This is a genomic window from Companilactobacillus halodurans (genome assembly GCF_009600995.1).
In the GTDB taxonomy this organism is placed as follows: Bacteria; Bacillota; Bacilli; order Lactobacillales; family Lactobacillaceae; genus Companilactobacillus; species Companilactobacillus halodurans.
Window position 1 is genome coordinate 1 of sequence record NZ_VDFO01000020.1, and the last position, 51,139, is coordinate 51,139.

The following is a 51,139-nucleotide window of genomic DNA, read 5'->3' on the forward strand; positions in this document are numbered from 1 at the left end:
TGGTACAACCGTAAAAGAATTCACAGTGCTTTAAGCTATATGACCCCTAAGCAATTCGAAGAAACCAACGGCTTCAGTTTGTTAAATTAAGAATAGAGTTCGTGTCCGAGGATTTGACTTAAGTCCAATCAATTAAATTAATGAAAGTTGTTTTTTAGGAATCTTAATAAATAGTAAAATTTAAAAATACAATTGAAGTTGTTGAATGATTCATTTTTTTAAATTTGATAGATAATAGAAAAAATATGATGTCATGCTTATGGGCTAAAAGATAATAAGTAGGGTGCGTATATTCGATTTATAGGAAGTTTACTATACCTTTATAAATTGCCACTGTTCTAGAGGTAGGCTATTAAATAGATTCTACCAAAAATGATGTGATCATTAGAGTTGCTTTTCCGTGGGTACGATGTGTTAAAAGTCTACTTATTAATAAAGGATGTATTTGAATTGTTATATATATTAGGTTTTAACCATTCGTTACCTGTATAAATGGGGTATTGATTCTTTAAATTTTACAATTACGCATTTTAAATGCTTAGATCCACCTAATTGCAAAAAAATATTACGGTTTAATTTTTAAACGATTCTCTTTATTGTCACTTAATAAAAATATCGTTGTGGAGCGTATTCTATGGTCAAGTATGTTGGGCAAGTAAGATAATTTGACTGTATTCGTAATTTAATTGAACTGGTAAAAGTGAATAAGAGTGTCATCCTTAGTAAAAAGATACTAAGGTTTTTTTATTGTGGTAGCTATCTTTTTGTTGCTTAGTTAGTACTTCAAGGATTCATAACATCATATGTCAGGCACCCCCTGATTGGTGCGGTAGCGGTATGATCACAAATTTATTATTGTTGATTACTTTGAAATTAAGGAAATAATAAGGACTGGTATTTTTTTAAGTAGTTTAATGAATATTATTTAAAGTTTACAAAGTGAATGCCATGTTTTTACCATTATTATCACGATTCCATGATGAACTACATCAAACATTTATTTTAGTGAATGATCGTTATTCATATTGAGGTCGTTAGCTATGATCACATATTTTCTTGCAATGAATTAGGTTATAAATTATCTTGGTTCCTAAATCTGAATATGTTGGAGAAATTTAACCATTGATGATTAATTAAATTTAAAGTTATATGGTTGTTTTGGAAACAAAAAAAAACCATCACATAAGAAATGTGATGGCACCCGCCCAACCAGTAAAATTATTTATAGTTCGTTGATATGTTTTTGATATGCAAAATGATATGCACTGATATGTTTTATTTGAAATTTAATTAACTTCAGAAAATAAAAAAGCCAGTAATACCAAGGCTTTTAAGCCCTGATAAAACTGGTTGATTTCCTATTATGGAGGTGAGGGGAATTGAACCCCTGTCCAAGCATAATGCTATGCAAGCCTCTACACTCATAGTTGTATCATTTGAAGTTTCGCCATCATGAACGCCATACAACCAGGCTAGCCACAATGACTATTCCGATAATCTCTTTTTAACTATTCAGAATGCACAGTTAAACGTAGCCCAATTAATTTGAGACCCGATTCTAACCCTTGGGCGAAGCTAGAGCGGATCACGCTTAGACTGTTTTTAGGCAGCTAATGCGTAAGAATTATTATTTTTTGCAGTTATAATAAACTGTGTGTTTTTAAGGGACACAAGGCCCTAAGTGCAGCCTGCACGCTACTACACATGTCGAATCCAGAACACCCCCAAAGTGTCCACTAGTAATAATAGCGAACTTTCCTTTTTTTAGCAAACCAAACGATTAAATTAAAAATAAATATTGATACTAAAAAGGTGTTGTTTGGCATAAAAATTGTTAAAATGTTGGGTGTAGATGGAGGAATGAAAATATGATAGAAAAGAACGAGAAGAAGCCTTTCTACAAAAGAAACTGGTTCTGGATCACGATTTTTTCTATTTTTATAATAGTTTCGGCTACAACTTATTTTGCTAATTTCTCTGGCTATCAGGGTAAAGCTGATCAAGCATCAACTAAACAAAGTAAGAGTTTAACCAATGAATCGACGAAAAAGAATCCTAGTTTAATTCAAAAATATAATTCTATTAAAACGGGAAAGCGTGGCTTTAGTAAGAAAGCTATTATGGACCTTCTGGGTCAGCCTAGTTCGATGCAACAGATTGAAGCTGGTGCAGATTTGTATAGTTTAACTTGGGACAGTACTAGTGACAATAATAATGTTACTATTCAAGTTACTGTTCAAAATAACAAAGCAATTGCAAAATCTATTCAAGGTTTGGATATAGATAGGAAGAAACTATTAACTTTGGATGATTTTAAACAACTTCAAATTGGTGATAAGTACAATCAGGTTCTTGATGTCTTAGGTGATCCTGATGAATATTCTGATGTAGATGGAATCAAAACTTTAGTCTACGAATCAGACTTGGCACAGGCAGATCCGGAATTGGATGCAGTTATCAAAATAGATATTTCAAATAATAAAATTATTTCTGAAAATCAGCAAAATCTCAAATAAAATTTAAAAAAAGCCGTTAACTAATCAATAAAATTAGTTAATGGCTTTTCTTATGAAATGAAAAAGGTGCATATGTCAAAACACAATCTGCTTTGATATGTGCGCCTTTATTGTGTAACCAAGTTTCTCTGTCGGAGTGTTCCAAAGACTTTAATAGCGAGACTTGAAATTCCAACTGACATGACTGCTAATAAGAATGAGGTCATATCGGCTAAAACTATGTTACCGATACAAACGATACCGTCAATAATGAATAAACTTATGTATTTATCAATACCAAAATTCTTATGAATTATCATAGGCGGAACGGTTGTACCACCACTGGACATGTTTAAAGTATATAAAATTGCAAGTCCAATTCCAAAAATGATACTTCCTACTATTATAGAAACCAGTCGGCTACTAGGAATCAAGTTGTAGACAGGAGTTATATATAGGAGGAAAGGCAATAGGAAACTTCCAAGTGTTAATTTAATGGTTGTTTGTCTATCTAAATGTAAGTAAGCAAGTACTAGCATCACAATATTTATGACAAGAACCGAGATGAAGGTTGGGATTTTCCATCCTGCTTGCAAGAGTATAGCAATTCCGGTGGCTCCACCAGCTGCAATACTATGCGGTTCGAAGAACATATTTAAACTAAATGCGATAAGTTCCAACGCAACTAACATTATTAGTAGTTTTGAGGACAATCTTGTTTGTTTTTTCTTCATATATATAACTATATCATGAATATATCTCCACATCAATAAAAGTCCAAATTACCTTAATTTTTGCTTAAAAAAATAATATTTCATGAGTATTACTTAAATTACATAAAAATCCTAAATTGTAACTTGCAAGTCGTTGTCATGTAATACTGAGCTGTTAGTATAACATCATAGCAATTGAGAGAGAGCTAAACAATATTAAATATAAGGATGTAATTAATTCATGAAAAAAGTTTTATCTATCGCTTTATTAAGTACAATGGTTTTGACAGGAGTTCTTGCTTCAGGTAACACAACAGCTCAAGCCGCTGTTACAAATGGAAACAAGGCCACAGTTGAAAAGGGTGATACTTACAAGAGCATTGCTGAAGCTAACGGAATTAGTATCTCCGCTCTGGAACAAGCAAATGGCCGTGAAGTCGGCGGATTTGACTTGATCTTCCCAGGTGAAACAGTAACATTGCCTGGCGCTACAAATACTGCTACAACTAATAATACAAATACAACACAACAACAAAATACAGCATCACAAACTCAACAAAATACAGCATCACAAACTCAACAAGATACACAACAACAAAATACAGCTTCACAAACACAACAAAGTACAGCACAAACTGATACAGCATCACAAGCACAACAAAACGTAACAAACTCAACTGCTAATACACAAGCAACTTCATCTACAACAGGAACTTCACAAGGAACATTTAAGATTTCCTTCTATGATCCAGCTGTCTTAGGTTCAAACATGGGTTACTCCGGTGTTGCCGCTAACCTATCAGTATTCCCTAAGGGTACACAATTGAAGATTACTCTATCTGATGGTACCGTACTATACAGAACTGTTAATGACACAGGAACATTTGCTAACTCAAACTCACAACAACTAGACGTTGCTATGCCAAGTTCACAAATTCCTTCATATGGTGTTACAACAGCTTCAGTTGAAGTATTATCATAATTTAGAAAATAGAATATAGATGATTGCAAGAAAAGATTTCCCATTGATTTGGGAGGTCTTTTTTCTTAGCAATTAATTAATTTTTCTAATTAATGTTGTGAGGATAATGTAATTTATTTATTTTTTATTTAAAATGTCAAAATAATTTATCGTTATAAAAGGCGTAACGCTAGTGTTGCCAAACACTTGCAATATCGGCTTTTTTATAAAAGAAGATTATAAATAACACTTGGCATGAAAATATAAAATTAGAAAGTTAGTAAAAAAATCTGATTTTTATGGATTGACATTTTAAAATTTAGATTGTATTATCTAACCAACGATTAACAAAAGATATTTATTAAACAATTTGATCGGGGGAAGTAATTCAATCCCGTTTGTACAGAAAACCTCTATTTGCTGAGATGAGGGCAACGACTTGAATGAAAATGACCCGTGATTGGTGCGCTGAATCCTTTTTTGGATAAAGATGCAATGGCCGGTACCCTTTACAGTACACGCGTATAGAATTTTTGTACGTTGTTGAGGAAATAAGTGTAAGCTTATTTCGAATTAGAATGGTACCGCGCTTAGCCGCTTCTAAATTTGAACAGAAATGTTCATTATTTAGAAGCGGCTTTTTTTATTTAATAAATAAATTAAGTTGGTTAAGTATTAGTTTAAGGTGGGAGAAAGATATGAGTAAATTTAAGAAATATAGCAAGGTTATATTATTAGCCTTTACCGCATTATTTATTTTCGTATTAGCTGGCTGTGGCAACCAAAATAGTGGCAAAACAGTTAAAGTTGGTATCAATCCTTCAGATGAGGAAATTTGGAAAGTTGTTCAAAAGAAAGTTAAGAGCGAAGGTATCAATTTAAAGATTCAAACTTTCAATGATTACAACCAACCAAATACAGCTTTGAACCAAGGATCAGTTGATATTAATGCTTATCAACATACTGATTTTCTAAATTCTTGGAATAAAGCACACAAAACAGATTTAGTTTCAATTGGTAAGACAGTTATTCAACCAATGGCTTTATATTCTAAGAAGATTACTAAACTGAGTCAGTTAAAAGATGGCGATAAGATTGCTATTCCAAATGATGCTTCTAATGAAGCTCGTGCATTACAATTGCTAGAATATAATAAGATTCTAAAATTAGATGATAGCAAGACATTACCATCAACTAAGGATATTACAGAGAACAAATTAAACTTGAAATTCACTACTGTTGATGCTGCACAAACAGCTCGTGTCATGGGTGATGTAAACTGCATCAATCGTTAACGGAAATGTTGCAAGTGATGCTAAATTGAATCCTAAGAAAGCTGTTGTTACTGAAAAGATTAACAAGAACTCAATTCCTTGGATCAACATTATTGTTACTCAAAAGAAAGATAAGAATAACAAGACTTACAAAAAGGTTGTTAAAGCCTTCCAAACTAAAGCAGTTGCTAAAGAAATCAAGAAGGTTTACGGCGGTAATGAAATTCCAGCTTGGAACGCAAAGCTTTAATAATTAGGTGTTAAAAAATGAGGAGGTTTTCTAATGTCACAATTATCAGATCCAGCAATTCAGAATTCGATTGAAGATTTAAAGAAATATATCGCACTACCATCCGTTTCAGCAAAGAATCAATCTATTACTGAGACAGCCGAATTCCTCAAAAATCCTTTAGAAGATTTTGGAGCCGATGCCACAATTTGGAACGAATTTGAATATCCAGTCGTCTTTGCGGAGGCAAAGCCAAAGGAGCCAAGTGATACCACGATTCTGATTTACAATCACTACGATGTTCAACCAGAAGAACCACTTGAACTTTGGAATTCAGATCCTTTTGAATTAAAAGTAACAGATGATAAATTTATCGGACGTGGAGTTTCCGATTGTAAAGCTGACTTAATTAGTCGTATCACAGCTTTAAAGATTTATCGTCAAGAACATGGCGACTTGCCTTGCAACATCAAATTCTTAGTTGAGGGACAAGAAGAAGTTGCTAGTCGTCACTTGGAAGATTACTTGAAGAAGTATCAAGACAAGTTGTCAGCTGACTTGATAATCTGGGAGTCAGGTTATAAAAATGAAGAAGAACAATTTAACTTTACTGGTGGTAACAAAGGTGTTCTTTGTTTTGAACTAGAAGCTACTTCAGCTAATATTGATTTGCATTCATCGTTTGCTGCAGTTGTTGACAGTGCTTCTTGGAGATTAGCTCAAGCATTAGATGCTTTGAGAACTCCAGAAGGCGACATTAAGATTCCAGGATTTTATGATGATGTTGTTGAACCTACTCAAATAGAAGTTGATTTAGTTAATAAAGCTATCACACCAGATTTAAAGAAAAAATGGGATTTACAAGTTCCATTGTTGAAGAACAAATCGGTTAATTACAATTTAACTTTCAATCCTACTATTAATATAGAAGGAATTAGCAGTGGTTGGGAAGGTGAAGGTGTTAAAACCGTCACTCCTAAAGCAGCTAAGGCAAAATTGGAATTCCGATTGGTTCCTAATCAAGATCCACATGATTTATTTGATAAACTAACAAAATATCTAAACGACCAAGGATTTAAAGATATCAAAGTTAAGTATTTGCTTGGTGAAAAAGGATATCGTTGGGACCTAAACAGTCCAATCGTTGATAAATTGATTGGAACTGCTAAAGATTTCTTCGGTGGTGAAGATAAGGTTGAAGCTTTACCATCAAGCCCTGGTACTGGTCCAATGTATCTCTTGAACGAGTACACACATGCATCAATTATTTCAACTGGTGTCAGTTATTCTAAGGCTGGCAACCATGCACCAAACGAAAATATTAGAATTCAAGACTACTTAGATTTCATTGATTTCTTTGATCAATTCTTGGGTAAACTAAGGGAGTAATTATTAAATGGCAGAACAAAATGGGATAATTCAGCTAAAAGATATTGATGTCACTTTCAATAATGAAGAGAAAACGATTGAAGCTGTTAAAGATGTTTCTATCAATGTTAATAAAGGTGACGTCTTCGGAGTAATTGGTTACTCTGGTGCCGGAAAAAGTACTTTGGTTCGTGTAATTAATTTATTGCAGAAACCAACTTCAGGTACTGTTATTGTAAATAATCAAAATCTTACGGAATTAAATCAAAAAGATTTGCGTAAGGCTCGTCGAAATATTGGGATGATTTTCCAACACTTCAACTTGATGAATTCATTAACAGTTTATGGAAATGTTGATTTTCCATTACGTGATTCTGGTTTAAGTAAAGCTGAACGTAAAGAAAAAATTGATAAGTTGCTAGATATTGTTGGTTTGGGAGACCGTGCCCAAAACTATCCATCACAATTATCTGGTGGTCAAAAACAACGTGTTGGTATTGCTCGTGCTTTGGCAAATGATCCAGAAATTTTGATTTCTGATGAAGCTACAAGTGCTTTGGACCCTAAGACTACTACCGAAATTTTGAATCTGTTGGGTCGCTTGAATCGAGAACTTGGCATCACAATTGTAATCATCACTCACGAAATGGACGCTATCAAGCAAATCTGCAATCGAGTTGCCGTTATGGAAAGTGGTCAGTTGATTGAAGAAGGCAGTCTCTTATCAATTTTTGGTAATCCAAAGGAACAATTGACAAAAGACTTCGTTAATACTTCAACTCATATTGGTTCAGTCCTTGACGAAATCAGAGATAGTGGAACTGTTGATAAATTAGCTGGTCGTTTGATTGAACTCAATTACATTGGCGATTCTACCAATGAACCAATCGTTGTTGAATTGTACAAACGTTTTAAAGTTGAAGCTAACATTTTGTTCAGTAACATTGAAAGATTACAAAATACCACTGTCGGAATCATGTTGTTTGCTTTAACGGGTGATGACGACAATGTGGAACAAGCTATCCAATATTTGAATAGTTTGAACGTTAACGTTAAAGAAGTCAGTTTAAAGAAAGAGGGCGAATAGTTCATGGCAGATTTAGTAAATAAATTTCTTCCTAATGTTGTTGCTAACTGGGAAGGAGATAACGGCTTCGTAGTTGCCATTTGGCAAACACTTTATATGACATTTGTCAGTGCATTATTTGCCGGTATTATCGGTATTATCTTGGGAATTTTGTTGGTAATCACAGCTGATGATGGAATCACGCCACATAAGAATTTTTATAACTGTTTAGATAAGTTAGTCAATCTATTCAGATCAATTCCATTCATCATCTTGCTAGCGGTTATCGGACCCTTCACCAAGTTGATTGTTGGACAAACGATTGGACCTACAGGTGCCTTAGTTCCATTGGTCATCGGTACATCTCCATTCTTTGCTCGACAAGTTCAATTAGCTCTAGTTGAAGTCGATCACGGGGTGATTGAAGCGGCTGAAGCTATCGGTCTTTCACCAATTAAAATCATTTTTAGAGTTTACTTGCGTGAAGGTATGCCGGAGTTGATTCGTTCTGGAACTTTAACAATCATTAGTTTGATTGGACTAACTGCCATGGCTGGTGCTGTTGGTGGTGGTGGTCTTGGTAACATGGCCATTTCCGTTGGTTATCAACGGTTTGAAAATGATGTTACTATCGTCTCTATGTTATTCATTCTGGTACTGGTCTTTGTCATTCAAGGAATTGGTGACTTTGCCGTCCGGAAGTTGGAACACTAGATAACAATTTGATCGGAAGAGTAGGTTACCTACCACAGTCTGTACAGAAAGCCTTGGTTGTTGAGATGAGGTCAGACTTGTAGCTGAAAATGATCCGTGATTGGTATCTCCGATACTTAGGGGATAATGGTTGGTACCCATTAAAGTACACACATGTAATTACATGTTATTGAGGAAAGTAGATGTGAATTTACTTTCGAAATAGAATGGTATCGCGCAAAGGCGCTTCTATCTTAGACAATTATTTGTCTAGTTAGGAGCGTCTTTTTATGTTGAGGAGGAGTAAGAATGAAAAATAGAATAAAAGGGTTAGTGTTGTTAGTTGTTGCTACATTTAGTTTATTTGTCTTAGCTGCTTGTGGAAATACTCAAGCCAGCAGTAATAAGGATACGACAGTTAAAATTGGAGTAACTGGTTCAGATGATCGAGTTCTTCAAGCTGTTGCTAAGAAAGTCAAAAAGGAAGGCATCAATATTAAAATCGTTGAATTTTCAGATTACAATCAACCCAATACCGCTTTGCAACAAGGTGAAATTGATCTGAATGCCTTTCAAACTGTTACATTCCAAAATGATTGGAATAAAAAGCACCATACAAACATTGTTTCTCTTGGTTCAACCGTGATTGCTCCAATGTCACTTTTTTCAAAGAAAATAACTAAGCTCAGTCAAATTAAGGAAGGCGATAAGATTGCTGTTCCTAACGATGCCACAAATGAAGGTCGTGCACTTCAATTGCTTGAAAGTGCTGGCTTGATTAAGTTAGACAACAAGAAGATTCCTAATTTGAAAGATATCACTGAAAATAAGCTTAATTTACAAATCTCAGCTTTGGATGCTGCTCAAACAGCTAAATCGCTTGAAGATGTTACAGCATCAGTCGTTAACAGTGGAGTTGCTAACGATGCTAAATTGAATTTAAATAAGGCACTTTATCGTGAAAAGATCACTGCTAAGTCAAAGCCTTACGTAAATATTATTTCAGCTAATGCTAAAGATAAAAATAATAAAGTTTACAAGAAGATTGTCAAAGCATATCAATCAAAAGATATTGCCAAAGTAATTAATGATGAATACCATGGTTTCGAAAGTCCAGCTTGGAATTATAAAGTCTTAAATTAAGGGATTAAATAATATATATCTTGGAGGATAAAGGATAATCATGCTAAAGAATAAAATTAAGGGAATATTACTAATGTTCATTACCGCACTTAGTTTATTCGTTTTAGCTGGTTGTGGGGGCAATCAGTCAAGTAAGCAAAGTAAAGAAAAGGTTGTTAAGGTTGGAATTTGTGGATCAAATGATCCAGAATTAGAGAAAGTTGCAAAGAATTTGAAGAAAAAAGGTATAAAAATCAAAATCGTACAATTTTCTGATTACAGTCAACCTAATACAGCACTAGCTAATGGGGAAATCGATATGAACGATTTCCAGACGTATACTTTTCAAAGTGATTGGAACAAAAAGCACAAAACTAATATTGTTTCAATCGGCGAGACAGTGGTTGCTCCGATGTCTCTATTTTCAAAAAAGATTAAAAATATTAAACAATTGAAGAAAGGCGATAAAGTTGCCATTCCCAATGATGTTACTAATGAAGGTCGAGCCTTGCAATTACTTCAAAGTGCTGGTTTGATTGAATTGAATAACAGGAAGATTCCTAGTTTAAGAGATATTACCAAGAATAAAGTTGGTATCAAGATTTCATCTCTAGATGCTGGTCAAACTGCCAAATCTCTTGATGATGTGACAGCCGCTTGTGTTAATAGTGGTGTTGCCAGTGATGCAAAACTTAATCCACAAAACGCAGTCTATCGTGAAAAGATAACTGCTAAGTCAAAACCTTATGTAAATATTATTTCTGTTAATGCTAAAGATAAAAATAATCCGACATATAATGAAATTTCAAAAGCATATCGTACAAAAGAAATTGCTGCTTTAATTAAAACGGAATTTCACGGATATGAAAAAGCCGCTTGGACTTATAAGGTCTTACAATAAAATATTTGATTGATTTAAAGAATGATATCTGCTTGGTATCATCCTTTTTTTGTGCAATTATTTAAATTTTAATCTAAAATTGAAGTAGGTAATTAAAAGTAGAAGTCAGGGATAAGATATGAAAAATTTAGGGATGGTTTTAAAGGAATTACGTCAAGAAAAGAAAATGACTCAAAAGGAATTGGCTGATGGTATTTGTGCGCAATCAATGTTGTCAGCAATTGAAAATGATATTTACGTCCCCAATGCTAATCTGTTGATCAATTTGGTTAATCGTTTGGAAGTCGACTTGAATGAAATCAGTTTGGCGGTTAATTTCAAAATTAGTCAAAACGATAAAATTAATGAAATTGTCGACAAGTTGTGTAACGCACACCAATATCAACAACTCTTAAACTTTTTGAATCAAAAAGATGTTCTTGATAATTTAGAAACTTCTAAGCAAATTCAGGCTTACTATTATTATTTAGGCGTGGCTCAGCTGCAAACTAATGCAATCGATGAGGCTTTGAAGTCTTTGAGATTATCTTTGGCAGAAATTAATCATCTTCATTTAACGACTATTTCACGTTTAGCTTATTTAGCCATTGGTTATATTTATGCTCTCCAAAACAAACGCACTGCGGCTGTGGATAACATTGATTTAGCTTTTCGTAATTGGAATGAATTTTCTTATGACGAAAATCAAAATATTATTTATTATCTGACAGCTTTGATTTATTTCAAATTGAACGATTATCAAAATTCGACGGCTTACTTGATTGATGGGATTACGTTTATTGCTAAACACGATTCGCACTATATGTTAGCTAATTGCTACTTTTTGATGGCACGTTTGGCACAAGAGGCTCATCAAGATGACGAACGGTTGGAAGCTCATGGACGTAAAGATTTATTCAGTGAATTGTATAATGAACAAATTTTTAAGGACTTTTAATTTTAGTGACGAATTTGTAAGTCAAATGTAAGTCCATTAAATGTACTATTGTCAAAAAATAAATTATTATATATTTATAGATAAAGGGGGAAACAACTTATGCACATACCGATTAAACGTTCACAAAATAATAAACTTATTGCTGGTGTTTTAGGAGGTCTATCCGAGCATTTTGGCTGGAATCCTGCCATTGCAAGAGTTCTTTGGGTACTATTAAGTTTGGCACTGACAGCAGTAGGAATTATTGGTTACTTAGTTCTTTGGCTCTTAATGGAAAATCCAGATTACTAAATATTGGAGGATAAGAAAATGCATATTCCCGTAAAAAGATCTCAATACGACCGCATTTTAAGTGGAGTGATTGGTGGCCTTTGTAATCATTTTGATTGGAATCTTACTTTGGGACGAATCATTTATGTACTACTAACATTGACACCTGTTTTCCCAGGTATTTTAGTTTATTTGGGTTTATGGCTCTTGATGGAAAAACCTGATGATGTTCAATAGAAAATGACTCATAAATTACATACTTTGTGATTTATGAGTCATTTTGGGTTCTAAACTTTTTGGTGTTGATTTATTCAGCAACACCAAAAAGTTTAGAACTGATTATATATAGTTTCATAATTTTACAAATTGTATTAAATTATGAAACTATTATTTTACTTAATAGTGAAACAAAAAATCATAAATTTTGAAAATTTATAAAAATATGAAAAAGTGTTGCATTTATGTATAAAAGCTTATATAATTCGAATTGTGGTAAGCGATTACAAAATAAAAAGGAGATAATTATCATGACAGTTTCTTTAGGTATTATTATTGTTTTATGTATCTATGTAAGTTTAGCTGTATTGGATCAAATATCCCTTCAGCTTGGACCATATTCGCCTTTATTTGGTGGAGCTTTAACAGGTCTTGTCATGGGTGATCTTAAAACGGGATTAATGGTTGGTGCTACATTACAATTGATGACTTTAGGAGTTGCAACATTTGGTGGAGCTACAGTACCAGATTTCTTAACAGGTTCTGTTATGGGAACAGCCTATGCAATCCTAGCTAATAAAGGAGCATCTTATGGGATTGGTCTTGCAGTTCCAATTGGATTGCTATTAACTCAAACTGATATTTTAGCTCGTATGGCTAATACGTATTTTCAACATCGCGCAGATAAATTTGCTAGTGATGGAAATTGGAAGAAAGTTGAAATGCAAAATATTTGGGGTATGATACCTTGGATTGTTTCACGAATTTTACCAGTTGCTATTGGTTTATTCTTTGGTCAAAGTGTTGTTTCAGCAATTAATAGTTTTATTCCAATGTGGTTTATGGATGGATTAAAGACAGCAGGAACTATCCTTCCTGCTATGGGAATTGCAATTTTGATGCGTTATCTTCCAATTAAAAAATATTTTCCATTTTTCATTATTGGTTTTGTTTTAATGGCTTATGGAGGAAAGAACTTTTCCATTCTGGGCTCAGCACTTGTTGGGTTAGCTATGGCTGCAATTTATGTTATTTTTAAAAATAATCCTTCAGAGCATTCAAGTTCCTCTGGAAAAGGAAACGAAGAAGATAATTCTGACGATGACGAGGTAGAAATTGATGACTAAACTAACTGATAAAGACATAAAAAAGGTTTATTGGCGTAATCTTTTTGGACTTCAATGGGGATGGAATTATGAAAGAATGCAAGGCCTTGGTTATTCATGGGTTGTTATGCCAGCATTAAAAGCTCTTTATAAAAATGATGAAGAGGCAATGAAAACAGCTTTAAAAACACAATTGGGATTTTTTAATACTAGTCAACCAATGTCTCATTTGATTATTGGAGCTGATCTTGGTATTGAGGAAAAAACAGGTATGAATGATCCAGAGGCAATTGTTGGTTTAAAAACAGGTTTAATGGGCCCATTTGCAGGCGTTGGAGATACTATATTTCTGGCTATTTATAGGGCGATTGTGTTTTCAATTGCATCATACATGGCTCTTTCAGGATCTGCGTTAGGACTATTATTACCTATAGTAGCCGGCCTGGCTATCCTTTGGCTAAGATATAAGTTTACTTGGATTGGATATCGTCAGGGAACAAAGTTGGCAACAGAGTTTGCTGGACGTATGAAAACACTGACAGAAGGAGCATCAATCCTCGGATTAACAGTAGTTGGAGCTCTTATACCATCAGTCATAACTTATTCATTAGATTTGAAATACAAAATGGGAAAAGTAACATTGAACATCAATGATATGTTAAATCAAATCATGCCTTCATTAATCCCATTGGCTATAGTTATGTTTTCATATTGGTTATTGGGGAAGAAAAAAATGAATTCTACAAGATTAATTTTTGTATTAATTGCACTAGGAATGATTTTGGGAAATTTAAAACGTATTTTTGGAATGTAAATAATTAATTAAATTTAATTAATTAAATTATTTTTGGAGGATAATAAACAATGTCAATAATACATGCAAGAGTAGACGAACGATTAATTCATGGACAAGTTGCAACAGTTTGGACTAACTTATTGGGGGCTAATCGCATTATTGTTGTAAACGATAAAGTGGTTCATGACAAAATGCAAATCAATGCTTTAAAATTAGCACGTCCAACAGGAGTCAAATTGTCAATATTATCAATCAATAAGGGAATAGAAAATATAAAAAATGGTAAGTATGATGACGATAAGGCCTTTTTGATTACTCGTAATATTCAAGATATGAAAAACTTGATAGATGGTGGGATAGGATTAACTCAATTTAATGTGGGAAATATTTCTTCTAAGCCGGGTTCTAAATCTATAAAAAATTCAGTTGCTCTAACACAGGATGATGTGGATGCAATTAATGAATTAATTGGTGAAGGAATTAAAATAACAGCTCAAATGGTTCCAGGTGAAAGCGATGCCTCTATTGCAACGTTTTTAAAATAATAGGCGGTGGTTTATGTGATACTAGAAACGATAGAAGAAAGATATAGATTATTAAGTAAACAACAAAAGTTAGTTGCAGATTTTATTCTTAAAAATCCCAAAAGTGTTATTAATCTGACTTCAAAAGAGTTAGCAAAGAAAAGCGGTGTTTCTTCTGCAACAGCAGTTCGCTTTGCACAACAATTAGGATTAGAAAGCTTTTCAGAATTAAAGATTAAAATAGCCAGTCAACTATCTTCTGGAAAGGCTCCTGTTGAAACTGTTATTGAGAAAAATGATACAACAAAAATAATGTCGGAAAAATTGGAACAGGTTTACGCGTCAACTGTTCAGAAATCATATGCATTAGTTAAAGATAAATATTTAGATAGCGCAGTCAACTTACTCAATAAAGCAAACAATATTCACATTTTAGGAGTTGGTACTTCTGGGTTAATTGCTTATGATCTTTATCATAAATTTAATCGCTACGGTATCTCCACCTATTATGAAACTGATGCACATATGAGCTTAGAATTTCTGACAAATGCTAATGAAAATGATGTAGTTTTAGCAATATCATATTCTGGTAAGACAAAAGAAGTTAATGTTGGTGCTGAGTACGCAAAAAAACATAATATTCCAGTAATATCTATTACTAGAGATGAAGAAACACCGCTTATTAAATACAGCAATGTATGTTTACTTGTACCTGATAATGAAAGAACAGTTCGTGTAGCAGCCATAGCATCTAAGCTTTCTACCATGTATGTAACGGATCTACTTTTTATCAGCGTTATGCAAAAGAGATATGGCAAAATGAAAGAATCGGCAATACGAACGAATCATTTGATAAGTAAATTGAAAGATGATTAGGAGAATAAATATGGATTTAGAAAGTGTTTCAAAGTTAAAGACTGAATCGCGAAATTCTAATACAATAAATATTGGTAGTATGGATGGTTATGAAGTAGCTAAACTTATTAACTCTGAAGATTTTAATGTAGCTGAATCCATAAGTAAAGTAACAGATTCAATAGGCAAGGCCATTGAAGAAGCCTCAGATAAATTTAGCAAGGGTGGAAGGTTAATTTATATTGGTGCTGGAACATCAGGCAGATTAGGTGCATTAGATGCAATTGAATTAACACCAACTTATGGTGTTCCACCTACTAGAGCTTTTGGAATTCTTGCTGGTGGTAAGAAGGCGATGTTTGAAGCTGTAGAAGGTGCAGAAGATTCAGAAAAATTAGCAATTGAAGATTTGAGTAATGTTGGACTATCTAAAAATGATGTTTTGATTAGTCTTTCTGCAAGTGGACGTACTCCGTATGCGCTTGCAGCAATTAAATATGGTGAACGTGTTGGATCTTTAACAATAGCAGTTATTTGCAATTCAGAAAGTCCAATGTCAAAAGAAAGTGACATAGCTATTGCACCTTTAGTTGGCCCCGAGGTCATCACTGGCTCTACGAGAATGAAATCAGGATCGGCACAAAAAATGATACTTAATATTCTTTCCACAGGAATCATGATAAAAAGTGGATATGTATATGAAAATTTGATGATTAATGTACAACCAACAAATGAAAAGTTAGTTTCAAGGTCTATCGGAATAATTGAACAAATCTTAAAGGTAACAAGTAAAGAAGCAAAGCAGATTTTTGAAGATTCACATGGCAATATTGCCATTGGTCTTATTATGAAGAAATTAGGCCTTTCATATGATGATGCCCAAAAAAAGTTTATTAAAAATAAGCGAAATATTCACAGAATTGTAGGGATAAAATGATTTGATAAATAAAAAAGCGCTCTTACCCTAATTACGGTGTGGGCGTATTTTTTTTGGAGTGATGATATGAATAAAACAGTTTTATATATATTAATAATTGTATTTTCCAATACCATCGGTGCTATATCTGGAATGGGTGGTGGAGTGATTATAAAACCAGTATTGGATGCATTTAGTGGTGATCCTTTAATTGCAATCAATTTTTATTCTAGTTTTGCTGTTTTTATTATGTCAATTGTATCAACATTTAAGAATGCAAAAAAAGACATTGAAATAAATTGGTGGGAAATATTATATTTATCAATGGGGTCTTTGATTGGAGGTAAATTTGGTGATTGGATTTTTATGTATTTAAAAACACTTTTGAAAAGTGATAATATATTGAATTTAGTACAAATAATTATAGTGATTATTAGCTTGATTTTAGCTCTAATTTATACAAAAAGTAGTGGCTGGAAATTTTCGAATAAAAAGAAGAATGTATTATTTTTATTAAGTGGTGTTTTTTTAGGTACATTATCAACTTTTTTAGGAATAGGTGGGGGGCCAATTAATGTTGCTCTATTAATTTTCATATTTAATTTTGGCGCAAAAAGAGCAGCAATTTATTCCATCGCATCTATTTTTTTCTCACAATTTATGAAATTAGTATCGCTTACTACATCTTTAACAAAGCTTCCAATTGATTTAAAACTATTACCGTTTATTTTAATTGCTGCGGTATTGGGAGGATATTTAGGATCAACTATTAGTAACAAAGTCTCAAATAAATTTGTCCTAATTTTATACAAAATTGTAGTTATATTTGTCATAGGATTGAATTTTTATAATGGAGTTACAATTTTAAATAAACTTTAGATAAACTTTAGATAAAAATTAAATTAATTAGAAATTCAAAAATTTAATCCTATTGAAAATTTTTTTATTGAAGAATCTGCTTACATATAGTATTTCTTAAAAAATCACATTTAATTATAAGAATTAAATGTGATTTTTTTTATAGGTTAAATATTACTTCAAATCATTTAGCATCTTATCCAAAGCAGCAATGACAGTTTCCTTAGCATCAGTGTATTGATACTGATAAGCATCTTGATATTTTGTATGCATATCAAGAGTATTGTTGATTTTGTTAACATTTTCCTTATAGTAATTGCTATCTTTAGCATTATCTAAAACATCAAGGGCAGTTTGAGCATCAATGATTGGTGTCATCTTGCCAAAAAGTGCTTTGATTTGTTGGTCATCTAAATGTTCTTTAACAATTTGGACCAATTGGCTGAGCATCATCGTAAATCCTTTGCCGAGAATTCTAATATTATTAATATCAGGATTTCCCATTAAAGTTAACTCCAGTTTTGCGATATCGCGAACATCGACACTGTCCATTTGTGAGTCAATCATCGGATTGCCGTTTTTCAAATAAGCGGGAATCATATCATGGTTCCAAGCTAAAAATGATGGCCCGATAACATTGGTAGGGTGGACGATAACGTAATTAATTCCCAGGTTTTCACACCATTGAGTAACAGTTCTCTCTTCAGCCAATTTCATTACGCCCCAAATATTATCCGGATCGATAGCAGAATAATCACTTTCATCATATTCAGTGATTTCCGGATTCATATGACCGCTGCCAATCGCGCCAACTGAACCAAGATGAACGATTTTTTCAACTGTTCCAGCTTGTTTGATAGTTTGCATGACATTATTTGCCATCATTGTTTTAGTGACGATATAGTCAGTAGTTGTTTTTTCCTTACCTGTGAATGCGGCGGTATCGTTAAAGACCCATTTAGCATCTTGCATAATTTCCGTTAGTTTATCATTATCACTGAGGACATCGATATCAACTAAATTTAAATCAGGTAAAACATCTTTTAAGGCAGCAGCTTTTTTAGAGTTGGTAAAACTACCAAAAATGTTCTTGTAGCCGGCATCAGATAAGTCTTTAGCTAACCAACTGCCCATATATCCTGTGATTCCAAGGACAACGATTTTATTTTCCTTATTCATAAAATAATCCTTTCCAATCAAATTTTATCTTAAGCTTAATCCCTAAAGTTAACTTCAAGTCAAGAATTAATCAGCAAAATCAAAGATTTCAGCAATTTCACTGAGGACTCCATCATGCTCATTGTCATCATGAGAGATTCTGTCAGCGGCTTCTTTAACAGAGTCTTTGGCATTTTTCATAGCCACACCAATTCCTGATTCTTTAATCATTTCTAAATCATTAGTATTATCGCCAAAAGCTAATACATTGTCTAAAGAAATATTTTCTAACTCACAAAGATGTTTCAGACCGATAGCTTTATTGATATGTGGACTCATGATATCAATCGTACCAAAACCACTGACGGCAGCATAAATAGTATCTTGATAATGGTCGTTCAAGAATTTAGTTGCGTCATCGAGATCAGTATGATTTAGCTGAATATTAATTTTGAAAATATCGTCTTGAACTTTAGATAAATCATCGACGCAAACTAGATTATTAATATGGTACAAAGGAAGTCCCACACTAGTTTCTGCATAGCTGGCTTTTTTACCAGAAAGAGAAATTGCCTTTAAATCAAGATTTTTAGGTAAGCTTGTGATTAAACTGTTAATAATTTCTTTAGGCATAGTTTTTTCATAAAGCGTTTTTTCTTTTGAATAAATTTGTGAACCATTTTCTGCAATGAAGAGGTCGATTTTTGGTGAATCGGTAAAAATTTTTTCCAAGTGGTCACGGTTATTGCCACTAGCAACGGCAAATTTAACATTTTGCTGATGCAATTTATCTAAATAATTATTTAAACGTTTTTTATCATAATGGTGTTTAGAATCAAATAATGTTCCATCAATATCAGTCGCAATTAATTTAATTTTTTTCAAAAGGTTGCCTCCTCAAATAATTTGTGCCCTCAAATTAAATCTTACCTGTTATCAAATAAATCAGCAATTAAACGGTTACATAAAGCAAATAAAAAAAGAATACTGACATAATTGTCGAGTATTCTTAATAATTATTACTATTATAGTAATGGCAGAATCCAATTAGCCCAGACCCAGCTTAGTGGCATGACCAAAATCATGGCTGGTATCATATCGGCTATCGGGAACATCTTGAGCTTGACCATTCTAAAGCCGGTTGCAAGCATTAAGAAACCACCGCAGGCTTTGAAGTCAAGAATCATATTAGGCGTTGTTAGTGGGAAAATGAATTGCGCTAATAAGAATAAGATAAAGAAGAAAATAAATTGTGGAATAGCAATTACGGAAACAACATAACCCAAGTTGCAAGCAAAGATAGCGGCAGTGAAGAAGTCTAAAATCGTTTTAGAAATCAAAATTGAAGCATCCCCAGTCATACCATTATCCAAAGTACCGTAAATACCTGTACCACTGGCACAAAAGAGCACGATAACTGTGACTAAAGTGTTAACGAAATCTTCGTGAGTCATTCCTGATTCAGAATGTGGGAAAAGTTTTGAGATTGGCTTTTGCATCTCTTCAGCACCCTTGTTGATCAAGTTTCCTAAGTGCATCCAAAGACCAATTCCGGTACCAATAACAAGTGAAAAAATAACGGCTGGCATGTATTTCATAGGAGCGATGGAATAAATCCCCATACCCATTGAACAAACACCAAATATCAATGTGATATCATTTTTGAATTGTTCGCTAAGCTTGTCACCCATAAAGCCACCGAGCAGACCTCCGAATAAGACGGAAGCTGCATTAATAATAACGCCGGTTGGCATAATCGTAATACCCCTTTCAAATAAGAACTAAATACCACTTTAATTTGTGTAGACCGATTTAACAATTCAAAAAATATGATATAGTATTCTAAAATGGAATAGGAAGTATTACGCATGGATTTACACAAGCTAAAAATTTTCGTTGATTTGTCGCACACGCTCAATTACACCGATACAGCGGAAAATTTGTTCACGACTCAAGGTAACATTTCTAAACAAATCCTCGCCATGGAAAAAGAATTAGGCGTATCATTATTCAAGCGTGCTCATCGAAAAATTGAATTGACGCAACAAGGTGAAATCGTTTTGCCTTACGCAAAAAAAGTTATTCAAGATTACAGCGATTTATTAGTCAATTTGAATGATTTTCAAGATGCAAAGAACCTGACGATTGAAATGCACACTATTCCAACCATGCCCAGTTATAAAAGTTTTAATATGATAACGCAATTTTTGCAAAAACATCCTGAAGTTCACATGCAACTGCGAGAAGAGGAGAGTTATAACTTGTTGACCTCTTTAAAAGCCGGTAAGTGTGAAATTATTTTTGCGCGGACATTTGATTTTGACGACGAAAGTTTGGAACGAATCGTAATGGAAGATGATGACTTCGTGGCCGTTTTGCCAAAGAATCATCCTTATGCTGGAGCTGAAAAAATCGACTTGCAGAAGTTAAAAAATGACCGTTTTTTGATTCTTGGTCCAACGACCAATCTTTATGAACCAGTGTTAAAACTTTGCCGAAACGCCGGCTTCAAGCCACAAATCACTTATGAAGGCACGCGGGTAGATTTAATCATGCAAATGGTCCAAAATAATATGGGTATTTCGGTAATGATGGCAAAGACAGCGAGAAATTTTAATAGTGACGAGTTCTCGTTTGTACCATTGACAACTAACATTGCCAATAGTTTGTGTTTCATTCGCTTAAAAGGACAACATTCCAGTGCTAACAACATGTTCTGAAAATATGTTCAAGATAATGTCAAAAGTAGTATTGGGGGATAAACATATCCAAGAATTATCAACAAATAAAATAATCGACCTGATGGAGTCAGGTCTTAATATGAAGTTCTCCGCAGAACAGATTGCCATTTTAAATAATGACTTTACTAAACCATTACTTGTTAACGCCTGTGCTGGTTCAGGTAAGACGACGATTTTTATTTTGATGGCTTTAATTGCCATTGCCAAAGGCAACGCTGAACCAAATGAGATTTTAGGCATCACTTTTTCTCACAAGTCAAAACTTGATATGGGTGAAAGATATGCTAAATTTGTTTCAGAATTAAGTGACATAGGATTAAATTTTTCTAACGGAAAGCCTAAATTTACAACTTTTCACGCTCTGTTTTATCAATTATTGCTGCAAAATCCCGAGTATCGCAGCTCAAAAGTTTTATCGTCGTATCGTTTTTTTGTCAGAGATTTAGCTGATCAAATCAAGCATCCTAGTAACATCATCACCAAAGATGAAATGTTAGCTGAAATGTTTGATTTGAACGATTATTTGATTAACCAAGGATTGACTAGCGATGGCGTTTTGCCTGATAGCGCCGATGGTAATTTAAGTACAGCTATCAAATTGATGGCAAAGTATTCCAGACAAAGTCACGGCGATGAATTCTATTCAGATTACGTCGATGTACTCAATAAATATCAAGATTTAAAACGTCAGAACAGTTATATCGATTTTAACGATATGAAATTATTGTTATTGGAAAGTATGCAGACGCCGGAGTATTTGCAATACTATCAACGAATCATGTCCCGTTTTAAGATTGCTGTGATTGATGAGTTTCAAGATATCGATAATTTGCAATGGGAGATAATTTCCAAATTGCTCAGTCCAGAAACGCTGGCACATCTAATCGTTATTGGCGATGATGACCAGAGTATTTATTCGTTTCGAGGCAGCAATCCCAAGTACATTCTCAACTACAAACGACTTTTGCCTAATGCTCAAAAACATAATCTCTCAACTAACTATCGAACGGGTGAAAAGATTCTGCAAAAGGTTATTCCTCTAATTAAGAAGAATCATGTTCGTCTTGAGAAAAACTTGTTGGCCGCTAAAAAAGATAAAGGTAAGTTCATTCTTTATAGTACGAAAAAATCTGGTTTCAGTGGCGATTCAAAGATGTTGCGTCATTTAGTTAAGCAAATCAACGATCCTAAAATCAATAATAACGATATTGCTATTTTAGTTCGCTATAATTCATCTAGAATGCTCTTGGCTGATTGGTTGGCTAATCAAGAGATTTACGCTGATATCAATAATGCCAGTGCGATTCTTCAAAATAATATCGTTTATCGAATTATAACTGAGTTGATGAAAGCTATGTGGCAGGATAAATACAAGTATTTTTCAAATCAAGCTAACCGAATCGGCTTTAGATCGTATAAGAATCATACTGAAAAAGTTGAAAGCAGTGCTGACGATAAGTTCAATAAATTGAGCAAGTATTTAAAAGCAGCCGACGATTATAATGCTTCGACTAATACGCCTTATAAACGTCATGATGAACGAGTGAAAGTTTACTTCAATAGTATTCAGCGTTTTAAAACTAAGATTTCGGAAACAGATGATGAACAAAAAGCTGCTAAGTTGTCAAAGACGATGATTAAGGATTTATATAAAGCAGCTACGAAGTTGACGGATAGATATTTTGATTACATGGAAGAAAAAAATTTCATGTCTAAGAATGAAGTCAATGACATTAAAAAATATTTGGAAGAAGAATTAGGTCAATATAAAAATATTGATGACTTTTTCTTCGATGAAGAGCATAAAAAAGAAATTCTGTCTGATCGAATGAAACAAGGAAAACAAGAACATCGGATTCAATTTTTATCCTTGCATCAAGCTAAAGGTTTGGAATTCAAATATGTTTATCTTTATGGTTTGACTGATAAAGAAGTCGACCGCCATAGTTTAGCCTTAAACATGTGGTTTCCACCAGAAATGGCAATGGATAAATATATTAAAAAATGGAAGTTAGTTTATAAGGAGCATTATAAGTTTTTAGAAGAAGCTTTAAAGGCAGCCCATATCAACGATTATCGAGATATCACGAACAATAATGCTTTTAATCCTATCAATTTGGATAAGACCTTGAATAAGGATAAAGAGTTCAAGATATTTCATAATTTGTACCAAGAAATTGAGAATTTTTCAGCAATTGTTGAAGAAGAACGAAGACTGCTTTATGTTGGTGTGACACGAGCTCAGCAAGAGTTGAATATTCGGATTGCTCCCGATTCTAATCCTTTAGTTTTTGAATTGAATTTACCTAAGAAAAAGAAACAAACTAAAAAGTAAAATTCAGGTTCTTTCTTAAGTTCGTGTAGGATGTCGTCGTCCGTTCTGCTTTGTGGATGCTGGAACGTACTGGACGCAACTTTAAGCCAATTCCAAGACCGGGAATTGTCTTAAAGATTGGTCTTCTACTAAGCGATAAATCACTAAGTAGAATTTCAGTACTGAGCATCCACAAAGCTGCCACTCCCGACTGGATAACGTTATTTATTATTTATTTCAAACAATTCTAAATCAAAAAACGTCTATCTAGAACGTCTATCTAGATAGGTGCTTTTTGCTCTAAGATATTAAAAATAAAACTACTATCCAGTCCGGAATAGCAAAGCAAATTGGCTCAGATGTGAAATTATTCTTAGCAATTTATTGCTTAGAATAAGGCCGAGCTTTAAGACTTTGCCTGAACTTGGCAAAGGCTTAAAGTCGTGCCCACATCGTTCCAGCCAAATTTGCTTTGCTATGGAGGACGGCATATTACACTAACAAAATTGGGCCCGCACAGTTATTAATTGATTGTGAGGGTATTTTTGTGTTATTTGAAATGTTATGAATAATTCATTAAATCGTTTACAATAAATCTAGTTTTTGGAGGTAAACGAAATGTTAAAACTAAATGTTAATCAATATGATGATCAAACTTTACCGGGCGATGAGGGGATTTCCTATCGTGAATTTAGGGATGTGACTTATGTCGAAAAACCTGTCTCAGAGATTCAAAAATTGAATATCTTTGTTCCACTAGCTTATTATCATGATGGGATAGTTAATGGTTATAACAAAGATACAGCACCAATTTTTATGCCCAATACGGTTGGCGGCTATATGCCTGGACCACGTGATTTTCCTGGTAACAAGGCCTTTCCAAGTAATGCACAAACGATTGTTAAGGCGCTTGAACATGGCTATGTTGTAGTTTCTGCTGGTTTAAGAGGTCGGACTATTAAAGATGGTAACGGTAAATTTGTTGGCAAAGCCCCAGCATTTTTAGTCGATATGAAAGCTGCTATCAGGTACGTTCGTCATAATCGTCACTTGATTCCTGGAAACACTGACAGGATTATTACTAACGGTACTAGTGCTGGAGGTGCTACCTCTGCTGCTACAGGGACATCCGGCAATGCTTCATTTTTTGAAAAATATTTACAACAAATAGGTGCAGCTGATGAGTCAGATGCAATTTTTGCGGCTAGTTGCTATTGTCCCATTCACAATCTTGAAAATGCTGACAGTGCTTATGAATGGGAATTCAATGGAATCAATGATTGGACTAGAACCACGATGACAGGAGAAAAAGATTCATCAGGAATGCCAATTTTTAAAAATATCAGCGGTCAATTGACTAGTGAAGAACAAGCTAATTCAAAATTATTAAAGCAAAACTTTAGTTCGTATCTTAATAATTTGAATTTAACTGATGAAACTGGAAATAAATTGAGTTTAAATGATGATGGCAGTGGCTCATTTTTAAATTACGTTGAAAAATTCATTAAGGAGTCAGCTCAAAAAGCACTCGATAGTGGTAAAAAAGTAACTGCTGACCAGGGTATTAAAGTTGATTCTGATAACGTTGTTAAAGATATCGATTGGGAAAAATATTTAAATTTCATTACTCGTATGAAGAGCGTACCGGCTTTTGATGATTTGGATATGAAAAATCCTGAACCTAATTTGTTCGGTGATGGGAATGAAGACAGTAAACACTTCACAAATTTTTCTCAAGACAAGAGTCATGTCGTTTCCAATCTAGCCGACCAAACGATTATTAAGGGAATCAATCCATTGACTTATATCAATGATAAAACCTCACAAACTGCTAAGTATTGGCGGATTCGTCATGGTGGTAGCGATCGAGATACTTCGTTTGCTATTCCAGTAATTTTAACAACATTGTTAAGGAATGCTGGTTATCAAGTTGACTTCGCTATGCCTTGGGGTACTCCACACAGCGGCGATTATGATTTAAGAGATCTCTTCACTTGGATTGATAAGATTTGTTAAATCAGAAAACATTCCAATTAGGAATATCTATACCGATTTCTTGAATTGTTCCGAGTATTTGTTCCTTTTATAATAAGCATTGTTAAGAAAACGAGGAGGCATTTACATGTCAGATAAACCTTATGATTTAAGAAGAGTTATTGACGAATTAAAGAAACAACCAGGTCAATATCACGAAACAGACGTTGAAGTTGATCCTGATGCAGAACTTTCTGGAGTTTATCGCTATATCGGTGCTGGTGGTACCGTTAAGCGTCCTACTCAAGAGGGACCTGCTATGATGTTCAACAATGTGAAAGGATTCCCAGGTTCACGTGTCTTTATTGGTGCTATGGCCAGTCGCAAGCGTGATGGGTTAATTTTAAATCACGACTACAAAACTTTGGGACGCTTGCTCAAAGATTCTGTTGAACACCCAGTTGCTCCAGTAATGGTCGATTCAAGTGAAGCTCCTGCACAAGAAGTTGTTCACAAAGCAACTGATAAAGATTTTGATATTAGAAAAATTTTGCCAGCTCCAACAAATACTGAATACGATGCTGGTCCTTATATCACTATGGGACTTGTTTTGGGTTCAGATCCAGACAAGACTATGACTGATGTTACAATTCACCGTATGGTTCTTGAAGATAAAGATACTATCGGTATGTACATCATGCCTGGTGGCCGTCACATTGGACACTTCCAAAAGCAATTTGAAAAGTTGAACAAACCTATGCCTATCACAATTAACATTGGTTTGGATCCAGCTATTACCATTGGTGCTACTTTCGAGCCACCTACAACTCCACTTGGCTATGATGAATTGAACATTGCTGGTGCTTTGCGTAACCAAGCCGTTCAATTAGTTGATGCTAAGACAATTGATGAAAAGGCGATTGCTCGTTCTGAATTTGTCGTTGAAGCAGAAATCATGCCTAACCAAACAATGCAAGAAGATATCAACACTCATACTGGTAAGGCTATGCCTGAATTCCCTGGTTATAATGGGGATGCTAATCCAGCTGTTAATGTTGTTAAAGTTAAGGCTATCACGCACAGAAAAGATAACCCAATTATGCAAACAACTATTGGACCTAGTGAAGAACACGTTTCAATGGCTGGTATTCCAACAGAAGCAAGTATTCTTGAATTAGTTGATAAGGCTATTCCTGGAAAAGTTGTTAACGTTTATAATCCACCAGCAGGTGGCGGTAAGTTGATGACTATCATGCAAATTCACAAAGATAATGAAGCTGATGAAGGTATTCAAAGACAAGCTGCTATTTTAGCTTTGTCAGCCTTCAAGGAATTGAAGACAGTCTTCTTAGTAGATGAAGATGTCGATATCTTTGATATGAATGATGTCGTTTGGACGATGAATACACGTTTCCAAGGCGATAAAGACATTATGGTCTTGCCTGGAATGCGTAATCACCCACTTGATCCATCAGAAAGACCAGAATATGATCCTAAGTCAATCCGTGTCCGTGGCATGAGTTCTAAGACAATTATCGATGGAACAGTACCATTTGACATGAAGGACCAATTCGTTCGTGCTCAATTTAAAGAAGTTAAAGATTGGAAAAAATATTTAGACTAAGGAAGTGTTGAGATGTCATGCGTCAGAAAAATTGTTATCGGCGTAACTGGTGCCTCAGGGACAATTTATGCAATCGACTTGATGAAAAAATTAAAGTCAATTGAAAATGTAGAAACACATGTTGTTTTCAGTGCCTGGGCCAAGAAAAATTTGCAACTAGAAACTGATATGTCACTTTCAGAAATAAAAGATTTAGCAGATTATTTTTACAGTGACAGCGATTTAGGTGCAACTATCGCCAGTGGTTCGTTTTTGACAGATGGAATGGTAATCGTGCCTGCTAGTATGAAAACTGTTGCCAGTATTTCAGTCGGTATCGGTGACAATTTAATCTCGCGTGCGGCAGATGTAACACTGAAAGAACAGCGGAAATTGATTGTCGTACCACGAGAAACACCATTGAATACCATTCACCTGGAAAACATGACAAAACTGTCAAAAATGGGCGTTCAAATGATACCACCAATTCCTGCCTTCTATAATCATCCCCAAACTATTCAAGACCTAGTTGATCATCAAACGATGAAAGAATTGGATGCTTTGGGGATTGCTAACGAAATTGATCGGCGTTGGGAGGGAGTTTAAATGAAATTCTCAGTAACTCAAGAAAATTACACGATGGATGCTCAAGTTGAAGTTGTCGGAAAAGATTTGTTTATTGAAGTCACAGGTGGCGATACGCCTCATATTGGGACAGTTACTACTTTGACTAAAGAAACAGAAATGCAAACAATCCGATATCCTAGTCATGACGGGCGTTTGCATAAAGATGACGTGTTAGCAAGACGTATTGGTCAAGTGATTCAAAATGAGTTGCCTGGCAGCTGTACGATAACAGCTGGAGTCCACGTCAATCATATTTCCAAAAAGCAGATTATGGTTTCTGGTCAAATGTCGCAAAATCTTGGCGAACAAATCAAAACTTGGTTGCAAAAGACTGATTTTGATGCGCCAGAACCAATTTATTACAGTGATAATGAAAACCCACAGTAAACTGAATAGACAAAATAACCTATCAACTGATTTTTAGTTGATAGGTTATTTTTGTACTTATTTATTTAAGTAGAAATCCCAAAACTTTTTAGCAACATCTGTTTTTGACATCAAATCCCATTTGACTGGTTCATGTCCCTTTTCAAGCAAGGTTATTTGGTTAGTGTCGACACCAAAACCGGCGCCTTTTTGACTGACATTGTTGGCTAAAATGACATCAGCATTTTTACTAGCTAATTTCTTTTCAGCATTAGAGAGAAGATTTTGGGTCTCTGCGGCGAAGCCAACTACGAATTGATTAGTTTTAGTAGCAGCGATAGTTTTTAAAATATCAGGATTTTTAGTTAATTTAACGTTGAAAATATCTTCATCGTTATTTTTTTTGATTTTTTGATCACTGACATGGACTGGTTTGAAGTCTGCTACGGCGGCGGCCATGATTAAGACATCGGTATCTTGAAAAATTTCTTGCAACTGTTTCATCATCTCACTAGCGGTTTGAACTTTAATAATATTCATATTATTAAAGTTAATATCAACAGTGGTAATTAAAGTTACGTCAGCACCGAGGTCACGAGCCACTTTAGCCATGGCAAAGCCCATTTTTCCAGAGGAGCGGTTGCCAATATAACGAACGGGGTCGATAGCTTCTTTAGTCCCGCCAGCAGTGACAATTACTTTTTTGCCAGCTAACTTTTTTTCAATAAAATTACTTTTGATAGCCGCCATGATTTCCGATAATTCTGGCAGACGGCCTTTTCCAGTCATGCTTTCAGCTAAAAAGCCGGTGGCTGGTTCAACTATTTGGACGTTCATTTGTTTCAAAATTTTTAAATTATTTTGGACGGCCAGATTTTCGTACATATCAGTATTCATCGCAGGAAAGACTAATTTGGGAGCTTTAGTAGCTACCAAGCTAGTTGAAACAATGTCGTCAGCTAAACCGTTAGCCATTTTAGCGATGATATTGGCAGTTGCTGGAATGACAACGGCTAAATCAGTCCATAAAGCTAATTTGATATGAGGGATGAAGTCATCGATTTGAGTTTGAGCCTGAAAATTGTCAGTGATAACTGGTCTTTGACTTAAGGTCGCAAAGGTTAGGGGAGTGACGAATTTTTGAGCAGCCTCAGTCATGATGACTTGGACTTGAGCCTTATTTTTAATTAATTCTCGAACGACGTTTAAACTTTTATAGGCGGCAATTCCACCAGTTACGTAAACAGCAATGTGCTTATCATTGAGCATTTTTTCACCTCAAAAATTTTTTCTTACTATATTATACATGTTTTCAAATATGATATGATTTTGGTATTGGAGGATTATAATGAATATTTTTACAGCTGATATAATTTTACTGCTCTTATTGATTTCTATTTTTAATAATCCGTTACTAAATATCTTTCAAGCCTTAGGATGGAATTTGATTTTTAGTGAAGTCGTGATTGGAATAATTTTGATTATTCTACTCATTTTGATTCATAAATTTATTTTACGAAAATATATCTTTAAAAAATAAGTGATTGACCGGTGTGGTCATCACTTTTTTATGCGAAAAGTGTAAAATTAACTTGAGTCTAGTTTCCACCAAAGGAGATAATTTTAGATGGAAAATATTTCACAACGAGAAATTGAAAATCAGGAATTAGCTAAGGACGTTGCTAGTGAAGCAATCGTTCTCTTACAAAATAAAAATAACACTTTACCATTAAAAAATAAGACAGTTGCCTTGTACGGCCATGGAGCTTTTGCCACTGTAAAGGGCGGTACTGGTTCAGGGGATGTCAATCAACGCAGTGTCGTCAGCATTTTAGAGGGCCTTGAAAATGACCATTTCACAGTCACTTCAAAACCATGGCTAGCTAGGTTGCAACGATACTATCAAAAAGAAGAACAGGCTTATCAAGATAAATTAAAAGATGATCCGATGAGTTTATTAGCACCAGCTTTTAGTTTCAAAGATCCAGAAATAGGTGAATTCAACGATGCCACAACGGGGATTTATGTAATTTCACGGAGTTCTGGTGAAAATTATGACCGTCGCGATCACAAGGGCGATTTTAAATTGACCGACAATGAGTTGGCTAATATTCAAAGAATGAGCGAATATTACACTAACAGCATCGTATTGTTAAACGTTGGTGGCGTGATGGACACTAGTTTTATCGATGAATGTCCGTTGCTCGATAGCGTCGTTTTAGTCTCTCAATTAGGAATGGTCGGTGGCGATGCTATCGCTGAAATCTTAGACGGAACTAAAACTCCATCTGGTAAATTGAGCGATACTTGGGGCTTTTCATATTCCGATTACCCTAGTTCAAAGAACTTTGGCATGTCGAATCCTGAATATGTCGAAGGAATTTATGTGGGCTATCGCTATTTCGACAGTTTTGATATTAAGCCACGTTTTGAATTTGGCTATGGTTTGAGCTATACAAAATTCTTCATCGATACTCAAAGCGTGAAAGTTAATGAAGATGATCTACGATTAAAAGTTGATGTGGAAAATACGGGTGAAGATTTTGCTGGTCAAGAAACCGTTCAAATCTATGTTTCTAAGCCTCAAACCGATATTCCAACGCCTTACCAAGATTTAGTCGATTATCAAAAGACGACCGTTCTACGTCCTAAGGCTAAGCAAACTTTAGAATTTGAAATTCCAACGACTGATTTGAGCGTCTTCGATAACGATATCAGAGCTTATGTTCTATTGCCGGGAACTTATTTGATTAGAGTCGGAAACAGTTCGCGCAATACTTCAGTGGTAGCCAATTTCAAGCTAGATAAAAAAGTAGTTTTGAAGAAGGTCAATAAAGCACTGGAACCTCGAATCGACCCCACAGCTTTATCAAAAAATAAGGTGGAACTAAAACATGTCAGTGGTGTACCTCACTTTATTTTAAAAGCCGAAAATTTTGCAGAGCCTGAATTTGTCACTTATCAAGATAAATCAGCTGTAACAACTTTTGTTGAAAAACGAGAGGACTTGCCGGGGAAAGGCTACGAACAGATTATTGAACATGTTCGCAATGCCTCTGGCAAAACTCTCGCTGATGTTAACAATGGCGACGTTGGAATGGCTGAATTCATTGCCAGTCTCTCCGAAGAAGAATTAGTTGAAATCGTTGAAGGCACAATGTCTTCTGGAAACAATTCTGTCGTGGGCATTTCTTCAGATATCGTTCCTGGAGCAGCCGGACAAACAGGAACTTTAGTTGATAAAAAGATTCCTTCAATCGTTATGGCTGATGGACCAGCAGGTGTTCGAGTAAAGCCTGTCTTTAAGAGAAATGATCAAACTGTAACTCATTATGCGACTGCTTGGCCTATTGGAACTGCTCTAGCACAAACTTGGAACAAAGAGTTGATTGAAAAAGTTGGTTTTGCTATTGGAACTGAGATGAAGGAGTTTGGCATTGATTTGTGGTTGGCTCCAGGGATGAATATTCATCGTGATCCACTTGGGGGAAGAAATTTTGAGTACTTCTCTGAAGATCCATATTTATCCGGAACCATGGCTGCCTTTGAAACTAAGGGCGTTCAATCTCATCCTAAAATTGGTGTCACTTTGAAGCATTTTTTAGGCAACAATCAAGAAAGCCATCGTAACTATGGAAATAGCATCATCGGCGAACAAGCCTTGCGTGAAATCTATTTACGTAATTTTGAGATAGCAATTGAACAAGGTCAGCCAATGGCTGTGATGTCATCTTATAATCGAGTAAATGGCACCTTCTCAGGAGCTAATTTTGCGTCTCTAACAAGTATTTTGCGTGATGAATGGCATTTTAAGGGTATGGTCATGACTGACTGGTTCAGTTCAGCAGACCCTAAAGAGAGCATGCACGCTGGTAATGACCTGATTATGCCTGGGGATTCAAAATCCGACTTGCTCAGTGCCGTGAGTGATTTTGGCCCTGAATTTGACGAGTCCGGTAAAATTAAAATCAAGCAAGGTTACGATTTGTTGAAGAAGCAAGTCACCAAGACGGAGATGTGGAACGACTTTATTATTGATCCAGATGGTGACGTATTCGTTAAAGTCCGTGTCGATGACGATTCTGCTCTGAAAGAACGAGTTAAAAAATGGATTTATAACAGCGAGGCACAAATTGTTGATGGCAATCATATCTTATTAAGCGGTAAATGGAAAGATAACAATGATATGTATTTAGGTGATTTACAGAAGTCGGCAATAAATGTTTTGAGAACTGTTTTGAAATTGAAATTTTAATAGAAAATAAAAAGAGTCTGATATCGAATTGGTTAAATTCATATCAGACTCTTTTTGAACTGCGAGCAATAAAACAGTTATGTAGCAATTATTTTGAATCTTATTCAGGTACTGAATCTATTTTAATACTTATTTAATAGACCAACAAATGCATCAACGATACTTTGCAAGAAACCAATAGTTCCTTCAGCAACGTTGCCATCATCATCGAGAATCTTAGTAACGTTTCCGATGTATGCTTCTGGCTGTTGCAAAGTAGGCATATTTAAGAAGACTAATGATTGACGTAGGGCATGGTTAGCACCAAAACCACTGATAGCACCAGGAGATACGCTGACTACGGCAGCTGGCTTTTTATCCCAGATACTTTGACCATAAGGACGTGAGCCAACGTCAATAGCATTCTTTAAACCACCAGGAATTGAACGGTTGTATTCAGGTGTGACGAAGAGTACGCCGGAAACTTCCTTCATTTTGTTTCTGAATTCTGTGTATTCAGCAGGTACATTTTCAGGTGTATCGATATCTTCGTTGTAAAGTGGTAGATTACCAATTTCAACAAATTCTGGTTCGTAATCGCTAGGGAACAACTTTACAAGATTATTAGCAATTTGTCTTGAGAATGATCCCTTACGCAAACTACCAACTAAAACAGCAATTTTCTTTGACATATAAATTCCTCCAAATCCTTCGATAAATCTAAATTAGCATAAAAAAATTGTTTCAACAAATATTTGTTCTCGCTTACAAGAAAAAAAGATTTTAAAAGCTATTTTGAACTGATTTGAAGCCAATTTTAGAGATATGAAGAGTAAATTGAAACCGAATTCAAAAATGTCAATTAGAAAAGAGAGATTTATGATGATTTTATAATGTAAACGGTATAAATAAATATTAAAATAAATTTTCCTTTTTGAGTAATCGGTTACAATAATTTTGAAAAAAATATCACAAACTTTTATAAAGTGGTCAAAAATTTAAAATTTTAAAAATTAATTAAAATTATATGACACTCATTACAAATACATTACAAAAAGTTTAGCTGACCGAATTTTTTATTATGCCTGTAATATCTCTGACATATTTATCTTGTATAGTGTCCTCTGGTAAACAAAAAACCGGGGAGCGATTAGTTGTTAAAGCAAATTAAATTAGAAGCACTACTTTTCATTAGTTTGATTGTTACAGGGGGTATGGGTTATTCAGTAGCCTACGTTGCAGATTCATCAACGGATCAAACAAGTAATGTAACGGATTTTAGAAGAACATTGACTAATTTGGAAACAAAAGAAAAGGTCGATGAAGATGCTGATAAACTAAATAAGAAAATATCATTATCAGACAATAAAGAATTTATGCCTGGTATTCAAGACAGTGAAAAGGATCCAAATATGAGTGATGTGACATCGGACCAACCAAGTCAAGATGTTGACCATGCACCAGTCCAAACTTCACAACCAGAACAAATTGCAGAATCACAACAAGCAATTACGCAGTCAGCTGCGCAAGCACCAGTTCAAATGCAACCAACATCTAAAAACGTTGGAACATTTAAAATTAGTTTTTATGATCCAGCCGTTTTAGGGTCAGACATGGGTTATTCAGGCGTTGCAACGAATCTAAGTGTTATTCCACGTGGATCACGCCTTAAAATCACCACAGCTCAAGGGGATGTCTATTATCGAACAGTTAACGATACTGGAACATTTGCCTATGACAATCCACACCAAATCGATATGGCAATGCCAAATAGCATGATTCCTTCTTATGGAATTACTAGTGCCACTGTTGAGATTTTGGGATAAAAATAAATATGTAATTGGGAAAATATTCGGGTAGAGATTACTAACTCTACTCGGATTTTTTTATCTATTCTACTTTTGTTGTAAAATAATAATTATAAAAGAGGTTGGATAAGATGAAAGCATATGGAGTAACTAATAGTAATTTAGATAGCATGATTGAATTTGACAAACAAATGGAAACGCCGCAAGGTCGTGATATTTTGGTTAAAATCCTTGGTGTTTCTATCAATCCAGTTGATATAGCCACTCGTAAAAAGGTTCAGGAAACAAAAGAACCCAAGATTTTAGGCTATGATGGCTATGGAATCGTTGAAGCGCTTGGCCCAGAAGCAAGTAAATTTGACGTTGGGGAAAAAGTTTTCTTTGCTGGTGACTACACACGTGACGGTTCATACCAAGAATATGAAATAATTGATGAACGTATCGTCGCCCGCGCCCCTAAAGAAACTTCTGTTGAAAAAAGCGTAGCAATGCCACTAGTTACACTGACAGCTAGCGAGTTGTTGTATGAAAAATTACACATTAATCCAGCAATGGATAATCGTGATAAAACTATTTTAATTATCAATGGTGCTGGAGGCGTTGGCTCAATCGCCATTCAGTTGGCTCATTTGGCTGGATTAAAAGTTATTGCCACTGCTTCGACGGATGAAAAGGTTAAGTGGGTCAAAGATTTAGGAGCCGATTTAGTGGTCAACCATCATCAAGATTTAATTAAGCAAGTTCACGATTTAGGAATAGAAAATGTCGATTATATTATTGGATTGAGCGATAACGATCCACATTGGCAAGAAATCGTTGAATTGATCAAACCTTTAGGAATATTTGCGACAATCACCAATTTGCGTGAATCCCAAGTTGCAGATTTGAAACAAAAATCAGTTGATTTTGCTTGGGAATGGATGTTTACCAAAGCTAAGTTCAAATTAGCCGCTATGTCCACTCAAGGTGAATACTTGGAAAAATTAGCTGATGGGCTAGATAAGGGAACAATTGATTCGACCGTTACTAAAGTTTTCCATGGCTTCAATTTGGATAATTTGAAACGTGCTACGAAGTTAGTTGAAGCTGGTCATATGATGGGTAAGGTTGTTGTGAAAGCATAATATTATGATAAAAAAGGTTGTATCAACTGGAAATATCCAAGTTGGTACAACCTTTTTTATACACGTCTAAATTTGAGAATCTACTATATTAATAGTGTTTAATTTGTCAAAATATCAATAAATTTTTCAAAGGGTTTATTAACTATGTAATCGTCACGATAAATAAAATCTAACTGAATCGTAGAAAATTCTGCTGGCAAAGGAAAAGTATTGATTAATCCTTCAAAAACGTAAGGTTGAGCAGTTTTTTTTGGAACGATACTGGCTCCTAAACCTGAACAGACACTGGCTAAAATGGCATCTAGATAATTAAATTGAATCAATTGCGGAGCTTTCATTGATTTAGAAGCAAACCATTTGTCAGCAACTTCCCGATAAACGCAGCCGATGGGAAAAGTTAAGAAGGGCGTTGTTTTAAAATCAGGCATCTTATCAGAATTTGATATGAGACAAAGTTTTTCTTTTGAAAGTGGAATCGTAGTTAACTTGTCAGCTTGATTTATTTCACCAACGACGGCTCCATCTAATTCATGATTTAAAACTTGTTGAATATTTTTGATTCGATGATGAGCTTCAATTGCCAAATTAACTTTTGGAAAAGTTTGATGATATTTAGTTAAGATAGCAGGCAAGTAAGTCGTTGAAGCAGTTTGTAAGGTACCGATATGCAAATCTCCTTCAATATCTCTTGGACGACGCAACTGATTAACGGTGTCCTCTGTTAAATTCACGATTTGAATAGCTCGTTGATAAAATTGTTTACCATCTTCTGTTAAAATTACGCCTCGATTGGTTCGATAAAAAATAGTAGTTCCCAGTTTATTTTCTAATTGACGGAGTCGACTGGAAATGTTCGATTGAGCATAGCCTAATTGAGTGGCAGCTGCAGAGATGGTCCCGGTTCGAGCAATTGTAATAATCATTTTTAAAGTATCAATATTCATTTGCAACTCCTGATATATTATTTGTTAATATCTATCATTCAAATACTCGTATATTATTATATGACAAATGAATTTTATAATGTAATTTGCAATTGAATTATGAAATGAGCTGAAGGAGTGAACAAATTGCTTAATACCACGAGCAATAATTATGCTTTTTATTTGAAACTGGATAATGATGACAAATTGGGTATTCTCAGAAAAATCGCTTATCAGGTTGCATCCCTTGATAGTTTGAATAAATTAACTATATATAATGAAATTTTAGATAATGAGTTGCAAGGTAGCACGATTTTTTCCCATCGAGTCGCATTTTGTTTTGCTGTAAATGATGAAATCAAAATGCCACAAATATTTTTATTTTCGCTTGATAACGCTGTTGCGTGGGGGAATGATGAACAGATGGTGGATTATATAGTTATTGCAATATTGCCAAATGGTTTTTCCAATAATCAGTTTACGTTATTAAATAGCTTAGTTTCACAAGTAATCAGACAAAATGCCAGTCAGTTGAATAATGCTAAGAAAGATCAGAGGGCTTTGTCAAAGTTAAATGAATTCTTTGAATCGATAAATTTTCAAATCCAATCTTCTAAAAGGGGCGATATTCTTAATATCTTTCAAGAGTTAAGAAATATTTACATAACTTACGGAGATACGAATAGTTTATTGCGAGTAGAAGCATATATCTTGAATGGGAGTATTTTACAGGTAAGACAGATTAGACTTGAAAAAATTGATTTGGAAAATGAAATTTTGGAATTGCCAGTTGGAATGTCTAGTAATGATAAAATAATTTTTTTCAAACCCAATAAAAAACTAGCTCGCGGAAATATGGCAACTGATATAAAAACGCAAAGCCATTTGATTAAGAACTTGTTAGAACGTTTAATTTTACTTCAAAAATAGCTTCATAATAAAATAGGGATGGTAATCAAAAAAGATTATCATCCCTATTATTTTTATATATAATTATTTGTGTTTTTATTTATATTAAATTGAAATGTTTTAGACCCTTAACAATTCCACCGTTAACGTTTTCAGTGGTAACATAAGTTGCAGCGTTCTTGACGGATTCAATTCCGTTGCCCATTGCAATACTATAGTCAGCTGATTCAATCATTGGCAAGTCGTTTGGACCATCGCCAAAAGCGTAAACTGGCTTATCTTCAAGGTGCAAACCTTTGATGAGGTGTTTGATACCATTCATTTTAGAGACACCCTTATCAATCGTATCAATTGAATAAGGACCAGTTTTGTAAAATTTCAATTCTGGAAATTTCTCTTGGTATCTTTTTGCATCGCCACTTGAAACGACAACGACCATTTGTACATCCTTTTTTTGATAGAATGTTGGATCGACTTTTGGTAATTCGATATTAACAGCTTGATAAAAGTCTTTGACAAAATCGGATGCTTCGCTTAAAAATGATTCTGTCGGCGAGTGCATACTAATGCTGTCACCAAATTCTTTAGCTTGATTGATTACAGCTTTTATTAAGGTAGGTTTGATATTATTTTGATAGATGACGTTGCCTTGCGATTGGACAAATGCACCATTTAAAGTAATATAAGTATCAATACCTGTTGTTTTGGTTGCTGCATCGATTTCGATCGGTGAGCGTCCGGTACTGATAACTGGTAAGTAATTATTTGCTTTCAATTGATGGACTGCCTTTGCAACAGAGTCATCAACTTGTGAGTCATTGTTTAACAGGGTCCCGTCAAGATCGAAGAAGACAGTTCCTTGATAATTGTTATTCAAAAGATCACCAACTTAAATTTATTTTTGTATACTAATGACATGTTAACAATTTTTATTGTAATGAGATAGCCTAATTTTAAATATGGAGTGATATTTATGAAGATTTTAATGATAGAGGATAATAAGTCCGTCTCCGAAATGATGGGGATGTTCTTTCAAAAAGAAAAATGGGAAGCTGATTTTGCCTACGATGGCAATCAAGCTATGGACATGTTCAATGCTGATCCTGACAAATGGGATATGATTACCCTTGACTTAAATTTACCTGGCAAAGATGGTATGGAAGTAGCCAAGGAAATCCGGAAAGTTTCAAAAACCGTTCCGATAATTATGTTGACCGCTCGTGATACTGAAAGCGACCAAGTTCTCGGATTGGAATTTGGAGCTGACGACTATGTTACTAAACCATTTAGCCCAATTACGTTGATTGCCAGAATGAAAGCTATTCACAGACGTGATGAGAATATGGCTGAAAAAATTGCTGAAAGTTCTCCAGTTGATGCAACGGTGGAAGAAGCAGATGATGGTTTTGACATCAACACTGGCTTTTTCAAATTGAATTCTAACACGCGTGAAGCCTATTTAAATGGTCAGGAAATTCCTGATTTGACACCTAAAGAATTTGATTTATTGAAGACTTTGGCAAGTAAACCTAAACAAGTCTTTTCACGTGAACAATTGTTGGAACAAGTTTGGGATTACGACTACTTCGGTGAAGAGAGAACGGTCGATGCCCACATTAAGAAGCTTCGTCAAAAAATTGAAAAGGTCGGACCTCAAGTTATTGAAACTGTTTGGGGCGTTGGCTACAAATTTGATGATACAGGAGCAAAAGCTAAGGCATAATGAAATTAATTTATCAAAATATGCTGAGTTTTTTAATCGTTATCTTAACGACTTTAGGTATTATTTTGTATTCTGTTACTAGTGCCTCAACTAATTGGGGGTACAACCGAACTTATAAGAGTTTGGAGAGCTATGCTGGTAACTTAGAAAAAATCGCTTTGAAAAACGATCCAAAGACTGGGCAAATTCATAATATAACAGGCGATAATATTCGAACGGTTGAACAAGTTCTTTCAGAGAGAAACGTTCAATTTGCCATCTTCGATTACAAGAATAATCAAGTTTACCCAACGCCACCAACTAATGTGAAATTGCACTTGAAGCAATCGTATTGGAAGAAGCTAAAGCAAGGCAAAACAATTCGAAATATTCAAAAACCGCAAAATACCGCAGGCAATCCTCGACTTCGTAAAGATGATGACCGCAGTTATGTCTATGTTTTAACGCCATGGTTCCAAAATGGTAAATTGATTGCGGCTGTTTGGGCAGGTTCAGATGTTTCGGAGTTGCAAACTAATATCGGTGAAATCAATCGACGGCTTTATTTTGCACTCTTGATTTCACTTCTAGCAGCGATTATTTTGAGCTTCCTCTTGTCAAGATACCAAGTCAACCGAATCAACCGTTTACGTGGTGCAACTAAGAAAGTTGCCAATAATGATTTCTCTGTTCAAATTGAGAGTAGAGGTCGAGATGAGCTGGATGATTTGGCTGACGATTTCAACCAAATGGTCAAGTCGCTTGAAGCATCTGACAAAGAAATCAAGCGCCAAGAACAACGTCGTAAAGAGTTTATGGCTGATGCATCTCACGAAATGAGAACGCCTTTGACGACTATCAACGGTCTTTTGGAGGGATTGGCTTATAATGCTATTCCCGAAGAATCAAAGGATCAAAGTATTCAATTGATGAGAAATGAAACAAAACGTTTGATTCGACTAGTCAATGAAAATTTGGATTACGAGAAGATTCGGACTAATCAGATTACGATGGCTAAACGTGTCTTTGATGCGAATAAGCCATTAAAAGACATTACTTCGCAATTGAAGAAAAAAGCTGACAGCTCTGGTGATGAATTGATTCTCAAACCTTATGAAGGCGAATTGAAGACTTATGCTGATTATGATCGCTTCGTACAAGTGATTTTTAATATCATGCAAAATGCGATTCAGTTCACTAATAAGGGAAAAATTTTTATCAGTGGAGGCCGTGATGATGAGCGTCACGCTTCAATTTTCACCATTTCAGATACTGGTATCGGGATGTCAGAAGATCAAGTTAAAAATATTTGGGATCGGTACTATAAAGCTGATCCATCCCGGAAGAATCGAAAATATGGTGAATCTGGTTTAGGACTTTCAATTGTTCACCAGTTGGTCGAAAATCACGGTGGAGAAATTGAAGTCAAAAGTAAGCTAAATGAAGGAACTACTTTCACAGTGACATTATTTGATGAAGGTTATGAACATAAACCTGACGAAGATAAAAAGGAACCACAGAATAAAGAGAGTTAAAAAGTATTATTAAGAAATAAAAGGCGAAACGAAACATGTCATTTTCAGATATGTCTCGTTTCGTCTTTTTTATAGTTATTTATTGTTATCTTTGAGATACGACCAACTATCGATTGGCGTTCGATCATTTTGGAGCTGTAAAGCGTCAGTATTATAGAGATTAGTTGTCGTCTTATTTCCATTTTGAGAATAAAGACTAGTTGATTTTTTGCCAAGGTCATTACGGATTTTCTCCATTTGTTGAACTTGATCTTGATAGGAGTAATTCGTTGGATTGACAGGCGTGAAACCAAACGGCGTGTAAAAGCGCAACAGATTCTTGTTGTTGACATCGTCTGAAACTTTTAACTTGAGAGCTGCTTCCTTAACCCATTTTTCGGCTTTGGTTGCTAGGTCGGGATTGTCATGCAGGTCAATCTCTTCTCCAGTTGCATTCGAGTAAACTGTTGGCATACCTTTGTCAGAAGGATAGACGGTGTACTTGGGCGTTATCAAACTGTGATTTCTAAAGGTGACTTTCGAATCGTGCTGTTTGGAGAGTAAATCAGTCCCTAATTGAATATACTGTTTCGTATTAACACCAGCTAGATGAAGAATCGTTGGCAAAACATCGATTTCTCCACCGTAAGTGTGCTTTACGCCACCTTTAAGACCATCCATGTGAATCATGAAGGGTACTCGTTGCATTTGGGTTTCGTTGAATTTACTCCACGTGTTAGCATCTTTTCCCAGTAATTGGGTAGCTAGTTCCTTATGTTGAGTGGCATTTAACCCATAGTGGTCTCCATATAAGACGACCATCGTATTTTTATCGAGTCCAGTAGCTGATAGATAGTTGAAGAATTCTTCAATTGACTTGTCAAGGTAGTGGGCCGTTTCAAAGTAACGATTGATTTCGTCATCAGACAAATCGGTAGTTTGGAAGTTGCCATTATCTTCATCGGAAAATTGGTAACTGACATGGTTGGTGACCGTTAAAAATTTAGCATAAAACGGTTGTTGCATTTGTTCTAGATACTTGACTCCTTCAGAGAAGAGTAGTTTATCTTTAATGCCATAAGTGTTGTCGGACTGGGTATCAGGGTCTTTAGTATCATAATAGCTTTGATCAAAGAAATAGTTATAGCCCATATTCTTGTAAACAGAGTCACGACTCCAAAAACTCCCGACATTTCCGTGGAAGACAGCACTGGTATAGCCTTTCTTTTGGGAAAGAATGGCGGGAGCAGCTTGGAAAGTATTCGATGTTCCCAGTTTAGTAAAGAATGAAGTTCCAGTTGGCAATCCAAATAATCCTGATTCCAGCATCGTTTCGGCATCGCTAGTGCGACCAGAACCAACCTCATTGAAGAAATTATCATAAGATAGAGTATTTTTATCGTTGTAAAGACTGTTTAGAAACGGCGTCACTTCAACGCCATTGATCTTCATCCCAATTAAGAATTGTTCAAAACTTTCTAGATGCAAAATAATAATATTCTTACCATTAGCTTTGCCAAAATATTCTGCATTAGGAGCAGCGTAATTATTTTTCGTATAATCTAAAATATTGTCGATTTCGGTTTCAGTTGCATTCGAACGGACCTGATCGTTTTTTAATGCACGAATAGAATCATAAGGCAAAAAGGAATTGATACCTAAATATTTCACGATATAAGAGTGATCAAAGGTACGTCCTAACAATTGCGGGCGATTACCCTCAGAACCAGCTAAATCGGCTGAAAATAATGCTAAGCCTAAAAAGGTAGTAGCAAAGGCATTCAGTTTTCTAAAGGGAGTTCTGTCAATTTTAATAAAATGAGTTGCGAATAATAAAATGATGATTAAAAAATCCACCAGATAAATCGCATCGCGGACCTTTACTACACCAAGCGTTGTCGTCAATAAACCATTTGCTACTTTGCCAACTCCAGTAATTGAATTAAATGAAATGAAGTCTGAGAAGGCGCGGTAATAAAGGATGTTTCCATAAATAAAAAGAGAGTCAGCTAAATGAATGATTCCCATCACCCAATATGAAATAACTGACTTATTGAAATAGAGTGCAAAGCTCATTAAAAAGACTGTTGTCGCAAAAGGATTAACTATCAATAGGAAATGTTGCAGTAGATTCTCAATTCCTAATGAAAAATCAAGGTAATAAGCGATAAGACTTTTGAGCCATAAACAAACGATTAGGAAGGTCATAAATCCTAATCGTTTGTTTAAGATTGATTGAATTTTTTTCATTGTATTCCTCATAACTAGATTAGTTCATAGCCTAATAATACGTTATTTAATAAAATAAAAAAAGTCGGCTTAAACCGACTTCTTGCATCTTATTGAATTTTGAACAGTCTATTTAGTATTGTCATTGTCATCTTTTAAAATACTGGACCAGCTATCAATATAAGTTCTGTCGCCATTTAATTCAGGGGCATCAGTATTATAGAGGTTAGTGGTTGTTTTATTGTTATTTTGCGAGTAGACGCTAGTTGACTTCAAACCGAGACTGTTTCTTTCTCGAACTAATTTTTGAATTTCATTTTGATAACCATAATCTTTTGGATCAATTGGCGTAAAACCAGTTGGCGTATAGAAACGCAAGAGATTCTTATTGTTGATGGTGTCAGATAAGTTCAATTCCTTATCGACCTTATTCTGCCATTTAGCAACTTTCTTCTTCAAAGTTGGATTTTTGTCAAGATCTACCAATTCGCCAGTCTTATTCTTGTAAACTTCTGGATTGCCATCGCTATCTTTTAAGACAGTGTAATTTGGCGTAATGAAGTTTTTATTTCTAAAGGCAACAAGTTGTTTATGCTGCTTTGATAAGAGATCAGTTCCTAATTGAACATATTGTTTCGTATTGATACCAGCTAAATGTAAAATTGTTGGCAAAACATCGATTTCTCCACCATATTCGTGGTTGATGCCACCCTTTAGTCCTTTCATATGAATCATGAAAGGCACCTTTTGCATTTGAGAATCATTGAAATCAGTCCAGTCATTGTCATTAACGCCTAGAACTGGTGCCAAATCAGTGTTTTGACTGTCAGATAATCCGTAATGGTCACCATAAAGGACAATCATGGAATTATCATAGATTCCACTTGATTTAAGGTAATTGAAGAATTCTTTTAAGGCGTTATCCAAGTAGTGAGCCGTTAAGAAATAATTGTTAACGGCGCTGTTATCAGTGTTTGGTGGCACGAAACCATCATTATCTTCATCCGGCAATTGGAAAGGATAGTGATTTGTGACAGTGATAAATTTAGCATAGAACGGTTGCTGCAATTGTTCCAAATACTTGGCACTTTCTGAAAGCATCAATTTATCTTTCATACCATATTCAAGACTGGAATCACTCGTCTTATTAAAGTATTTCGAATCGAAAAAGTAGTCATAACCCATGTTCTTATAAACGTTGTCACGGTTCCAGAAACTACCGACGTTTCCATGGAAGACAGCACTAGTGTAGCCTTCTTTTTGACCTAAAATAGCAGGAGCAGCTTGGAAAGTATTGTCGCTACCTAGTTTTGAGAAGAAAGATCCTTCAGGTAAACCAAAAAGTCCAGTTTCTAGCATATTCTCGGCATCACTAGTTTTACCTTGGCCGACTTCATGATAGAAATTATCAAAGGACATTGTGTTTTTGTCGTTGTATAAGCTATTTAAAAAGGGCGTAACCTCTTGGCCGTTGACCTTATCGTTGATTAGGAATTGTTGGAAACTTTCCAAATGGATGATGATAATGTTTTTGCCCTTAGCTTTACCAAAATACTTCGGATTTGGTTTAGCATAATTTTGATTGAGATAGGCGAGGACATCATCCATATCTGTTCCGACCGCTTCAGAACGAACTTGGTTATTTTGAACAGTCTTGATTGAATCATAAGCCAAAAAAGTATTCAGTCCTAAATACTTAACGATGTAGGCACGATCAAAGGTCCGACCCAATAATTGAGGGCGGTTACCTTCAGCAATCATTAAATTAAATGAGAAAAGAAAAATTCCTAAAAAAGTTGTTGCAATTGCGGTCAATTTCTTCATTGGTCTTTGGTCAAGTTTGATATAATGGGTTAGTAACAATATTGCGATAATAATGAAATCCAATCCATAAATAAAATCGTGTGTTTGGATAAGATTTGCCGCACTGTTACCAAGGCCTTTAGAAACTTTAGAAGCACCAGCAATCGTGTTGAAAGAGAGAAAATCACTGAATTCACGATAATAAAGAATATTGCCGTATAACAATGCTGACTCAAGTACATAGATTATTCCCATAATGATATATGAGAGTTTGGGACGGTTGATGTATAACGCTATACTCAACAAAATAAGTGTAGTTGCAATTGGATTGATAATTAGAATTAGATGTTGTAACGGGTCCGAAGCGCCTAATGAAAAGTCTACATAGTAGGCAATGACGGTTTTGACCCAGAGTAAAGCGATTAAAAAGCTCATAAAGCCCAATCGCTTGCTCAGAAGATGTTTTAATTTATTCATTGAGAATTCCTTGCTTGTAAAAATTATTTAAATAAATCTATTTAAAGGCTAAATAAATTACTTAATAGTTAGTATAATACGTTATAGGTAAAAAGTGGGAAAGAATGAGTAAAATGATATTTTTAGGACCGCTTTATGATTACATTTATAAAATGTATGCGATGAGGATTAATCATTTTCCATTGATTCGGCTTTCTTTTTACGCTGTGGATAAAGCAATACTGTATACCTTATTCTTCATTGTTTTAAGGTTTATATGGATTAAAATGAAAAAGAAGGATACAACTTTTTGGTATGAATTTTGGCTAGATTTGTTTGTATTCTACGTTTTCCTACTTTTTGCTTTGACAGTCTTTCGAGAAGGCTATTTCATTTGGCAGTTCAAGTTTTATTGGCATCGTCCACTGTCTGAAATAAATATCGTTCCGCTGATAGAAACATTTAAATTAGCCGATGCTAAATCATTGGTCGACTTTATTTATAATTTGTATGGTAATATTATGTGGTTCGTACCAATGGGATTCTTTATTCCAGCATTAAGCAAAAAACATCTGAAATTCTTTGATGTAGTCGTAATCGGTGCTTTGATTTCGATTTCTATTGAAACGATGCAATTTGTTTTGAATACTGGAGTCACCGATATTGATGACGTTATATTTAATACAATTGGCGCAATGGTAGGATATTTGTTGTTTTTTATTGGAAAATGGATAAAAAAGTCGATAAAAATTTGAAATTTTCTGTGAAAATGATTAATCTAGTTTTGATGATGTATATGGAGGAGAGAAAATGACACAAATTAAATTTGATGATTCAAAGTTAAGCAAGTTCGTTCATGAAAACGAAGTTGGCGAAATGCAAGCACTAGTTACTGCTGCTGACGAAGAACTACGTAAGGGTACTGGTGCCGGTGCTGATTTCCGTGGTTTCATCGACTTGCCTGTTGATTACGACAAAGATGAATTCGGCCGTATCAAGAAAGCTGCTAAAAAGATCCAATCTGACTCAGAAGTCTTTGTCGGAATTGGTATCGGTGGTTCATACTTGGGTGCACGTGCTGCAATTGACTTCTTGAGCTCATCATTCTACAACGTTAAGAATGATAAGGATGTTCCAGAAGTTTACTTCTGTGGTAACTCAATTTCTCCAAATTACTTAGCCGACCTTATTGAAGTTATCGGTGATCGTGACTTCAGTATTAACGTTATTTCAAAATCTGGTACAACAACAGAACCTTCAATTGCTTTCAGAATTTTGAAGGCTAAGTTGATTGAAAAGTATGGTGCAGAAGGCGCAAAGGAACGTATTTACGCTACTACTGACCGTGCTAAGGGTGCTTTGAAGAGTGAAGCCGATGCCGAAGGTTACGAAGAATTCGTTGTTCCTGATGACATTGGTGGTCGTTTCTCAGTTCTCACTGCTGTTGGTCTATTGCCAATCGCTGTTGCCGGTATCGATATCGACAAATTGATGGAAGGTGCTGCACAATCTCGTGAAGATTACAGTTCAGCTGACCTTACAAAGAATGACGCATACAAGTATGCTGCATTGAGAAATATCTTATACCGCAAAGGTTACACAACAGAATTGCTTGAAAACTACGAACCAAACGTTCAATACTTTGGCGAATGGTGGAAGCAATTGATGGGTGAATCTGAAGGTAAAGATCAAAAAGGTATCTACCCATCATCAGCTAACTTCTCAACTGATTTGCACTCATTAGGTCAATATATCCAAGAAGGACGTCGTAACTTGATGGAAACAGTTGTCCTAATCGACAAGCCAAGACATGACGTTAAGATTCCTGCCGAAAAGGGTAACCTTGATGGTTTGGAATACTTGGAAAACAAGTCAATGGACTTTGTAAACAAGAAAGCTTACGAAGGTGTTGTACTTGCACATACTGACGGTGGTGTTCCTGTTATGACAGTACACATCCCAGAACAAAACGCATTTAGCTTAGGATACTTGATGTACTTCTTCGAAATTGCTGTTGGTATTTCAGGTTACTTGAATGGTATCAACCCATTCAACCAACCAGGTGTTGAAGCTTATAAGAAGAACATGTTCGGATTGCTAGGTCGTCCTGGGTATGAAGAACTTGGTGAAGAATTAAATAAGAGACTTTAATTTAAAAATACAAATACTCCTTACATCATTTGATGATGTAGGGAGTATTTTTTTGACTATTCAATTTTAATTTTCAATATAAACTATTTCCCGAATCAAACCATAATTAGTTCGTTTAACAATTAAATCCAGAGTTTCTTCAAAGCCAAACATTTCGTAAAATGCTCGGGCAATTAAATTATTTTTTAACACGATTAAGTACAGTTCTGAAAACTCTGAATGCAGGATATTCAAGGCTTTTTGAAATAATTTTTGCCCAATACCTTGATGTTGATACTTTGGCAAAACATAAAGCGTATAAATTTCGCCAAAATTTTGATAATTACTTCGTCTAGCTGGTCCGTAAGAACAGACGCCTGCAACTTTATCCCCATCTAAAGCTATCAAAGTGTTGTTCCAGTAGGTTTTTGGGTGCCACGTTTTAGGTGTGATTTCATTGAGATATTTTTGTGGTACCAATCCGACGTAAGAGTAGATAAAAGTTTGATAATACAACTGACTGATTTTTTGAAAGTCGAAGTATTTACCAGTTTTGATGATTTTAAAAGTCATGGTTAGTTTCGACTTTCGACTGAATTGGTTGCACTGGCGAAGACACCTAACTTACCAAAGACAAGTCCGAGGACGAATCCAGCAAAGGTCAATGTGACCCAACCTAATCCTAAACTGGCAAAGGGTACATATTGATGATAGAAATTAAGCGCTGTTTTAACAAAAGTTAAATTAGTAACAGCAGCTGGCGAGGCGTTCAACATATCAAAGACAGCTGGCAAAACGGTGAAAGCAATCGTCATCTTATAAACGACGCTTGCATATGGTTTTGCATGAATAGTTAAAGAAACGAGAATCAAAGCAAGTGATAATGGGTAAAGCAACATTAAGACTGGCAATGACCAAGCGATGATGTTATCAAGTCCAGCATTAGCAACGACAAAGGACATGATGGTAGTTGTTCTTAACCATGCTAAGTAGCTGACTTTAGGGAATAACTTGTGGAAATCTTGGGCAAATGAAGCAACTAAGCCCATGGCGGTAGTGAAGACTCCTAAAGTTACCAAGACTCCTAAGAAAGCTGCTCCAAAATTGCCGAAATAATAATTAACGATTTGTGAAAGGGCAACGCCTCCATTAGCAGAAAGTGTCAATTTGCTTAAACTAAAAGCACCTAGTAAAACTAATCCGAAGTAAACTAAAACTTCAAGGGCGATACTTAAAGAACCAGCTTTAGCAGTTAGTCCAGTCAATTCTTTATCCTTGTATCCAAGGCCTTTTACAGCATGGACGAAAGTAACACTTAAAGCTAACAAAGCGACAGCATCGATCGTGTTGTAGCCTTCAAGCAAGCCGCTGATAGTAGAACCAGTTTGATAGGCTTGAGTAGGCATGTGATTGACGCCGCCCATTGGTTTCAAGAAAGCGACCAAGAAAACAACGGCCAATAAGACAAGGAAAATTGTGTTGAGATATTTGCCGACATATTTCAGCAAACGGTTCTGATGAACACTTAAAACATAGGCCAGTCCAAAGAATAGAGCGGTAAAAAGCAGCATCGAGACGGTGTCAAACTTTTTAGGCAAGAAGGGTTGAACAGCCATTTGAAACGCCGTCGCAGCGGTTCTTGGTGTTCCAAAGAAAGGCCCGATAGTCAAGTGGACCAATACTAAAAATAATGCGGCATAAAATTTGCCAACTGGACGAGCCAAATCATATAAGCCATCACTCTTCGTAACAACGACCGCGAGAATGGCTAGCAGTGGAAACAACGAACCTGAAATTGCGAAGCCAAATGCGGCTGATAGCCAGTTGTTACCAGATAATTGTCCTAGATGAACCGGGAAAATTAAGTTCCCAGACCCAAAGAACATCCCAAAAATTAATGAACTGACGACTAGTAAATGCAAAAGTCTTTTATTGCGTTTCTTTTCTCCTGATAAATCGTAATCCTCTTTCATAAGTAATCCTCCAAAAAATGTTTTGTCTAATCTGTGCTATATCATTAATGCCACTAATATCAGAGTCCATTTTTTACCACCTCTTTTTGAAATTAGAAAACGTGAATCATTTCTGGGAAACAAAAAGAGCCCTCTTCCAGTTAAGGAAAAGGGCTCCATGAGAACGGTACCACCTTTTTTGAGTATTCAAAAATACCCACTCAATTAACGGACAAAAAATCTATCCGCTAGCCTGATAATGGTGGCTGCCACGGTAACCTACATATCGGCACCGAACTCAGAAATGATTTTCGAACGTCTCTTGATGATCACTTTTCACTCGACGTGACTCACTAGGCATACTTGAGATTTCTACTTTTTTCTTCAACGTTTTGTTGCTTCGTATTATAGTCACTGAAAAATTAAAATTCAAGTATTATTTTAATAAAATTATAATATTTATAATTTAGTGGGGGTTCGATTCAAGAAATGCTTTGCCCCGTCGATGACATGAAAATAAGTCGCTAAACTTAACATGTCGCGGTTGACACTTCTTAGAAACGGCCATTCACGCAGAGATCCTCTGAGAACGGAATTATTTTGTTCGATGAATTCTTTGCTGATTTGTTGTGGCTTATCAGTAAAGATACCAGAGCTATACAAAAAATTAGAATAATCATAGAAAAATTGAGCAGTTTTAGGATTGTTGATGGTTTCATGTAACAGGCGAGTTCTTAGTCTGATAAAACTCATCGTATTACGAGCGACTTGAGTACTGCTGTTCGATTCAGATAAAAAGGCAATCAATTGTTCGAAGAAATGTTGATATGAGTGGATTTCATCGCTACTGAGATAAGCTCTAGGATGTTTTTTGAATGGGTAAGTCCAATTACTTAGATTGTATTCCCATTTTTTGCCAATCCAAATAGTGTATGGCAACTCGTAAAACATTTGGGTGATATCCTGTTCAAAACTTTCATTGAGGATTTCTGAATAATCATGTGGCAAAAGACGATTGATGTCTTTTCTGATTTGGGGCGTCAGTAATTTTTGATTGTTAGTGTCATCAGTCAAAGCAAATAATTTATCCCAAGTCATTTTATCAAGCAATTCAGGTTTGACTTGTTGAATCAATTTTAAATTGACTGGAGCAGAATTTAGAGTATAACCTGCATCAAAACAGTCATCAATCAATTGCAAAGTCTGAACGAAATGACCACCTAAAGAATGTCCTAAACCGTACATGTGAGTATTGGGATCAACAAGATTTTTAATATATTGAACGAATTCTCTTGCAACTGTTAATTGACTAAAATTTTTATCGCTACCAATCAAAATTGAATTAATGTTATAGTCCCAATCTTTATAAGTTTCAAGAATAGATTGCTCAAAACGCTTACTTTTAGATTTGATTTTATCGTCTGAACCAGCCTCAGTCCCGCGAAAGGTTATATAGCATTCGTTAACATCATCAATGGAAATCACATACGCAGTGGCAGAGAATCCACATTCGCGTGCTTCTGGAAAAATGTCGCGGGCGTCATAAGATGTAATGTGAGTTGGCATGCGATGTATCCGGTTGTAAGCTAATAATCTCAAATAATTTTCTGGCTTGAACTCTTGATAGAGATATCTATCATAGTCGAATTGCAATAATTTAGTCCGAAAAACACTATCTTTCAAGAGTTCTTCAGGTTGATAGGTTTTATCTCTTAAATGTAAGGGTAAGAGATTATGAATCAAGAGAATCAAATAAATCTGATTCAAGTAACCATGACAAAGATTGAGATTTTCATTGTTGATTTTAGTAATCAGTTGTTTCAATTTATTGATTTTTCGATTACGTGAAGTCCGTTTGAAACGTTGCTTGCTAGGAGCTTGGTTGATATTTTTTAGTTTTAAAGCCTTATCGATCATTTGGGGATGAATTTTTTCATTTTTGATAAACGCAGGGACACGTAAATCAATGACCTGGTTGAGCAAGAGATTGGTTAGACGGTCTTTTTCTTTATTTAGATATGAGTAGCTGAAATAAAGACGTTTATTTTGTGGTAATAATTTTTTACTGTCCTCTTTGTTGAATGTCAAAGGAAGGTTTTTGTGAGCTCGAAAGTTGAGTAAGTCTAGTTGTTCGTAAACATGATTTAATGGCTGTTCGTCAAATTAAGTTGATGGCAGTTTACATAAGCAGTTAGATCATAATTGGTCTAGCTGTTTTTTATTTGGCTGACGAGCTTGCTCGGAGCCAAAAAATTTGAAGATTGATACGCTT

General features: G+C 35.1%; 45 protein-coding genes, 1 other RNA gene, 1 pseudogene and 1 other annotated feature. Of the genes and pseudogenes, 32 read left to right on the plus strand and 15 right to left on the minus strand.

The window, feature by feature from the left end; translation table 11 throughout:
* Nucleotides 1–1,361: 1,361 nt before the first annotated feature.
* Nucleotides 1,362–1,726, minus strand: a transfer-messenger RNA (tmRNA) gene (gene ssrA / locus FHL05_RS06320).
* 142 nt (nt 1,727–1,868) lie between these two features.
* On the opposite strand from ssrA, the gene FHL05_RS06325 reads away from it, so the two are divergent.
* Nucleotides 1,869–2,516, plus strand: coding sequence for a DUF3862 domain-containing protein (locus FHL05_RS06325; RefSeq protein WP_153386319.1), 648 nt, complete (start codon nt 1,869–1,871; stop codon nt 2,514–2,516).
* 107 nt (nt 2,517–2,623) lie between these two features.
* Here FHL05_RS06325 and FHL05_RS06330 read toward each other — a convergent pair whose 3' ends face one another.
* Nucleotides 2,624–3,229 carry a YitT family protein gene (locus FHL05_RS06330; protein ID WP_162000234.1) on the minus strand — a complete coding sequence of 202 codons (606 nt, stop codon included), beginning with the start codon at nt 3,227–3,229 and terminating at the stop codon, nt 2,624–2,626.
* Nucleotides 3,230–3,449: 220 nt separating this feature from the next.
* Between FHL05_RS06330 and FHL05_RS06335 the strand changes: the two genes are divergently transcribed.
* The 16 genes and pseudogenes from FHL05_RS06335 to FHL05_RS06410 all read left to right on the plus strand — a co-directional run bounded on the left by FHL05_RS06335 (nt 3,450) and on the right by FHL05_RS06410 (nt 17,321).
* Complete coding sequence (locus FHL05_RS06335) at nt 3,450–4,190, plus strand: DPBB and LysM peptidoglycan-binding domain-containing protein (protein ID WP_153522296.1); 741 nt, start codon at nt 3,450–3,452, stop codon at nt 4,188–4,190.
* Nucleotides 4,191–4,867: 677 nt separating this feature from the next.
* Nucleotides 4,868–5,693, plus strand: a pseudogene (locus FHL05_RS06340) (MetQ/NlpA family ABC transporter substrate-binding protein).
* 33 nt (nt 5,694–5,726) lie between these two features.
* The gene (locus FHL05_RS06345; RefSeq protein ID WP_153522298.1) at nt 5,727–7,061 is read left to right on the plus strand and encodes a M20/M25/M40 family metallo-hydrolase; all 1,335 of its coding nucleotides are present in this window, start codon (nt 5,727–5,729) and stop codon (nt 7,059–7,061) included.
* A 7-nt stretch (nt 7,062–7,068) separates the two neighbouring features.
* Nucleotides 7,069–8,127, plus strand: coding sequence for a methionine ABC transporter ATP-binding protein (locus tag FHL05_RS06350; protein WP_153386328.1), 1,059 nt, complete (start codon nt 7,069–7,071; stop codon nt 8,125–8,127).
* A 3-nt stretch (nt 8,128–8,130) separates the two neighbouring features.
* Nucleotides 8,131–8,820: a methionine ABC transporter permease gene (locus tag FHL05_RS06355; RefSeq protein ID WP_153386330.1), complete on the plus strand. Its 690-nt coding sequence runs from the start codon at nt 8,131–8,133 to the stop codon at nt 8,818–8,820.
* Nucleotides 8,820–9,053, plus strand: a binding site (T-box leader). Its footprint overlaps the gene before it by 1 nt.
* A gap of 55 nt (nt 9,054–9,108) precedes the next feature.
* On the plus strand, nt 9,109–9,942 hold the full coding sequence (locus tag FHL05_RS06360; RefSeq protein ID WP_153386332.1) for a MetQ/NlpA family ABC transporter substrate-binding protein: 834 nt from the start codon (nt 9,109–9,111) through the stop codon (nt 9,940–9,942).
* A gap of 40 nt (nt 9,943–9,982) precedes the next feature.
* A complete protein-coding gene (locus tag FHL05_RS06365; RefSeq protein WP_153386334.1) occupies nt 9,983–10,822 on the plus strand; it encodes a MetQ/NlpA family ABC transporter substrate-binding protein in 840 nt (279 codons plus the stop codon).
* A gap of 118 nt (nt 10,823–10,940) precedes the next feature.
* Nucleotides 10,941–11,759 (plus strand): helix-turn-helix domain-containing protein, encoded by an 819-nt coding sequence (locus tag FHL05_RS06370; RefSeq protein ID WP_153386336.1) that lies wholly within the window; start codon nt 10,941–10,943, stop codon nt 11,757–11,759.
* Between the two features lie 99 nt (nt 11,760–11,858).
* Nucleotides 11,859–12,050, plus strand: coding sequence for a PspC domain-containing protein (locus FHL05_RS06375; protein WP_153386338.1), 192 nt, complete (start codon nt 11,859–11,861; stop codon nt 12,048–12,050).
* An 18-nt stretch (nt 12,051–12,068) separates the two neighbouring features.
* Nucleotides 12,069–12,266, plus strand: a complete 198-nt coding sequence (locus FHL05_RS06380; protein ID WP_153386340.1) for a PspC domain-containing protein — start codon at nt 12,069–12,071, stop codon at nt 12,264–12,266.
* 290 nt (nt 12,267–12,556) lie between these two features.
* Nucleotides 12,557–13,372: a PTS mannose/fructose/sorbose/N-acetylgalactosamine transporter subunit IIC gene (locus FHL05_RS06385; RefSeq protein ID WP_153386342.1), complete on the plus strand. Its 816-nt coding sequence runs from the start codon at nt 12,557–12,559 to the stop codon at nt 13,370–13,372.
* The gene (locus tag FHL05_RS06390; RefSeq protein ID WP_153386344.1) at nt 13,365–14,165 is read left to right on the plus strand and encodes a PTS system mannose/fructose/sorbose family transporter subunit IID; all 801 of its coding nucleotides are present in this window, start codon (nt 13,365–13,367) and stop codon (nt 14,163–14,165) included. Before FHL05_RS06385 ends, FHL05_RS06390 begins: the two co-directional genes overlap by 8 nt.
* A 50-nt stretch (nt 14,166–14,215) precedes the next feature.
* Nucleotides 14,216–14,692: a PTS sugar transporter subunit IIB gene (locus FHL05_RS06395; RefSeq protein WP_153385859.1), complete on the plus strand. Its 477-nt coding sequence runs from the start codon at nt 14,216–14,218 to the stop codon at nt 14,690–14,692.
* 15 nt (nt 14,693–14,707) lie between these two features.
* The gene (locus FHL05_RS06400; protein WP_153385858.1) at nt 14,708–15,547 is read left to right on the plus strand and encodes an SIS domain-containing protein; all 840 of its coding nucleotides are present in this window, start codon (nt 14,708–14,710) and stop codon (nt 15,545–15,547) included.
* A 10-nt stretch (nt 15,548–15,557) separates the two neighbouring features.
* Nucleotides 15,558–16,463, plus strand: coding sequence for an N-acetylmuramic acid 6-phosphate etherase (murQ, locus tag FHL05_RS06405; RefSeq protein ID WP_162000235.1), 906 nt, complete (start codon nt 15,558–15,560; stop codon nt 16,461–16,463).
* A 66-nt stretch (nt 16,464–16,529) separates the two neighbouring features.
* Nucleotides 16,530–17,321: a sulfite exporter TauE/SafE family protein gene (locus FHL05_RS06410; protein ID WP_153522300.1), complete on the plus strand. Its 792-nt coding sequence runs from the start codon at nt 16,530–16,532 to the stop codon at nt 17,319–17,321.
* Nucleotides 17,322–17,474: 153 nt separating this feature from the next.
* On the opposite strand, the gene FHL05_RS06415 is transcribed toward FHL05_RS06410, so the two are convergent.
* From FHL05_RS06415 to FHL05_RS06425, 3 genes are all read right to left on the minus strand, one after another.
* The gene (locus FHL05_RS06415; protein ID WP_153522302.1) at nt 17,475–18,479 is read right to left on the minus strand and encodes an NAD-dependent epimerase/dehydratase family protein; all 1,005 of its coding nucleotides are present in this window, start codon (nt 18,477–18,479) and stop codon (nt 17,475–17,477) included.
* Nucleotides 18,480–18,545: 66 nt separating this feature from the next.
* Entirely contained in the window at nt 18,546–19,343 is a 798-nt protein-coding gene (locus tag FHL05_RS06420; RefSeq protein WP_153385854.1) for an HAD family hydrolase, read from the minus strand.
* Between the two features lie 140 nt (nt 19,344–19,483).
* On the minus strand, nt 19,484–20,212 hold the full coding sequence (locus FHL05_RS06425; protein ID WP_153385853.1) for a DUF554 domain-containing protein: 729 nt from the start codon (nt 20,210–20,212) through the stop codon (nt 19,484–19,486).
* 114 nt (nt 20,213–20,326) lie between these two features.
* Between FHL05_RS06425 and FHL05_RS06430 the strand changes: the two genes are divergently transcribed.
* Both FHL05_RS06430 and FHL05_RS06435 read left to right on the plus strand, forming a co-directional pair.
* Nucleotides 20,327–21,178, plus strand: a complete 852-nt coding sequence (locus FHL05_RS06430; RefSeq protein ID WP_153522304.1) for a LysR family transcriptional regulator — start codon at nt 20,327–20,329, stop codon at nt 21,176–21,178.
* A 16-nt stretch (nt 21,179–21,194) separates the two neighbouring features.
* The gene (locus FHL05_RS06435; RefSeq protein ID WP_162000236.1) at nt 21,195–23,534 is read left to right on the plus strand and encodes a UvrD-helicase domain-containing protein; all 2,340 of its coding nucleotides are present in this window, start codon (nt 21,195–21,197) and stop codon (nt 23,532–23,534) included.
* Here the strand turns inward: FHL05_RS06435 and FHL05_RS06440 are convergent.
* Complete coding sequence (locus FHL05_RS06440; RefSeq protein ID WP_153385850.1) at nt 23,524–23,703, minus strand: hypothetical protein; 180 nt, start codon at nt 23,701–23,703, stop codon at nt 23,524–23,526. The genes FHL05_RS06435 and FHL05_RS06440 overlap by 11 nt on opposite strands.
* Nucleotides 23,704–24,131: 428 nt before the next feature.
* Here FHL05_RS06440 and FHL05_RS06445 point away from each other — a divergent pair, with 428 nt between their 5' ends.
* From FHL05_RS06445 to lpdD, 4 genes are all read left to right on the plus strand, one after another.
* The gene (locus tag FHL05_RS06445) at nt 24,132–25,529 is read left to right on the plus strand and encodes a subtype B tannase (RefSeq protein WP_238333994.1); all 1,398 of its coding nucleotides are present in this window, start codon (nt 24,132–24,134) and stop codon (nt 25,527–25,529) included.
* Nucleotides 25,530–25,635: 106 nt separating this feature from the next.
* Nucleotides 25,636–27,111, plus strand: coding sequence for a UbiD family decarboxylase (locus tag FHL05_RS06450; protein ID WP_153385849.1), 1,476 nt, complete (start codon nt 25,636–25,638; stop codon nt 27,109–27,111).
* A gap of 12 nt (nt 27,112–27,123) precedes the next feature.
* Nucleotides 27,124–27,696 carry a UbiX family flavin prenyltransferase gene (locus tag FHL05_RS06455; RefSeq protein ID WP_153522306.1) on the plus strand — a complete coding sequence of 191 codons (573 nt, stop codon included), beginning with the start codon at nt 27,124–27,126 and terminating at the stop codon, nt 27,694–27,696.
* Nucleotides 27,697–28,104: a prenylated flavin chaperone LpdD gene (gene lpdD / locus FHL05_RS06460; protein ID WP_153385847.1), complete on the plus strand. Its 408-nt coding sequence runs from the start codon at nt 27,697–27,699 to the stop codon at nt 28,102–28,104.
* A 57-nt stretch (nt 28,105–28,161) separates the two neighbouring features.
* Here lpdD and coaBC read toward each other — a convergent pair whose 3' ends face one another.
* On the minus strand, nt 28,162–29,352 hold the full coding sequence (coaBC, locus tag FHL05_RS06465) for a bifunctional phosphopantothenoylcysteine decarboxylase/phosphopantothenate--cysteine ligase CoaBC (RefSeq protein ID WP_153385846.1): 1,191 nt from the start codon (nt 29,350–29,352) through the stop codon (nt 28,162–28,164).
* Nucleotides 29,353–29,431: 79 nt separating this feature from the next.
* On the opposite strand from coaBC, the gene FHL05_RS06470 reads away from it, so the two are divergent.
* The gene (locus tag FHL05_RS06470) at nt 29,432–29,623 is read left to right on the plus strand and encodes a hypothetical protein (protein WP_153385845.1); all 192 of its coding nucleotides are present in this window, start codon (nt 29,432–29,434) and stop codon (nt 29,621–29,623) included.
* An 87-nt stretch (nt 29,624–29,710) separates the two neighbouring features.
* Nucleotides 29,711–32,338, plus strand: coding sequence for a glycoside hydrolase family 3 protein (locus tag FHL05_RS06475; protein WP_153522308.1), 2,628 nt, complete (start codon nt 29,711–29,713; stop codon nt 32,336–32,338).
* 122 nt (nt 32,339–32,460) lie between these two features.
* Here the strand turns inward: FHL05_RS06475 and FHL05_RS06480 are convergent, their stop codons facing one another.
* The gene (locus FHL05_RS06480) at nt 32,461–33,009 is read right to left on the minus strand and encodes an NADPH-dependent FMN reductase (protein ID WP_153385843.1); all 549 of its coding nucleotides are present in this window, start codon (nt 33,007–33,009) and stop codon (nt 32,461–32,463) included.
* Nucleotides 33,010–33,471: 462 nt separating this feature from the next.
* Here FHL05_RS06480 and FHL05_RS12565 point away from each other — a divergent pair, with 462 nt between their 5' ends.
* Together FHL05_RS12565 and FHL05_RS06490 are read left to right on the plus strand one after the other, a co-directional pair.
* Nucleotides 33,472–34,143 carry a hypothetical protein gene (locus FHL05_RS12565; RefSeq protein WP_238706877.1) on the plus strand — a complete coding sequence of 224 codons (672 nt, stop codon included), beginning with the start codon at nt 33,472–33,474 and terminating at the stop codon, nt 34,141–34,143.
* Nucleotides 34,144–34,256: 113 nt separating this feature from the next.
* Nucleotides 34,257–35,249: a zinc-binding alcohol dehydrogenase family protein gene (locus tag FHL05_RS06490; RefSeq protein ID WP_153385842.1), complete on the plus strand. Its 993-nt coding sequence runs from the start codon at nt 34,257–34,259 to the stop codon at nt 35,247–35,249.
* 98 nt (nt 35,250–35,347) lie between these two features.
* Here the strand turns inward: FHL05_RS06490 and FHL05_RS06495 are convergent, their stop codons facing one another.
* Nucleotides 35,348–36,193, minus strand: a complete 846-nt coding sequence (locus FHL05_RS06495; RefSeq protein ID WP_153385841.1) for a LysR family transcriptional regulator — start codon at nt 36,191–36,193, stop codon at nt 35,348–35,350.
* Nucleotides 36,194–36,319: 126 nt separating this feature from the next.
* On the opposite strand from FHL05_RS06495, the gene FHL05_RS06500 reads away from it, so the two are divergent.
* Nucleotides 36,320–37,102 carry a PTS sugar transporter subunit IIA gene (locus tag FHL05_RS06500; RefSeq protein WP_153522310.1) on the plus strand — a complete coding sequence of 261 codons (783 nt, stop codon included), beginning with the start codon at nt 36,320–36,322 and terminating at the stop codon, nt 37,100–37,102.
* Nucleotides 37,103–37,181: 79 nt separating this feature from the next.
* Here FHL05_RS06500 and FHL05_RS06505 read toward each other — a convergent pair whose 3' ends face one another.
* Nucleotides 37,182–37,958 carry a Cof-type HAD-IIB family hydrolase gene (locus FHL05_RS06505; protein WP_153385839.1) on the minus strand — a complete coding sequence of 259 codons (777 nt, stop codon included), beginning with the start codon at nt 37,956–37,958 and terminating at the stop codon, nt 37,182–37,184.
* Between the two features lie 96 nt (nt 37,959–38,054).
* Here FHL05_RS06505 and FHL05_RS06510 point away from each other — a divergent pair, with 96 nt between their 5' ends.
* Nucleotides 38,055–38,804: a response regulator transcription factor gene (locus FHL05_RS06510; protein ID WP_153385838.1), complete on the plus strand. Its 750-nt coding sequence runs from the start codon at nt 38,055–38,057 to the stop codon at nt 38,802–38,804.
* The gene (locus FHL05_RS06515; protein WP_153522312.1) at nt 38,804–40,318 is read left to right on the plus strand and encodes a sensor histidine kinase; all 1,515 of its coding nucleotides are present in this window, start codon (nt 38,804–38,806) and stop codon (nt 40,316–40,318) included. Before FHL05_RS06510 ends, FHL05_RS06515 begins: the two co-directional genes overlap by 1 nt.
* A 75-nt stretch (nt 40,319–40,393) precedes the next feature.
* Here the strand turns inward: FHL05_RS06515 and FHL05_RS06520 are convergent, their stop codons facing one another.
* Together FHL05_RS06520 and FHL05_RS06525 are read right to left on the minus strand one after the other, a co-directional pair.
* On the minus strand, nt 40,394–42,547 hold the full coding sequence (locus FHL05_RS06520; RefSeq protein ID WP_153385836.1) for an LTA synthase family protein: 2,154 nt from the start codon (nt 42,545–42,547) through the stop codon (nt 40,394–40,396).
* 108 nt (nt 42,548–42,655) lie between these two features.
* Nucleotides 42,656–44,806, minus strand: coding sequence for an LTA synthase family protein (locus FHL05_RS06525; RefSeq protein WP_153385835.1), 2,151 nt, complete (start codon nt 44,804–44,806; stop codon nt 42,656–42,658).
* A 113-nt stretch (nt 44,807–44,919) separates the two neighbouring features.
* Between FHL05_RS06525 and FHL05_RS06530 the strand changes: the two genes are divergently transcribed.
* Entirely contained in the window at nt 44,920–45,540 is a 621-nt protein-coding gene (locus FHL05_RS06530; protein WP_162000237.1) for a VanZ family protein, read from the plus strand.
* A 55-nt stretch (nt 45,541–45,595) separates the two neighbouring features.
* Nucleotides 45,596–46,936 (plus strand): glucose-6-phosphate isomerase, encoded by a 1,341-nt coding sequence (locus FHL05_RS06535; RefSeq protein ID WP_153385833.1) that lies wholly within the window; start codon nt 45,596–45,598, stop codon nt 46,934–46,936.
* A gap of 66 nt (nt 46,937–47,002) precedes the next feature.
* On the opposite strand, the gene FHL05_RS06540 is transcribed toward FHL05_RS06535, so the two are convergent.
* The 3 genes from FHL05_RS06540 to FHL05_RS06550 form a co-directional block, all read right to left on the minus strand.
* Nucleotides 47,003–47,488, minus strand: coding sequence for a GNAT family N-acetyltransferase (locus tag FHL05_RS06540; protein ID WP_153385832.1), 486 nt, complete (start codon nt 47,486–47,488; stop codon nt 47,003–47,005).
* Between the two features lie 2 nt (nt 47,489–47,490).
* Nucleotides 47,491–48,888, minus strand: coding sequence for a branched-chain amino acid transport system II carrier protein (brnQ, locus tag FHL05_RS06545; protein ID WP_153385831.1), 1,398 nt, complete (start codon nt 48,886–48,888; stop codon nt 47,491–47,493).
* A gap of 438 nt (nt 48,889–49,326) precedes the next feature.
* Nucleotides 49,327–50,955: a DUF6792 domain-containing protein gene (locus tag FHL05_RS06550; protein ID WP_193563029.1), complete on the minus strand. Its 1,629-nt coding sequence runs from the start codon at nt 50,953–50,955 to the stop codon at nt 49,327–49,329.
* Nucleotides 50,956–51,139 lie beyond the last annotated feature (184 nt).

What these genes read in the sequence shown, in the direction of transcription:
- FHL05_RS06430 (WP_153522304.1), top strand. Translation starts at nt 20,327, where the DNA reads ATGGATTTACACAAGCTAAAAATTTTCGTTGATTTGTCGCACACGCTC.
- FHL05_RS06355 (WP_153386330.1), top strand. Translation starts at nt 8,131, where the DNA reads ATGGCAGATTTAGTAAATAAATTTCTTCCTAATGTTGTTGCTAACTGG.
- coaBC (WP_153385846.1), bottom strand. Translation starts at nt 29,352, where the DNA reads ATGCTCAATGATAAGCACATTGCTGTTTACGTAACTGGTGGAATTGCC.
- FHL05_RS06375 (WP_153386338.1), top strand. Translation starts at nt 11,859, where the DNA reads ATGCACATACCGATTAAACGTTCACAAAATAATAAACTTATTGCTGGT.
- FHL05_RS06350 (WP_153386328.1), top strand. Translation starts at nt 7,069, where the DNA reads ATGGCAGAACAAAATGGGATAATTCAGCTAAAAGATATTGATGTCACT.
- FHL05_RS06395 (WP_153385859.1), top strand. Translation starts at nt 14,216, where the DNA reads ATGTCAATAATACATGCAAGAGTAGACGAACGATTAATTCATGGACAA.
- FHL05_RS06360 (WP_153386332.1), top strand. Translation starts at nt 9,109, where the DNA reads ATGAAAAATAGAATAAAAGGGTTAGTGTTGTTAGTTGTTGCTACATTT.
- FHL05_RS06540 (WP_153385832.1), bottom strand. Translation starts at nt 47,488, where the DNA reads ATGACTTTTAAAATCATCAAAACTGGTAAATACTTCGACTTTCAAAAA.
- FHL05_RS06495 (WP_153385841.1), bottom strand. Translation starts at nt 36,193, where the DNA reads ATGAATATTGATACTTTAAAAATGATTATTACAATTGCTCGAACCGGG.
- FHL05_RS06480 (WP_153385843.1), bottom strand. Translation starts at nt 33,009, where the DNA reads ATGTCAAAGAAAATTGCTGTTTTAGTTGGTAGTTTGCGTAAGGGATCA.
- FHL05_RS06455 (WP_153522306.1), top strand. Translation starts at nt 27,124, where the DNA reads ATGTCATGCGTCAGAAAAATTGTTATCGGCGTAACTGGTGCCTCAGGG.
- FHL05_RS06535 (WP_153385833.1), top strand. Translation starts at nt 45,596, where the DNA reads ATGACACAAATTAAATTTGATGATTCAAAGTTAAGCAAGTTCGTTCAT.
- lpdD (WP_153385847.1), top strand. Translation starts at nt 27,697, where the DNA reads ATGAAATTCTCAGTAACTCAAGAAAATTACACGATGGATGCTCAAGTT.
- FHL05_RS06410 (WP_153522300.1), top strand. Translation starts at nt 16,530, where the DNA reads ATGAATAAAACAGTTTTATATATATTAATAATTGTATTTTCCAATACC.
- FHL05_RS06520 (WP_153385836.1), bottom strand. Translation starts at nt 42,547, where the DNA reads ATGAAAAAAATTCAATCAATCTTAAACAAACGATTAGGATTTATGACC.
- FHL05_RS06335 (WP_153522296.1), top strand. Translation starts at nt 3,450, where the DNA reads ATGAAAAAAGTTTTATCTATCGCTTTATTAAGTACAATGGTTTTGACA.
- FHL05_RS06345 (WP_153522298.1), top strand. Translation starts at nt 5,727, where the DNA reads ATGTCACAATTATCAGATCCAGCAATTCAGAATTCGATTGAAGATTTA.
- FHL05_RS06390 (WP_153386344.1), top strand. Translation starts at nt 13,365, where the DNA reads ATGACTAAACTAACTGATAAAGACATAAAAAAGGTTTATTGGCGTAAT.
- FHL05_RS06440 (WP_153385850.1), bottom strand. Translation starts at nt 23,703, where the DNA reads ATGCTCAGTACTGAAATTCTACTTAGTGATTTATCGCTTAGTAGAAGA.
- FHL05_RS06525 (WP_153385835.1), bottom strand. Translation starts at nt 44,806, where the DNA reads ATGAATAAATTAAAACATCTTCTGAGCAAGCGATTGGGCTTTATGAGC.
- FHL05_RS06415 (WP_153522302.1), bottom strand. Translation starts at nt 18,479, where the DNA reads ATGAATAAGGAAAATAAAATCGTTGTCCTTGGAATCACAGGATATATG.
- FHL05_RS06435 (WP_162000236.1), top strand. Translation starts at nt 21,195, where the DNA reads ATGTCAAAAGTAGTATTGGGGGATAAACATATCCAAGAATTATCAACA.
- FHL05_RS06445 (WP_238333994.1), top strand. Translation starts at nt 24,132, where the DNA reads ATGTTAAAACTAAATGTTAATCAATATGATGATCAAACTTTACCGGGC.
- brnQ (WP_153385831.1), bottom strand. Translation starts at nt 48,888, where the DNA reads ATGAAAGAGGATTACGATTTATCAGGAGAAAAGAAACGCAATAAAAGA.
- FHL05_RS06470 (WP_153385845.1), top strand. Translation starts at nt 29,432, where the DNA reads ATGAATATTTTTACAGCTGATATAATTTTACTGCTCTTATTGATTTCT.
- FHL05_RS06450 (WP_153385849.1), top strand. Translation starts at nt 25,636, where the DNA reads ATGTCAGATAAACCTTATGATTTAAGAAGAGTTATTGACGAATTAAAG.
- FHL05_RS06490 (WP_153385842.1), top strand. Translation starts at nt 34,257, where the DNA reads ATGAAAGCATATGGAGTAACTAATAGTAATTTAGATAGCATGATTGAA.
- FHL05_RS06365 (WP_153386334.1), top strand. Translation starts at nt 9,983, where the DNA reads ATGCTAAAGAATAAAATTAAGGGAATATTACTAATGTTCATTACCGCA.
- FHL05_RS06330 (WP_162000234.1), bottom strand. Translation starts at nt 3,229, where the DNA reads ATGAAGAAAAAACAAACAAGATTGTCCTCAAAACTACTAATAATGTTA.
- FHL05_RS06425 (WP_153385853.1), bottom strand. Translation starts at nt 20,212, where the DNA reads ATGCCAACCGGCGTTATTATTAATGCAGCTTCCGTCTTATTCGGAGGT.
- FHL05_RS06515 (WP_153522312.1), top strand. Translation starts at nt 38,804, where the DNA reads ATGAAATTAATTTATCAAAATATGCTGAGTTTTTTAATCGTTATCTTA.
- FHL05_RS06370 (WP_153386336.1), top strand. Translation starts at nt 10,941, where the DNA reads ATGAAAAATTTAGGGATGGTTTTAAAGGAATTACGTCAAGAAAAGAAA.
- FHL05_RS06325 (WP_153386319.1), top strand. Translation starts at nt 1,869, where the DNA reads ATGATAGAAAAGAACGAGAAGAAGCCTTTCTACAAAAGAAACTGGTTC.
- FHL05_RS06380 (WP_153386340.1), top strand. Translation starts at nt 12,069, where the DNA reads ATGCATATTCCCGTAAAAAGATCTCAATACGACCGCATTTTAAGTGGA.
- FHL05_RS06475 (WP_153522308.1), top strand. Translation starts at nt 29,711, where the DNA reads ATGGAAAATATTTCACAACGAGAAATTGAAAATCAGGAATTAGCTAAG.
- FHL05_RS06530 (WP_162000237.1), top strand. Translation starts at nt 44,920, where the DNA reads ATGATATTTTTAGGACCGCTTTATGATTACATTTATAAAATGTATGCG.
- FHL05_RS06385 (WP_153386342.1), top strand. Translation starts at nt 12,557, where the DNA reads ATGACAGTTTCTTTAGGTATTATTATTGTTTTATGTATCTATGTAAGT.
- murQ (WP_162000235.1), top strand. Translation starts at nt 15,558, where the DNA reads ATGGATTTAGAAAGTGTTTCAAAGTTAAAGACTGAATCGCGAAATTCT.
- FHL05_RS06510 (WP_153385838.1), top strand. Translation starts at nt 38,055, where the DNA reads ATGAAGATTTTAATGATAGAGGATAATAAGTCCGTCTCCGAAATGATG.